Origin of the sequence: Nonomuraea sp. NPDC049695, from assembly GCF_040674955.1 — a bacterium.
GTDB lineage: Bacteria > Actinomycetota > Actinomycetes > Streptosporangiales > Streptosporangiaceae > Nonomuraea > Nonomuraea helvata.
Genome location: NZ_JBFANV010000080.1, coordinates 1 through 47,279 on the forward strand (window position 1 = coordinate 1; position 47,279 = coordinate 47,279).

At 70.6% G+C, this 47,279-nt stretch carries 46 protein-coding genes and 2 tRNA genes; 15 read left to right on the plus strand and 33 right to left on the minus strand.

Annotated features, from left to right (window positions below; translation table 11 throughout):
• Positions 1-293 precede the first annotated feature (293 nt).
• Together AB0J64_RS43650 and AB0J64_RS43655 are read left to right on the plus strand one after the other, a co-directional pair.
• Positions 294-440 (plus strand): hypothetical protein, encoded by a 147-nt coding sequence (locus AB0J64_RS43650; RefSeq protein ID WP_357596621.1) that lies wholly within the window; start codon positions 294-296, stop codon positions 438-440.
• Positions 441-555: 115 nt separating this feature from the next.
• Positions 556-3,411 (plus strand): AAA family ATPase, encoded by a 2,856-nt coding sequence (locus tag AB0J64_RS43655; protein ID WP_364041444.1) that lies wholly within the window; start codon positions 556-558, stop codon positions 3,409-3,411.
• Positions 3,412-3,433: 22 nt separating this feature from the next.
• On the opposite strand, the gene AB0J64_RS43660 is transcribed toward AB0J64_RS43655, so the two are convergent.
• The 12 genes from AB0J64_RS43660 to AB0J64_RS43715 form a co-directional block, all read right to left on the minus strand.
• The gene (locus AB0J64_RS43660) at positions 3,434-4,000 is read right to left on the minus strand and encodes a TMEM165/GDT1 family protein (protein ID WP_364041446.1); all 567 of its coding nucleotides are present in this window, start codon (positions 3,998-4,000) and stop codon (positions 3,434-3,436) included.
• 240 nt (positions 4,001-4,240) lie between these two features.
• The gene (locus AB0J64_RS43665; protein WP_364041448.1) at positions 4,241-5,278 is read right to left on the minus strand and encodes a UDP-N-acetylmuramate dehydrogenase; all 1,038 of its coding nucleotides are present in this window, start codon (positions 5,276-5,278) and stop codon (positions 4,241-4,243) included.
• An 11-nt stretch (positions 5,279-5,289) separates the two neighbouring features.
• Entirely contained in the window at positions 5,290-6,291 is a 1,002-nt protein-coding gene (locus AB0J64_RS43670) for a hypothetical protein (RefSeq protein ID WP_364041450.1), read from the minus strand.
• Between the two features lie 101 nt (positions 6,292-6,392).
• On the minus strand, positions 6,393-6,821 hold the full coding sequence (locus AB0J64_RS43675; protein WP_364041452.1) for a MaoC family dehydratase: 429 nt from the start codon (positions 6,819-6,821) through the stop codon (positions 6,393-6,395).
• 1 nt (position 6,822) lies between these two features.
• The gene (locus AB0J64_RS43680) at positions 6,823-7,272 is read right to left on the minus strand and encodes a MaoC family dehydratase N-terminal domain-containing protein (RefSeq protein ID WP_364041454.1); all 450 of its coding nucleotides are present in this window, start codon (positions 7,270-7,272) and stop codon (positions 6,823-6,825) included.
• Positions 7,273-7,460: 188 nt separating this feature from the next.
• Positions 7,461-7,625, minus strand: a complete 165-nt coding sequence (gene rpmG / locus AB0J64_RS43685) for a 50S ribosomal protein L33 (RefSeq protein WP_019632658.1) — start codon at positions 7,623-7,625, stop codon at positions 7,461-7,463.
• 71 nt (positions 7,626-7,696) lie between these two features.
• Positions 7,697-7,770: transfer RNA gene (locus AB0J64_RS43690), tRNA-Met, on the minus strand.
• Positions 7,771-8,528: 758 nt separating this feature from the next.
• Positions 8,529-8,601, minus strand: a tRNA-Thr gene (locus tag AB0J64_RS43695).
• 39 nt (positions 8,602-8,640) lie between these two features.
• Positions 8,641-8,871, minus strand: coding sequence for a transposase (locus AB0J64_RS43700; protein WP_364041456.1), 231 nt, complete (start codon positions 8,869-8,871; stop codon positions 8,641-8,643).
• Positions 8,872-8,943: 72 nt separating this feature from the next.
• The gene (locus AB0J64_RS43705) at positions 8,944-9,471 is read right to left on the minus strand and encodes an NlpC/P60 family protein (RefSeq protein WP_364041458.1); all 528 of its coding nucleotides are present in this window, start codon (positions 9,469-9,471) and stop codon (positions 8,944-8,946) included.
• Between the two features lie 67 nt (positions 9,472-9,538).
• A complete protein-coding gene (locus tag AB0J64_RS43710) occupies positions 9,539-10,555 on the minus strand; it encodes a GH25 family lysozyme (RefSeq protein WP_364041460.1) in 1,017 nt (338 codons plus the stop codon).
• On the minus strand, positions 10,552-11,094 hold the full coding sequence (locus tag AB0J64_RS43715) for an AAA family ATPase (RefSeq protein WP_364041462.1): 543 nt from the start codon (positions 11,092-11,094) through the stop codon (positions 10,552-10,554). Before AB0J64_RS43715 ends, AB0J64_RS43710 begins: the two co-directional genes overlap by 4 nt.
• 239 nt (positions 11,095-11,333) lie before the next feature.
• Between AB0J64_RS43715 and AB0J64_RS43720 the strand changes: the two genes are divergently transcribed.
• The 4 genes from AB0J64_RS43720 to AB0J64_RS43735 are packed head-to-tail and all read left to right on the plus strand — an operon-like array spanning position 11,334 to position 14,318.
• The gene (locus AB0J64_RS43720) at positions 11,334-12,275 is read left to right on the plus strand and encodes an ATP-binding cassette domain-containing protein (RefSeq protein WP_364041464.1); all 942 of its coding nucleotides are present in this window, start codon (positions 11,334-11,336) and stop codon (positions 12,273-12,275) included.
• Entirely contained in the window at positions 12,256-12,999 is a 744-nt protein-coding gene (locus AB0J64_RS43725; protein ID WP_364041466.1) for an ABC transporter permease, read from the plus strand. Before AB0J64_RS43720 ends, AB0J64_RS43725 begins: the two co-directional genes overlap by 20 nt.
• A gap of 12 nt (positions 13,000-13,011) precedes the next feature.
• Entirely contained in the window at positions 13,012-13,515 is a 504-nt protein-coding gene (locus AB0J64_RS43730; protein ID WP_364041468.1) for an NUDIX domain-containing protein, read from the plus strand.
• Between the two features lie 17 nt (positions 13,516-13,532).
• Positions 13,533-14,318 carry an inositol monophosphatase family protein gene (locus AB0J64_RS43735; protein ID WP_364041470.1) on the plus strand — a complete coding sequence of 262 codons (786 nt, stop codon included), beginning with the start codon at positions 13,533-13,535 and terminating at the stop codon, positions 14,316-14,318.
• Position 14,319: 1 nt separating this feature from the next.
• Here the strand turns inward: AB0J64_RS43735 and AB0J64_RS43740 are convergent, their stop codons facing one another.
• On the minus strand, positions 14,320-14,844 hold the full coding sequence (locus tag AB0J64_RS43740) for a MauE/DoxX family redox-associated membrane protein (protein ID WP_364041472.1): 525 nt from the start codon (positions 14,842-14,844) through the stop codon (positions 14,320-14,322).
• Between the two features lie 119 nt (positions 14,845-14,963).
• Here AB0J64_RS43740 and AB0J64_RS43745 point away from each other — a divergent pair, with 119 nt between their 5' ends.
• Positions 14,964-17,690: a BTAD domain-containing putative transcriptional regulator gene (locus AB0J64_RS43745; RefSeq protein ID WP_364041474.1), complete on the plus strand. Its 2,727-nt coding sequence runs from the start codon at positions 14,964-14,966 to the stop codon at positions 17,688-17,690.
• Between the two features lie 378 nt (positions 17,691-18,068).
• Here the strand turns inward: AB0J64_RS43745 and AB0J64_RS43750 are convergent, their stop codons facing one another.
• The 6 genes from AB0J64_RS43750 to AB0J64_RS43775 all read right to left on the minus strand — a co-directional run bounded on the left by AB0J64_RS43750 (position 18,069) and on the right by AB0J64_RS43775 (position 25,098).
• Positions 18,069-19,901, minus strand: a complete 1,833-nt coding sequence (locus tag AB0J64_RS43750; RefSeq protein WP_364041476.1) for an ABC transporter ATP-binding protein — start codon at positions 19,899-19,901, stop codon at positions 18,069-18,071.
• Positions 19,898-20,395: a hypothetical protein gene (locus AB0J64_RS43755; RefSeq protein ID WP_364041478.1), complete on the minus strand. Its 498-nt coding sequence runs from the start codon at positions 20,393-20,395 to the stop codon at positions 19,898-19,900. The genes AB0J64_RS43750 and AB0J64_RS43755 overlap by 4 nt, the downstream gene beginning before the upstream one ends.
• A 67-nt stretch (positions 20,396-20,462) precedes the next feature.
• Positions 20,463-20,657: a hypothetical protein gene (locus AB0J64_RS43760; RefSeq protein WP_364041480.1), complete on the minus strand. Its 195-nt coding sequence runs from the start codon at positions 20,655-20,657 to the stop codon at positions 20,463-20,465.
• A gap of 73 nt (positions 20,658-20,730) precedes the next feature.
• Positions 20,731-23,616, minus strand: a complete 2,886-nt coding sequence (locus AB0J64_RS43765) for a BTAD domain-containing putative transcriptional regulator (RefSeq protein WP_364041482.1) — start codon at positions 23,614-23,616, stop codon at positions 20,731-20,733.
• 10 nt (positions 23,617-23,626) lie between these two features.
• Complete coding sequence (locus AB0J64_RS43770) at positions 23,627-24,082, minus strand: S26 family signal peptidase (RefSeq protein WP_364041484.1); 456 nt, start codon at positions 24,080-24,082, stop codon at positions 23,627-23,629.
• Between the two features lie 38 nt (positions 24,083-24,120).
• Entirely contained in the window at positions 24,121-25,098 is a 978-nt protein-coding gene (locus AB0J64_RS43775) for a transcriptional regulator (protein ID WP_364041486.1), read from the minus strand.
• A gap of 59 nt (positions 25,099-25,157) precedes the next feature.
• Here AB0J64_RS43775 and AB0J64_RS43780 point away from each other — a divergent pair, with 59 nt between their 5' ends.
• The gene (locus AB0J64_RS43780; protein WP_364041488.1) at positions 25,158-27,410 is read left to right on the plus strand and encodes an excinuclease ABC subunit UvrA; all 2,253 of its coding nucleotides are present in this window, start codon (positions 25,158-25,160) and stop codon (positions 27,408-27,410) included.
• A gap of 52 nt (positions 27,411-27,462) precedes the next feature.
• On the opposite strand, the gene AB0J64_RS43785 is transcribed toward AB0J64_RS43780, so the two are convergent.
• On the minus strand, positions 27,463-28,047 hold the full coding sequence (locus AB0J64_RS43785; RefSeq protein ID WP_364041490.1) for a hypothetical protein: 585 nt from the start codon (positions 28,045-28,047) through the stop codon (positions 27,463-27,465).
• Complete coding sequence (locus AB0J64_RS43790; protein WP_364041492.1) at positions 28,044-28,616, minus strand: TetR family transcriptional regulator; 573 nt, start codon at positions 28,614-28,616, stop codon at positions 28,044-28,046. Before AB0J64_RS43790 ends, AB0J64_RS43785 begins: the two co-directional genes overlap by 4 nt.
• Before the next feature lie 260 nt (positions 28,617-28,876).
• On the opposite strand from AB0J64_RS43790, the gene AB0J64_RS43795 reads away from it, so the two are divergent.
• Complete coding sequence (locus AB0J64_RS43795; RefSeq protein ID WP_364041494.1) at positions 28,877-30,097, plus strand: riboflavin synthase; 1,221 nt, start codon at positions 28,877-28,879, stop codon at positions 30,095-30,097.
• A 107-nt stretch (positions 30,098-30,204) separates the two neighbouring features.
• A complete protein-coding gene (locus tag AB0J64_RS43800; protein WP_364041496.1) occupies positions 30,205-30,678 on the plus strand; it encodes a PaaI family thioesterase in 474 nt (157 codons plus the stop codon).
• Positions 30,679-30,684: 6 nt separating this feature from the next.
• Here AB0J64_RS43800 and AB0J64_RS43805 read toward each other — a convergent pair whose 3' ends face one another.
• From AB0J64_RS43805 to AB0J64_RS43820, 4 genes are all read right to left on the minus strand, one after another.
• Positions 30,685-32,406, minus strand: a complete 1,722-nt coding sequence (locus AB0J64_RS43805) for a hypothetical protein (RefSeq protein WP_364041498.1) — start codon at positions 32,404-32,406, stop codon at positions 30,685-30,687.
• Complete coding sequence (locus AB0J64_RS43810; protein ID WP_364041499.1) at positions 32,403-33,308, minus strand: protein phosphatase 2C domain-containing protein; 906 nt, start codon at positions 33,306-33,308, stop codon at positions 32,403-32,405. The genes AB0J64_RS43805 and AB0J64_RS43810 overlap by 4 nt, the downstream gene beginning before the upstream one ends.
• Positions 33,309-33,332: 24 nt before the next feature.
• The gene (locus AB0J64_RS43815; RefSeq protein ID WP_364041501.1) at positions 33,333-34,010 is read right to left on the minus strand and encodes a VWA domain-containing protein; all 678 of its coding nucleotides are present in this window, start codon (positions 34,008-34,010) and stop codon (positions 33,333-33,335) included.
• Between the two features lie 96 nt (positions 34,011-34,106).
• Positions 34,107-34,934, minus strand: coding sequence for a hypothetical protein (locus tag AB0J64_RS43820; RefSeq protein ID WP_364041503.1), 828 nt, complete (start codon positions 34,932-34,934; stop codon positions 34,107-34,109).
• A gap of 96 nt (positions 34,935-35,030) precedes the next feature.
• On the opposite strand from AB0J64_RS43820, the gene AB0J64_RS43825 reads away from it, so the two are divergent.
• Positions 35,031-35,735: a class I SAM-dependent methyltransferase gene (locus tag AB0J64_RS43825; protein WP_364041505.1), complete on the plus strand. Its 705-nt coding sequence runs from the start codon at positions 35,031-35,033 to the stop codon at positions 35,733-35,735.
• Between the two features lie 14 nt (positions 35,736-35,749).
• Here AB0J64_RS43825 and AB0J64_RS43830 read toward each other — a convergent pair whose 3' ends face one another.
• Positions 35,750-36,406 (minus strand): maleylpyruvate isomerase N-terminal domain-containing protein, encoded by a 657-nt coding sequence (locus AB0J64_RS43830; RefSeq protein ID WP_364041507.1) that lies wholly within the window; start codon positions 36,404-36,406, stop codon positions 35,750-35,752.
• A gap of 83 nt (positions 36,407-36,489) precedes the next feature.
• Here AB0J64_RS43830 and AB0J64_RS43835 point away from each other — a divergent pair, with 83 nt between their 5' ends.
• From AB0J64_RS43835 to AB0J64_RS43845, 3 genes are all read left to right on the plus strand, one after another.
• Positions 36,490-37,758, plus strand: a complete 1,269-nt coding sequence (locus tag AB0J64_RS43835) for an alpha/beta hydrolase (RefSeq protein WP_364041509.1) — start codon at positions 36,490-36,492, stop codon at positions 37,756-37,758.
• Positions 37,755-38,219 carry a GNAT family N-acetyltransferase gene (locus AB0J64_RS43840; protein ID WP_364041511.1) on the plus strand — a complete coding sequence of 155 codons (465 nt, stop codon included), beginning with the start codon at positions 37,755-37,757 and terminating at the stop codon, positions 38,217-38,219. The genes AB0J64_RS43835 and AB0J64_RS43840 overlap by 4 nt, the downstream gene beginning before the upstream one ends.
• Before the next feature lie 195 nt (positions 38,220-38,414).
• Positions 38,415-39,692 (plus strand): serine hydrolase domain-containing protein, encoded by a 1,278-nt coding sequence (locus tag AB0J64_RS43845; RefSeq protein WP_364041513.1) that lies wholly within the window; start codon positions 38,415-38,417, stop codon positions 39,690-39,692.
• A 7-nt stretch (positions 39,693-39,699) separates the two neighbouring features.
• Here the strand turns inward: AB0J64_RS43845 and AB0J64_RS43850 are convergent, their stop codons facing one another.
• From AB0J64_RS43850 to AB0J64_RS43875, 6 genes are all read right to left on the minus strand, one after another.
• Positions 39,700-40,890 (minus strand): MFS transporter, encoded by a 1,191-nt coding sequence (locus AB0J64_RS43850; protein ID WP_364041515.1) that lies wholly within the window; start codon positions 40,888-40,890, stop codon positions 39,700-39,702.
• Positions 40,891-41,048: 158 nt separating this feature from the next.
• A complete protein-coding gene (locus AB0J64_RS43855; protein WP_364041517.1) occupies positions 41,049-42,458 on the minus strand; it encodes a PLP-dependent aminotransferase family protein in 1,410 nt (469 codons plus the stop codon).
• A 21-nt stretch (positions 42,459-42,479) separates the two neighbouring features.
• Entirely contained in the window at positions 42,480-43,370 is an 891-nt protein-coding gene (locus AB0J64_RS43860; protein WP_364041519.1) for a hypothetical protein, read from the minus strand.
• Positions 43,370-43,516 carry a hypothetical protein gene (locus AB0J64_RS43865; RefSeq protein ID WP_364041521.1) on the minus strand — a complete coding sequence of 49 codons (147 nt, stop codon included), beginning with the start codon at positions 43,514-43,516 and terminating at the stop codon, positions 43,370-43,372. Before AB0J64_RS43865 ends, AB0J64_RS43860 begins: the two co-directional genes overlap by 1 nt.
• A gap of 200 nt (positions 43,517-43,716) precedes the next feature.
• On the minus strand, positions 43,717-44,013 hold the full coding sequence (locus tag AB0J64_RS43870; protein WP_364041523.1) for a hypothetical protein: 297 nt from the start codon (positions 44,011-44,013) through the stop codon (positions 43,717-43,719).
• A gap of 86 nt (positions 44,014-44,099) precedes the next feature.
• Positions 44,100-44,606, minus strand: coding sequence for a hypothetical protein (locus AB0J64_RS43875; RefSeq protein WP_364041525.1), 507 nt, complete (start codon positions 44,604-44,606; stop codon positions 44,100-44,102).
• Between the two features lie 87 nt (positions 44,607-44,693).
• On the opposite strand from AB0J64_RS43875, the gene pip reads away from it, so the two are divergent.
• Positions 44,694-45,656: a prolyl aminopeptidase gene (gene pip / locus AB0J64_RS43880; protein WP_364041527.1), complete on the plus strand. Its 963-nt coding sequence runs from the start codon at positions 44,694-44,696 to the stop codon at positions 45,654-45,656.
• A gap of 154 nt (positions 45,657-45,810) precedes the next feature.
• Here pip and AB0J64_RS43885 read toward each other — a convergent pair whose 3' ends face one another.
• Positions 45,811-47,166: a hypothetical protein gene (locus AB0J64_RS43885; protein WP_364041529.1), complete on the minus strand. Its 1,356-nt coding sequence runs from the start codon at positions 47,164-47,166 to the stop codon at positions 45,811-45,813.
• Between the last annotated feature and the right edge of the window lie 113 nt (positions 47,167-47,279).

The following is a 47,279-nucleotide window of genomic DNA, read 5'->3' on the forward strand; positions in this document are numbered from 1 at the left end:
TGGTCCGCGCCGACCCGGTCAACCCCGGGCAGGCCGTGCAGGAAAGCTCGCAGCGCCGCGTCGGACGAGGCGACGTCCGCGAGCGAGGTAGTCACAGTTGACACCATCACAGCATCGCCGACCAGGCCCGTGAGCTCCAAACCGGACCGCCTTAGGCGGCCTGCGCCCAGGTCTTAGGCATGCCCTACGCGTCCGCATCCCGGAGATAAGGCATCCACCCGATGTGGGAGGCGGGGCCTTAGGCCGAGTCTTAAAGGTGTCAGCAAGAAGCACGAAATTTCAGGAGAAACACCATGCATCCCGAGATCGAGTTCGAGCTCATGAAGACCCACATGAGCGAGCTCCACAGGGCCGCCGCCGACCACCGGCGCGTACGAGAGGCCGAGCGTGCCAACAAGTCCGAGCGCCGCTCGGTCTTCGGCAAGCGCCGTTCCTCATGACCACCACACGAGAGCCCGGCCACCACCTCCCTCGTGGCCGGGCCTCGATGCCTCCGTAAAGAGACACCCATAAAAGCGTCGAAAGCAATCGAACGGGCATGACATGCTGGATGACATGCGGGGACGTTCTGTCAGTCCCGTCTTCGTCGGGCGGGCAGAGGAGCTGGCGGCTCTGTCTGACAGCTTTGACGAGGCACGTAAGGGGACGGTGACGTCCGTCCTGCTGGGTGGCGAGGCCGGGGTCGGCAAGACCAGGCTCGTCCAGCGTTTCGCCGAGCAGTGCCAGGCCGGCGGCGCGCACGTGCTGTTCGGCGCGTGCGTCGAGCTGTCCACCGAGGGCCTGGCCTACGCGCCGTTCACCGCCGCGCTCCGGCAGCTCGTCAGAGAGCAGGGGCCGGCCGCCGTCGCCGCGCTGCTGCCCGGCGGGGCCGAGCGCGATCTCGCCCGGCTGCTGCCCGAGTTCGGTGAGCCCAGCGGCGACGGCGAGACCGACGCCGGACGCGCCCGGCTCTTCGAGCAGTTCCTCACCCTCCTCGAACGCCTCGCCGACGCCCGTCCCACCGTCCTCGTCATCGAGGACATCCACTGGGCCGACAGGTCCAGCCGCGACCTCATCGCCTTCCTCAGCCGCAACCTGCACGCCCCGCAGGTGCTGATCGTGATGACCTACCGCTCCGACGACCTGCACCGCCAGCACCCCCTCCGGCCGGTGCTGGCCGAGCTGGGCAGGGTCAACGGCGTGCACCGGCTCGACCTGCCCCGCCTGTCGAGGGACGAGGTCGCCCAGCAGATGGCCGGCATCCTCGGCGAGGTCCCCGAATACGGCAAGGCCGTGAAGGTCTACGAGCGCAGCGAGGGCATCCCGCTGTTCGTGGAGGCCCTGCTGGAGTGCGGCGTGGACTGCGCGTTCCCCGAGTCCATGCAGGATCTCATCCTCAGCTCCGTCGAACGGCTGCCGGAGGAGACCCAGCGCGTGCTGCGCGTGGCCGCCGCCGGCGGCATCCGGGTCGGCCACAGGCTGCTGGCCGCCGTGAGCGGCCTGTCCGACGTCGAGTTGGAGACCGCGCTGCGCCCCGCCATCGCGCGCAACGTCCTGCAGATCGCCGACAACCGCGCGTACGTCTTCAGGCACTCCCTCATCCGCGAGGCCGTGCACGACGAGCTGCTGCCCGGCGAGCACCAGCGCCTGCACGCCAGGTTCGCCGAGGAGATCTCCAAGGACCGCGAGCTCGTCCCGCCCGGCCGCGCCGCCGTCGAGATCGCCCACCACTGGTACGGAGCCCGCAACGACACCTGGGCGCTGATCTCCGCCTGGGAGGCGGCACAGAAGTCGTTCAAGGCGTTCGCCTACACCGAGGCAGTCCCGCTGCTCGAACGCGTCCTCATGCTCTGGGACCGGGTGCCCGACGCGGCCGAGCTCATCGGCGCCGACCACACCGCCGTGCTGGAACGGGCCGCCGAGGCCGCGAACGCCGGCGGCGAAGCGGACAAGGGCGCCAAGTTCGTCAAGGCCGCCCTGTCGGAGCTGGACGAGACCGAGCAGCCGGCGCGCGTCGCGCAGCTCATCGTGCGCGGGGTGGCGTTCAAGAACTTCAAGAGCCAGCTGGGCGTCATCGACGATCTCAGGCACGCCCTGCGACTCGTGCCCGAGAACGGCCTCGACCGGGCCGACGTCGTCACGGTGCTGAGCCGCCACCTCATGCTGAGAGGCGAGGTCGCCGAGGCGAGCGAGCTGATCGACGAGGGCCTGCGCCTGGTCAGGGAGCACGGCGACCGTTGCCTCGAGGCCGACCTGCTGATGAACCTGGCGCTCGGTCACTCGCTCAACGGCGAGACCGAGACCACGATCGCCCTCAACGAGCAGGCGCTCGAGATCGGCAGGGCGCAGGACTCGGGCCGCCTGATCACGAGGGCGATCGGCAACAACGTCGACTCGCTGGTGGACGTGGGCCGCCACGAGGACGCGCTGCGCCTGGCCAAGCACGGCTGGAAGCTGGCCAAGAAATACGGCCGGCTGCGCGGCAGCGGCCTGTTCATCAAGAACAACTGGGCCGAGGTGCTGGAGTCGGTCGGTCGCTGGGACGAGGCCATCGAGATCATCGAAGGCGCGCTCAGCCACGGACCGCCCCTGCGCCACAAACACGCCATGCTGCGCGTGCGCGCCGACATCGCACTGGCCAGGGGCGAGGTGCAGCTCGTCGAGAACATCCTGTCCGAGGTCGGCGTGCTGAAGGACCATCCCGAGGAGTTCGTCCAGGACATCATCAGCAACGCCCGCCTGCACATCGGCTGGCACCTGTTCCGGGGCGAGCCGGCGTCCGCGCTGGCCGTGGCCGAGCGGGTGCTGGCCCAACCCCGGCAGTCGAGCAAGGCCATGCTGACCTGGCGGCTGCTCGCTCTGCTCCGCGTGGTCTGCGACGCCGCCGAGGTCACCGAGCCCGGCAGGACGGCGACGGTACGCGCGCACGCCGCCGGGGTGGCGGCCGAGCTCTCCGTCATCGGCCCGGTCGCGCAGGCGTACCAGCTCTCCTACAACGGCGACTTCGACGCCGCGGCGGAGGCCTGGGAGCGGCTCAGCCGCCCGCACAACCAGGCCAAGGCCCTGCTACGGGCGGCCACCGTGGCCGCCCGCGGGGGCGACCGCGAAGGCGCCGCGGCCCGGCTGAAGGTGGCGCTCCCGCAGGCTCAGGCCCTGCGCGCGACCCCGCTGATCGAGGAGATCGAGTCCCTGTCGCGGCGGGTGGGCGGGGTGCAGCCGTCGCAGGAGCCTTCGGAGCTGCTGACGCCGCGCGAGCTGGAGGTGCTGCGGCTGGTGACGCAGGGCAGGACCAACCGGGACATCGCGGCCGAGCTGTTCATCTCGGCCAAGACGGTGAGCGTGCACGTGTCCAACATCCTGGCCAAGCTCGGCGTCACCAGCCGTGGCGAGGCCGCCGCCGCGGCCCACCGGCTGTCCCTGCTGTCCTCCTGACGGGCCCTGCTGTCCGCCCTCGCTAGACGAGGGCCTCCACCAGCAGCACGACGCCGAACACGGCGAACGCCGCCGCGGCACCGTACCGGATGAACCGCTCCGGCAGGTGCTTGCCCAGCAGCCGTCCGACCAGGATGGCCAGCGCGTCCGCCGCCACCATGCCGACGGTCGAGCCGATCCACGTGCCGACCCAGCCGTGCTGCGTCGCCAGCGTGATCGTGGCCAGCATGGTCTTGTCGCCCAGCTCGCTCAGGAAGAACGCCACAGTCACCGCGACCAGGGCGTTCCTGGTGGTGCGCTGGGCCTTCTTCGACTCGTCCTCGGTCAGCTCGTCGCCGCGCAACGTCCACACCGCGAACCCGAGAAAGGCCACGCCCGCCACCACCGAGATGGCCGTCGTCGGCAGCGCGGTCCCGATGAGGCCGCCCACGGCGACGCTGAGGAGATGCACGACGGTCGTGGCGATCGTGATGCCCGCGAGCACCGGCCAGATCTTGAAACGGGTCGCGAACGTCATCGCCATGAGCTGGCTCTTGTCACCCAGCTCCGCCACGAAAATGGCGGCAAGACTGATCCAGAAGGCTTCCAAACGATCCTCTTCCGCGCGGCCTGGGCCGGAGGCGGGAACCCGGGGAGTTTTCGGGCACGGCTTCGGCCCGGCAGCGTCTTGTCAGATGGCTACCAGGCCGAAGGTCTCGTCCGCCCGTGAAGGCCCGCGTGACCGGGCGCGAGGAAGCGCCAGTATGTCGATCACGCGATTTGGGACTACTCCCCTTCGGGTAATTCCAACCAACCATAACAGCCCGCGGAGAGGGCCTATTCCGGCCGCCTATCCCGCCAGGGTGCACCCGACCAGCACGGGCTCGTTGACCAGCGTGATCCCGAACTTCTCCCGCACCCCGTCCCTGACCTCCCTGGCCAGCGCGAGCAGGTCGCCGGTGGTGGCGGCGCCGTCGGGGTTGGTCAGCGCGAGCGTGTGCTTGGTGGAGATGCGTACGGGCCCGCGTTGGTACCCCTTCGCGTAGCCCGCCTGCTCGATCAGCCACGCGGCAGGCACCTTGACGGACCCGTCGGGCTGCTCCCAGCGCGGATGCCCGGGAGCGCGGACCGCCAGCTCCTCCGCCTCCTCAGGCGAGAGGATCGGGTTGGTGAAGAACGATCCGGCGCTGCGCGTGTCGGGATCGTCGGGGTCGAGCACCATGCCCTTGCCGCGCCGCAGCGCCAGCACTGTCTCGCGGGCCCGCGCGAGCGGCACCCGGCCGCCGACCTCGGTGCCCAGCCGCCGGGCCAGCTCCTCGTACGCCACCGGGCCTGCCATTTCCGAAATATCCAGCGCGTACGTCACCGCCAGCACCACGTACCGCTCCAGGTCGCGCTTGAAAGCGCTGTCACGGTAGGAGAACCGGCACTGCCGGGCCTCCAGGTCCACCACCTGCCTGGTGCGGCGGTCGTAAGCACGCACGCAGCGGATGGTCTGGGCCACCTCCTGCCCGTACGCGCCGACGTTCTGGATGGGCGTCGAGCCGACCAGCCCTGGGATGCCCGACATGCACTCGATGCCCGACCAGCCCTCTGCCACGGCGCGGGCCACCAGCGGGTCCCAGTCCTCTCCCGCCTCGACCGTGATCACCGCCTGCTCGCCGTCGCGCGAGACGGCCACACCCTGGGTCGAGACCTTGATGACCAGCCCGTCGAACCCCTCGTCGGACACGACGACGTTGCTGCCTCCGCCGAGCACCAGCGTGGGGACCGCGTTCATGTCCGCCTCGGCCACCAGGGACACGAGCTCCTCCGCCGTCGTCGCTTCGGCGAAGTCGCGGGCGGGGCCCCCAAGGCGCAGCGTCGTATACGGCGCGAGCATCTCCATGGGCAACTAGCTTATGAGGTACCCGGTCTTTGAAGCACGGCGTCGTAGTTCCGCTTGGACTCCCGCGCCTCGTAGTCGGGATCGACGTCCTGGGATCCCACGCGCTCCACCGGCAGGGGCTCCTCGGGGACGACCAGGTCTCCGTGGAGGGCGAGCGAGAGCTCCAGATCGGCGTTCCTGCCGTAGTTGGCGTCCTCGGGCAGCGCTCCCAGCGCCGCGGACCGGCGTACCGCCATGAGCTCCCCTGTGAGCGCCCGCACCTTCCCCGTCGCCTGCCGCCAGTCGCCCTCCACGAGCTCGACGCCCTGCCGCCCGGCCGCCACGGCGCCTTCGGCGACGGCCGCGACCAGCGGGGTCAGCGCGTCGCCGTGCAGCACGACGTCCTCCTCCATGAGGACGTGCACGTCCGCGTCGTCGAGCCGCAGCAGCTTGGTACGGCACTCGCCCCAGGTCGCCGTGCCCCCTCGCCAGTGCGGCGACTCGGCGACGTGCCACACCGCCACCCGGTCCGGATAGCGGTCGGCCAGCTCGTTCAGCACGTCGCCCGCCCCCTGGATGTTGCCCAGGTCGAGGGCGAGCACGCGGGCGTTCGTGTGGTCGATGACCGACTGCACGCTCTTCCTGACGTCCAGGGGCCGGCCGTCGACCAGGATGCTCACGCTGACGGTGACATCCTTGGTCTCCATGCGCTGGCGTTCCAGGTTGACGCCGAGCGCGTCGAGGCGGTTGGTGGCCAGCGTGCCGTCCCAGGTGCGCTGGGCGTGCAGCATGGCCTCATCCGTATCGCCGTGCTGGCCGGGATCTCCCGAGAAGCCCAGCTCGGCAGCGGGATTGGCCTGGGCGTGCGTCCCTCTGGGCCGCACACCCGCCGTGCCGACCCCGGTCGCGCCCCCGGTCTGGGGACTCGCACCGGGCTCTGTGCCACCCGCCGTGTCCCGCCCGGTGCCGGTGCTCCCCGCCACCTGCTCGGCCCGCAGGGGCCGCAGGTGGGCGGGTGGCTTGGCATCGGTCACGGCGGAGACCGGAATCGATCGAACCGTGGGCCAGACTTGTCGCGCAGCTTCACTCATAAGTAAACGCGCTACCCGCGACCCGCCCGGAATATCACCCCCGGTCAGGACAGCTGGACCACCGCCCGGGCCTTGGACAGCACCTGCGCGTCGCCCGACCTGGCGGTGAGCCCGACGACCACCCGCTTGTCCTCGAGCTTCTCCTCCACCACGCCGCTCACCGTGACGGTCGCGCCCTGGTCGTCGTCGGGTACGACCACCATCGAGGAGAACCGCACCCCGAAGTCCACGATCGCTCCCGGATCCCCGACCCAGTCCGTGACGAACCGCCCGGCCTGCGCCATCGTGTACATCCCGTGCGCGATCACGTCGGGCAGCCCCACCATCTTGGCGAACCGCTCGTTCCAGTGGATCTGGTTGAAGTCCCCGGAAGCCCCGGCGTACATCACCAGATCGATCCGGCGCACCTTGTAGCCCACGGCCGGGATCTCCTGCCCGACCTCGACCTCGTCGTACTTCACCGTGGCGGTCATCTCAACCGGCCCCTCCGCGCTCGACGATCGTGTTGTAGGTCACGCAGACCGGCTCGCCCTCGACGGTCGTCACGTCGCTCCTGACCGTCAGCAGCTCGTTACGTCCGGCCGTGCGGATGTCGGTGATCGTGGCGGTCATGACGAGCTGGTCGCCGGCGCACACCGGCCGCACGTACTCGAAGCGCTGCTCGCCGTGGACCACCATGGCGAGGTTGAGCCCGAGGTCGGGATCGACGAGCGCCTCACCGCCGCTCTGCAGGCTGAACACGATGGGGAACGTCGGCGGCGCGATCACGTCGGGATAGCCGGCGGCCTGGGCGGCCTCACTGTCGCGGTAGAGCGGATTGCTGTCGCCGATGGCGGCCGCGAATTCTCTGATCTTCACCCGGCTGACCTCGTACGGCGCGCTGGGCGGATAGGTCCTGCCCACGAAGTCACGGTTCAAGGCCATCAGTGCTCCCTCGCATGTCTCCTGACGAGCGCTGCTGAGGCCGACGGTAACAGAACAAGGTTCGGCTGTCGCCGCTGATTATCTTGTTTTTGCCAGGCGGGCCGCCCCCGTGCAGACACGACAAACCGGCGCCCTGTGGTCGGACGCCGGTTGTGCGATATGGAGGATAAGGAGCCCTCTTCGGAGACCTATCGGGTCTCGCGGTGCGCGCGGTGGCAGCGGCAGTTGGGGCAGTACTTCTTCAGCTCAAGCCGATCCGGGTCGTTGCGCCGGTTCTTCCGCGTGATGTAGTTGCGGTGCTTGCACTCCTGGCAGGCCAGCGTGATCTTCGGCCTAACGTCGGTGGCAGCCACTTGGGAGTGCCTTTCTACGTTCGGGACATGGACACGCCCGTACCCAGGTCGGTCGACCTGGGGATGGGCAGTAGCGGAGGCCGGACTTGAACCGGCGACACAACGATTATGAGCCGTTTGCTCTGCCTGACTGAGCTACTCCGCCTTTGGGCCGGTAAGGATCCCAGCCCCGTAGAGGATACCCGACGCGGCGAGCACATTCGTAACTCGCCCGAACGGGTGGGGTGCTCCCAGTATGCCTCAGGAACCCCCGACAACCGAAATCCATTAACCGCGCCGACGCCGTCCACCCCCGAACGGCCCGGATCGCCCCAAGCCCTGGCGAAGGTCAGCGTAGCAGCGATCAGGCCCCACGTCCGAGACGGCGCGGGGCCTGATCGCCGCCCTCTCGCTATGCGGGCCTGCAGAGCTTCGCGAAGCCGTCCTCGAATCCTCTGCCGTAGGACAACTGGAAGGCTTCCTTGTAGCCGACCCCGTAAGCGTCCTCGCTGGCCGTTATCGAAGGTCCGAACGGTTCCTGAGCACAGTAGTTCAGGGCTCGCGCTTCTCCCTGCGAGTACCCTTCTGAGCGCCCTCTTTCGTAGCCCCGTTGGTACGGGGTGGGCTCTCTCGGGTCTGCCGTCACGGTCGCGTGGGTGTGCGGACTCGCGGTGGCGGAGGCTTGAGCCCCGGCCGGCGTGAACGCGACGGTGGCGAGGAACGCCGCACCGAGGACGATCGAGTGTCGACTGATCTGCATGGTTGTCTCCTGTTCTCGGGGATCAGAGACATCTGCGGTCGTTACACCCATGGTTACTGTCACGCCGTCACCCTGCCGTGACGCGGGCGTGATGTCGTCGAGGACAGCGGCCCTCAATACGAAAACACCCGATCCGAGAAGTTCGGATCGGGTGTCAGTGTGCGAGCCCCCAAACGGAATCGAACCGTTGACCTTCTCCTTACCATGGAGACGCTCTGCCGACTGAGCTATAGGGGCCTGTCCGGCGCTGCGGACAGGTGTAACCATACACGGCACTCACCGATGATGCGAACTCGTTCGGGCCTCCGCGCGCTCTCCCGCCCGGCGCCGCGCGGGTAACTCGATGACCTCGCACAGATCCGCCAGGTCGACGTGCCTGGCCACCTCCGCGACAGAGGTGCAGTCGGCGACCATCCGCCCGTGCCGGCGCACCCGCAGCACCTGCCGACCGGCACGCACCACCCCCACGACCTCGTAGCCGTCGAGGCCGACCCATCGCCTGTCCATAGCGGCACAGAGTATCCGCCGGGTCTCTCAATTTCCGCCACGCCACAGGCGTTACAGACATACCGAATGGGTTCAGAGCCGGTAGAAGCCCGCGAAGTCCTTTCTTCGCGCGATGTCATCGACGCGCACCTCTGCGCCGGTCTCGGGGGCGTCCATCATCTTCCCGCCGCCGAGATAGATGCCTACGTGGTGCGTCTTAACGCCCTTTTTGGTGATTTTTCCGAAGAAGACCAGGTCCCCCGGTATGGCCGTCACCACCTGACGCATGCGCCGTACGTGGTCATTGGTGTTCCCCGGCCCCAGCACGTCCGAGCCGTGCGCCAGCGCGTACACCCAGCGCGCGAACCCCGAGCAGTCGAGCCCGCGCGTCCGCGCGGCCGGGCAGGGCTTGATCTTGCCGTGGTAGCCCACGCAGGTCCCGTTCGACGGCCCGGGCTCGGCGTCGTGGCCGCCGCCCCACGAGTACACGATCCCGCGCTGCTCGATCTCGTACGCGATCCGCACGATGTTCGGCGACACGTACAGCCCGAGCGGCACAGAGGCCGTGACGGCCACCAGGACCAGCGCGGCCGCCACGGCCGCCGACCGCCACCGCCTCATCCCGACCCCCGACAGCTCTCTGCATAGCTCTCAGGAGTCATCCTGCCTTATGGAGATTTATCCGTCTTTATCCGGCCTTGAGGGTGAGCTTCACTGACCCCACCGTGACATTCATCCCGACCGTGCCCTTCGACCGGGACGGCTTGGTGGTGATCGTGAACGTCACCTTCTTGTCCCGGGCCAGCTCCCCGACCTGGCACAGCACCGCCGTACCGCTGAACCTGCACCCGGGCGCCTTCACCACGCGCTGCCCGCCGAACGTCCGCCCCGACACCTTGATGTCCTTGACCGGGTGCGGGCCCGTGTTCGAGACGGTCACCGTGTACGTCTTCCTGCTCCTCGCCGCCCCCGAGACCGTCACCTCGGCCGGCGGGTTGGCCAACTCCTTCAGCTGGGACTCCGAGCCGTTGAACGAGTTCTGGCCGCCGGCCAGCGTGCCCTTCTCCGCCGACTGCCAGAACGTGTGCCTCTTCCAGCTCTTCGGCAGCTCGCCGGGGTCGTCGCCCCAGCGGGCGATCCAGAGCGGGTTGGACTTGAACTTGGTGGAGTTGCCGGTGCAGGTCTGCCACCAGCTCGTGGTGGTGTAGATGATCGCGTGGCGGCCGGTCGCCTGACGGTACTTCTTGGTGAAGTCCTTGATCCACGTCACCATGTCCTCGGGGGACAGGTCGTAGCAGTTGTTCTTGCCGTTCTTGTCCTTGTACGGGTTGTCCTCGATATCGAGCACTCCCGGGAGTGTCTGGCCGTCGCTGCTCCAGTTGCCGCCGTTCTGAAGAAAATAGTCGGCCTGGGCTGTCCCGTCGGACTCGTGCGGTTGCGCAAAGTGATATGCGCCCCGGATCAGCCCCGCGTTCGCGGCGCCGCCGTACTGCGCGTCAAAACGCGGGTTCAGGTAGTTCGTCCCCTCGGTGGCCTGGACGAACGCGAACTTGGCGCCCCCCGAGGTCACGCTTTCCCAGTCGACGTCGCCTGTCCAGTTACTGACATCGACACCGGGAACGCCATCGGCCGCTTCGGCGACCCCGCCCATCCCTAAGACGGCGATTACCGCGAATAACCAGAGACGTTTCACGCGGCAGATCATTGCGGAGCCGCACACAATTCCGCAAGTCCCGAAATATCAACTGCTTTCGACGTATCGACGTAATAGACCGGCCCGAGACCCAACGGCCGCGCCCCCGCCACCCACTCCCGCCACCGCTCGTCGCCGAGCGCGGCCTCGCCGTGTATCGCATGCCGCACCCGCCGCTCGTACCGGTGCCTGGCCAGCTCGGGCGCCACCTCGCACCAGACCTCGCGCACCTCCGCCGCCGCCTCGACGCCGGCCCGCTCCAGCCCGGCGAGCACCACCGGCCGCAGCGGCGCCGGCCACGGGCTCTCGAGCACCGCGCCGTGCCCGGCGCTCGCCAGCAGCGTCCACAGGCTCTCCGCGGCGGCTGCTCCCAGCCGCCTGCTCCACTCCCGCTCCTCCACCCCGGGAGGGCGTTCGAGCATGTCGGCCAGGGTCTCCTTGAGATCGTCCTTGCTGAAGACGGGCAGGCCGAGCGCCCGTCCCAGCGCCCGCGCGAGCGTGCTCTTCCCGGCCCCGGGCAACCCGTTCACCAGCACCACCAGTCGGCACATGACCCAGCATGCTGCCAGAACCGGCGGAAATTCTTCCTGGCAACGGGAAAACCGCACTTCAGCCCCCTGAAATTCGCCGTCGAGCGCGACGCGGAGAGCCGGCGTTTTCGCAGGTCGGGGCCGTTCATGAAAGTCACGTTCGCGTTTGCCAAACCGGATTCGGGCTGCACAAACTGGGGTCGATCCTCAATCGCGCCCCCGACCAGGGGTTTCTTCGCCATGCCCGCAGGAGGGCGACCATGATCCATGCCCGGGGACTGACCCGAGTGTTCAAAGTCAAGAAGGAGAAGGTGGAGGCCGTACGCGGCATCGACCTGGACGTGGAGGCGGGCCAGCTGGTCGCCTTCCTCGGCCCGAACGGCGCGGGCAAATCCACCACGCTGCGCATGCTCACCACCCTCCTGCCGCCCACCTCGGGCACCGCCACGGTGGCGGGCCGCGACGTGGCCAGGGACCCGGCGGGTGTGCGCGCCCGCATCGGGTACGTGGGCCAGCGCAACAGCGCGGGAGAGGGCTTCCTCGTCCGCGACGAGCTCGTCACCCAGGGCCGCTGCTACGGCCTCGGCACCAGGGAGGCGGCCGCCCGCGCCGACGAACTGCTCGACCTGCTCGACCTCGAGCCGCTGGCCCGGCGGCGGCCCGGCACGCTCTCGGGCGGCCAGCGCCGCCGCCTGGACATCGCGCTCGGCCTCATCCACCGCCCCGACCTGCTCTTCCTGGACGAGCCCTCGACCGGTCTCGATCCGAAGAGCCGCGCGGACATCTGGCAGCACATCCTCCGGCTGCGGGAGACGTACGGGACGACGTTGTTCCTGACCACCCACTACCTGGAGGAGGCCGACAGCATGGCCGAACGCGTGGTGATCATCGACAACGGCCGGATCATCGCGGACGGCACCGCCGGGCAGCTCAAGAACGACCTCGCCGGCGACCACATCACGATCACCACCAGCACGGAGGAGGAGGCACGCCGGGCGGCCGACCTCGGCGGAGGCACCGCCGACGGCACGACCGTGCGCCTTCGCCTCCCCAACGCGGCCGCCGCCCTCCCCGACCACCTCAGAACCCTGGACGGCTCCGGCATCAAGGTCACCGCCGCCGAGACCGCCCGTCCGACCCTCGACGATGTGTTCCTCGCTCTTACCGGGAGAAGCCTCACCGATGACGACATTCCTGCGTGACACCGCCACCGTCTTCTCCCGCGAGGTCAAGCCGGCCGCGCGCGAGCCCGTCACCCTGCTCTTCGAGATGGGCCAGCCGCTGCTGTTCCTGTTCCTGTTCGGGTCGCAGCTCGACGGTGCCGTCGGGTCGTCGTGGCAGTGGTTCGTGCCGGGGATCCTGGTCATGATGTGCCTGACCGGTCCCATGAGCGCCGGCTACACGCTGCTGGTCGAGCTGATCGGCGGCTCGATGGAGCGCATGCTGGTCACCCCGCTGAACCGCACGGCGATGCTGGTGGGCCGGACCATGAAGGCCATGGTCGTCCTGCTGGTGCAGGCCGTCCTGATCATCCTCCTGGCCCTCCCCCTGGGCTTCGACCTGCACGCGGCGGGCGTCCTCGCGGCGCTGGCCCAGCTGGTCGTGTTCGGCGTCGGCCTGGGTTCGTTCTCGTTCGTCCTGGCCATCAAGTCGGCGCCCGGCGGCACGCTCTTCTACGTCGTCAGCCAGTCGATCCTCTTCCCGCTGCTGCTTCTGTCCGGGGTGCTGCTCCCCCTGGAGACGGCCCCCGGCTGGCTCCGTGTGCTCGGGTACGTCAACCCGGTCACGTACATCGTGGACGCCCAGCGAGCCCTCTTCGCCGGGAACCTGACGAACCCCTCGATCCTCTACGGCACCGCCGCCGCCTGCGCGACAGCCGCGCTCGGCCTGTATCTCGGCAATCGCGCCATGCGCCAGGGCGTCTGAGACCCTTGATGGGTGACGCATCTGACGGTCCCCTGGATCCCCGTACGCCACCGGCTCGAGGTGATCCTCTCCGAAACGCTCCCACCCCTGGACAAGACCACGTCGGCGTTCGCCTTCGTCTCGGACCAGACCGGCAGAACCCTCATGACCTGTGTGGACAAGGAGGGTCGCGGCTGGGACATCCCCGGCGGCCACCTCGAACCCGGCGAGACGGCGCTCGAGGCCGCGGCCCGTGAGCTGTATGAGGAGACCGGCCTCCGCCTGCCCTCTTCCGCCCTGTCCATGTTCGCCTGGCAGCGCATCGAGCTCCTGGACACCGCCCCGGCCGACTACCGCTACCCGCCGCTGACGTACATGGCGATGTTCAGGGCCCGCCTTCCCCACCCGGGCCCGCCGACTCACCCGCCGGCGGGCTCGGAGAGCACCAGCGCGGACTGGCTGCGGCCGTCGGAGATCAACCGCCTCTGCCCCGACCGCACCTGGCTGCCCCTGCTGGACGGGGCGGACCCGCGCTAGACCGTTATCCTGCGCCCATGTCGATCACTGACGAGGAGCTGGCTCTGGCGGCGGCGCAAGCAGGCGCCGACGTCGTGCGCGCCATGTACGGCGCGGCGCTGACCCGCTTCGAGAAGAGCGCGGGGGACTTCGCCACGGCGGCGGACATCGAAGCGGAGAAGGCCATCCTCGACGTCATCCGCACCGCTCGGCCGGACGATGCCGTGACGGGCGAGGAGAGCGGGCGCACGGGCCGGGGCGGCGCGGAGCGCATGTGGCTGGTCGATCCCCTCTGCGGCACGCTGAACTACGCCGTGCGCACCATGCTGGTCGCGGTGAACGTCGCCCTGCGCGTGGGCTCCGAGATCACGGCGGCGGCCTCGGTGGACCCGTTCGCCGACGAGGCGTTCTGGACGGACGGCACTCATGCGTACGTCCGCCGCGACGGCGTGGACGAGCGCCTGACGCCGTCGCCCGATTCACGGCTGGTGGAGGTCAACCTCGACCCGCCGTTCCCGAACGAACCAGGCTTCCGGGCCGTCCGCCTGCTGGCCGAGGCCGAATTCGTCGAGCGCTTCCGCCCGCGCGTCGTCTCCACCACCCTGGCCGTGGCGTGGGTGGCCGCCGGTCGCCGGGCCGCGTACGTCACCGACGGCCATTTGCGGGACAGCGTGCACTTCGCCGGCGGGATCGCGCTGTGCCAGGCCGCCGGGTGCGTGGTCACCGGCATCCACGGTCAGCCGCTGCACACGGGCGCGGGCGGGCTCGTCGTGGCGGCCGACCGGGAGACGCACGCCGCGCTGCTGGAACTCATCGGCAGCTAGCTCAGGACGTCCGCAGCAGCGAGACGAGATCGTCCCAGCGGGACATGAGCACTCCCAGAACGGCGCCGAAGACACCGGCCACGACGCCGAAGCCCGGCTCGAAGGAGCCGTTCACCAAGGAGGCCCCCAGCCCGAGCAGGGCGATCGCGATGAGGATGCCGTTGCGGACGACGTGCTCCACGCCCAGGGGCGTCGTGGAGGCGCCGAAGCAGCGGCAGGGAACGGCGGCGCCCCTCCGGACGACCATGACGACGGCGACGGTGAGACAGCCGAGCAGCCCCGCCGCGAGGACGAACGACAACGATCCGGCCCAGCGGAGGGGGATCACGGCCAGCACGATGACCCCGGCCTCGGCCACCGCCGTCGCCACCGCGGCCGCCGGCGCCTTCGTGTTGTCGATCACCGCCATCGTCCTGATCGACCTGACGAACTCGTTCCAGGCGCCGCGGCTGGAGACCTTGCTCCCGAGCGCGAGCGCGAACACCGTGAGCAGCAGCAGCCTGCTCGCCACATCGACATACTGCATGATCGAAACCTGCCACTTCCGGGCAGATCCGGCAAGAGTGTCATTGGCCGTGGAATGCGTCGCACATGCCCCACGGGCTCGTTACGCTCGAAGATCCACAGCCAGGGAGGTGGACCCTCGTGCTGATCCGATTACTCGGCCCGGTGGAGATCGAACGTTCGGGGCAGATCCGTCCCGTGCGGCCACCGCAGGTCGCGCTCGCGCTCGCCGCGCTGGCCTGGGAGGTCGGCCGGGTCGTCTCCGTCGACGCGCTCCTCACCCGGGTCTGGGGTGAACGGGTCCCGCCGGGCGCCCGCCGCACCCTGCACACGATCATCGCTCGCGTCCGCCGCGACGTACTGGCCGACGGCGGCACCGTGGTCCGCCGGGTCGGGGGCTACCTGCTCGACGTGGACGAATCCGCCGTGGACGTGCCGCGCTTCCGCGGCCTCGCCGATCGGGCGATGACGGCGGCGGACCCGGCGCCGCTGCTGAGCGAGGCCCTGGCGCTGTGGCGCGGAGATCCGCTGACCGGACTGCCCGGCGAATGGGCGGAACGGGTCCGCCAGCGCCTGCGCGACGAGCGCAAGGAGACCGTGCTGCACTGGGCGCGGGCGGTGACCGGCCACGATCCGGCCGCCGCGGTGACCGCGCTGTCGCCGCTCGCCGAGGAGCACCCGCTCGACGAATCGGTGGCGGTCGCGCTGATGGAGGGACTGCACGCGCTGGGGCGGACCGCCGAGGCACTGGCGCGGTTCGCCCAGGTACGCCGGACGCTCGCCGAGGAACTGGGTGTCGAGCCGGGTACGGCGCTGCGGCACCTCCATCACAGGCTGCTGCGCTACGGCGACCCCTCCGAGGCCACCCGCCCGGTTCCGGCACAGCTGCCGGGTGGCCTGCAGTACTTCGTCGGCCGGACGGCGGAGCTGAAGCACCTGGCCGCGATCGCGACGGACGAACGGTCGGCGGCCGCGGCCATCTGCGCGATCTCCGGGCCGCCCGGCGTGGGCAAGTCGACGCTGGCGCTGCGGCTGGCTCGCCTGCACCGCTACCGCTTCCCCGACGGCCAGCTGTTCGCGGATCTCAACACGGTCGACCCGGACGACGCGAGCGTGGTGCTGCCCTGGTTCCTGGGAGCACTCGGGGTCCAGGAAGCCCGGGTGCCGTCGAGCGTCGAGGCGCAGATCGGGCTCTACCGCAGCATGCTGGCCTCCCGGCGGGTCCTCGTCGTCCTCGACAACGCCCGCGGGGCCGACCAGATCCGCCCGCTGCTCGCCACCGCGCCGGGCTGCCTGACCCTGGTCACCAGCCGGTCCGAGCTGTCCGGTCTCGCGGTCACCGTGGGCGCGCACCTGCTGCGTCTGGACGTCCTGCCGGATGACGACGCCTACCAGCTCCTGGCCGCGAGGCTGGGCGAGGAACGGCTGACAGCGGAGCCGGAGGCCGCCGCGCGGATCATCCGGCGGTGCGGCCGGCTGCCGCTGGCGCTGGCGATCGTGGCCGCCCAGCTGGCCCGGCGTACCGATCTGCCGCTGGCCGAGGTCGCCGCGGACCTCGAGCGGGCCGACACGGATCTGGAGCCGTTCGCCCACAGCGACCCCGCGATCGACCTGCGCAAGGTTTTCGGGCGCTCGTACCGGGACCTGCCCGAGGACGCGAGCGGGCTGTTCCGGCGCCTGGGGCAGCATCCCGGGCCGCATCTGCCGCTGGGGGCGGCGGCGAGCCTGGCCGCCCTGCCGGTGGAGCGCACGCGGGAGCTGGCCGTGCAGCTCGACCGCGCGAACCTGGTCGAGCTGCGTACCTCTCGTCGCCTGCGCCTGCACGACCTCCTGCGCGTGTACGCGTCGGAGCAGGCCCGCGCCGGCGACACGCACCCGGTACGGCGGGCGGCGACGCGGCGGCTGCTGGACTACTACCTGCACTCGGCGTGCGCCGCGAGCGGTGTGTGCTACCCGTACCGCGAAACCCTGCGGCTGGACCCGCCGGCGCGGGGTGCCGTGGCCGAGCGGTTCAAGGGGGCGGCGGAGGCCCTGCGCTGGTATGCCGACGAGTCGGTGGCGCTGCCGGCGCTGCTGGCGGAGGCGACCGCGGCCGGGCTCGACCGGCACGCGTGGCAGCTGGCGTGGGCGTTCGCGGAGTTCATGCAGCGCCGCGGTCCGTGGAATCAGGTCCTGCGCGTCCAGGGAGTGGCGCTGGACGCGGCCGTACGGCTCGGCGACCGGCTGGCCCAGGCCCGCTGCCACAACAGCCTCGCCCGCGCCCACGCCAAGCTCGGCCGCGACGGCGAGGCGGTCGCGCACTTCAACGAGGCGGTCGAGCTGCACCGGGACCTCGACGAGCCGGTCCTGCACGCCCACCTGCACCTGGGCCTGACCGTGTCGCTGAGCCGATTGCGGCCAGGCGAGGAGCTGGGCCACGCGCTGCGCGCGCTGGAGCTGTTCCGTGAGGCGGGCGATCTCATCGGCGAGGCGCGGGCGCTGAACAACGCCGGATGGTGGCGGGCCCAGCTCGGCGAGTACGACGAGGCGCTCGCCGACTGCCGACGGGCCCAGCGGATCCTGGCCGACCTCGGGTACGCCCAGGGCGAGGGGCATGCCTGGGACAGCGTCGCGTACGTGCTGGACGTCAAAGGCGATCACGCGCAGGCGGTGGCCGGCTACGAGAGGGCGGTGGAGCTGCTGCGCGGCTGCGACGACCTGCACCCGGCCGCCGAGACGCTGGTCCGCCTGGGCGAGACGCACGTGCGTGCGGGCGACACGACGGCCGCGCTCGACGCGTGGAAGCGGGCGGCGGAGTTCTTCGACGCCCTCGGCGACGCGCAGGCGGCGAAGGTCCGCGACCGCATCGCCTCCTACGACCGGCCGTGAGCTGCGGGGAGACGGGCCGTTCAGAATTCGTTGGCAAATTGCTCGCACCCGGGGCGCAGGCTGCGACGAGCGGGCCCTGCGGCCTGCCGAGACCACGGAAAGGGAGGTTTGATGCGTGTCGTGACAAGAATGGCCGACCGGCTCCTCGAGCTGATCGCGCCGCGTACCGTAGCCAAGGCGGTCGACTGCGGCTATCAGTGCTGCAGCACGGCTACCTACGCGAAGTACTGCTGCTACTACCCGAACGGCCACGTGTCCTGCCAAGGATGCGTGAGGCATTACCCGTGCGGGTGGTGACGTTCCTGGCCGTCGGCCGCGTGCCGTGATGACCGTGCCCGGCGGCGGCCGCCCCGCCGCCGGGCGCCCCAACCCTGTCGATCACCCGATGTCGGCGCCCTCCCGGTAACCACTGGCCTGGGTCTCGAACAGGTGGGCGTACCGGCCGCCCATGGTGATGAGCTCGTCGTGCGTCCCCTGCTCGACGATCCGCCCGTCGCCGAGCACCACGATCAGGTCCGCGTCGCGGACCGCCCCGAGCCGGTGCGAGACCAGCAGGCTGGTGCGGCCCGCCCGGTGCTCGCGCAGCCGCCGGTGCACCTCGTACTCGGCCTGCGCGTCCAGGCCCGAGCTGGGCTCGTCGAGGATGAGCAGGTCGCGGCGCTCGCGCACCAGCGCGCGGGCCAGGGCGAGGCGCTGCCACTGGCCCCCGGAGAGCGTCACGCCCGCCTGCGGGTCGTCGCCGTCGGAGCCGAAGAAGATGCGGCTCAGCATGGTGTCGTAGCCCCGGGGCAGCGCCTGGACGGTGTCGTGCGCGCCCGCCAGCTCGGCGGCGGCCCGGATCCTGGGACGGTCGGACATCGCCTCGAGCTCGCCCACCCCGATGTTCTCCGCCGCGGTCAGGTCGTAGCTCATGTAGTCCTGGAAGAGCACGCCCATCCTGGCGCGCAGCTCGGCGGGTGGCACGTCGCGGAGGTCGATGCCGTCCCAGAGGATCGCGCCGCGGGACGGGTCGTAGAAGCGGCACAGCAGCTTGATCAGCGTGCTCTTGCCGGCTCCGTTGAGCCCCACCAACGCGACGGAGGTGCCGTGCGGGATGGTCAGGTTCACCCCGCGCAGCACCCAGGGATGGCTCTCGTCGTACCGGAACCACACGTCGCGGAGCTCGATGCCGCGGCGCAGCGCGGGCAGCGGCTTGGGCTCGCCGGGCGTCGGCAGGTCGACGGGCAGCGACGTCACCCGTTCGTGGTGGGCGAAGAGAAGCAGCGCCTGGCGGGCGTTCGCGGCGTTCTCCACGGTGGCGACCAGCGCGCCCTGCGTTCCCGCCGCGGAGGCGGCGAACGCCGTCACGTCGCCGAGGGTGAGCCGGCCGGACAGGGCGGAGTACACCGCCCAGAGCAGCCCTGCGCCGCTGACCGCGGCGGAGAGCGCCGCGAGCGCCGACTGCGTGAACGCCTCCCGCCGGTCCAGCCGTCGCTCCCCTGCCTGCACGACGGCGAGCTCGCCGAGCACCCGGCGCTTGAGGAAGTCGCCGAGCCCGAAGAGCCGGACCTCCTTGACGGCCTCCACATCGGTGATCAGGGAAGAGTAGAAGATCTGCCGCCGGGCCGAGGCGGACTGTCCGGCGATCATCTTGATCCGGCGCTTCTCCAGGGACATCCGCGCCGCGAGGATGGGCAGGGCCGCGAGCGCCACCAGGCCCGCCATGAGGGGGCTCAGCACGGCGAGGGCGGCGAGGAGCCCGGCCAGGGAGATGGCGTTGCGGCCGAGGTCGAACAGGCCGGAGGTGATCGGCCCCATCGCGCCGCCCGTCGCCTGCACGGCCATGCGCAGATCGTCGAGGAACGCCGGATTCTCGAACCGCGACAGGCCGTGGAACCCGTTCACCCGCGTGTACAGGCGATCCTGGAGCAACAGGTCCAGCCGCCGGTCCGACTCGCCCCGCAGATACCCGGTCAGATGCGGCAGCGTCCCGGCGACCAACCCCAGCGCGACGAGGGCGGCGACCGGCGCCATGACGCGTTCCGGCCGTCCTGTCGTCAGCCCGTCGACGAGCAGCTTGGTCGCCCACACGGTGCCCGTGGGCAGCAGCCCGGACAGGACGGTGACCCCGAGTTGCGACACCGTCAGCACCGGACCGGTCCGCCAGCACAGCAGCGCCAGGGTGGCGGCGCGCCGCAGCGGACCCCGTCTGCCCTCTGGGGACTCGGTCACGTGGCCGGTGCCACGGCGGCGAGGTCGGCCAGTTCTGTGTGCGCGGCCACGACCCTGCCGTCCTGGTCCGTCCTCAGGAACGTCGGGAACGCCTCAATGCCGAGAGCCTGCACGATGCGGAGCGCGTCGTCGCCCGTGACCACGTTCGCCACGCCGCCCATCACCTCGACCAGGTCACCGGCCGCACCGGCGTCACCCGAGACGACCGCCAGGGCGGTCTGGTCCTTGGCCTCCACGGCGAACTGCGGCGCGCGCTCATGACAGGTGTCGCAGCCGACGTCGAAGAACCCCACGAGCCGCGCTCCCGCCACGTCCTGCGGCAGCGTGCGCCCGACCAGTACGCCGGGATCGTACGGCATGAGCCCCGGCCTCCCCGCGAGGCGCTCGAGCTCGGCGGTGTGCTCGCGGAGCCGGCGCACCACGGCCAAGGTGAGCACCAGGTCGACCAGGCAGAGCACGCCGACCAGCACAACAGCGGCGATCAGAAAAGGCATCGGACAACCACCCCTTGTCTTCGGAGACCGGCGACGGCGGACGCCGCCGCCGGCTCACGTGTGCTACCTAGCCGCCGCAGATTCTGAACGCGTAGCAGGACCCGCAGCGGGTCGTGCCGCCGGCGGTCGTGCAGATCTTCTGGAAGTCGGAACGCTCCCTGCAGTAGCAGTGCACGTACCACTCGGCGGCCGCCTTCGCGGACGCCTTCGGCACCAGCCTCTCGAGAATCCTGTCGCCGAGCTTGCCCAAGACAGCAGTCATGTTCGCTCCTTTGTAGCGATGCGGTCAGGCCGAAACGCTATGTGGGCGAGATACAGCGACCGATACAGCCGCGCTATACCCGGGCGGTGAGCAGCCTCTCCAGCACCGGATCACGCCGCATCGCCGGATCCGCGAAGAGCTCCTCGGCTCTGCGGGCGTCCTCCGCCGCACGCGGGTCGCCCGACGCCGCGCGGGCCCTGGCGAGCTGGCGGGTGCACGCGGCGAATCCGTACGCGTCACTGATCTGGGCGGTCAGCTCAAGGGCTCTGGACAGGTCGGCCTCGGCCGCGGCGGGGTCGCCGTACCGCAGCCGGATCTCGGACCTGCTGAGCAGTACCTCCCACTCGTCCTCCCTGTTGCCTGTCTGCTCGCAGCGGACCAGCGCCTCGTCCAGCACGGCCAGCGCCTTGTCCCGGTGGTCGAGCAGGCAGTGGGCGCGGCCGAGCGCCGCCAGCGTGATGCTCTCGCCGTACAGGTCGCGATCGGCGTGGCGGACGGTCAGGCACCGTTCGAAGCGGTCGACCGCCTCGGCGTCCCTGCCCAACTGGAGCAGGACCTCTCCCAGATTGTGACCGACCAGCCCGACACGCTTCGACCCATGCGCCTTGAGTATCCGCAGGCTCGCGCTGATATGGCTGAGCGCGGCGCTGAGATCGCCGGTTCGCATGCACAGCCAGCCGAGGTTGTGCAGCGCCAGTCCTTCCTCCTCACGCTCGCCCAGCTCGCGCCAGAGCTCGGGAGCCCGCCGCAGGAGGCCGTCGGCCGCCTCGATCCGGCCGGCCCGCCATTCCAGCAGCCCCAGTGTCGCGAGCGTGGTCGCCTCCGCGCCGCGGTCGCCGCCCCGGCGCGCCACCTCGATGGCCAGCCGCGCGACGGTCTCGAGCTCGCGCCAGTAGCCGCCCTTCATCGCCATGGCCTTGACCAGGGCCGTCAGCTCGATGACGAAGCGCGCCACGTCCGGTTCACCGCGCGCTGCCTGGACGGCCGCCGCGACCAGGCACCGCAGCTCCACGTCGAACCAGCGCACCGCCGCGGCGGGGTCACGCAGGACCAGGCCGGGATCGCGCCGCCGTGGCCTGCCTCCCCCGCCGGCTCGCAAGTGCGGCTGGAGCAGGTCGCGCATCTGGCGGCAGAGATCCAGGTACCAGTCCAGGGCACGCCGTACGGCCAGGGCCGGCTCCTCCGGCGGGCCATGGGCGGCGGCCAGCTCGGCCGCGAAGAGCCGCAGCAGGTCGTGCGTGCGGAACCGGCTCTCGCCGACCGGCTCGATCAGACGGGCCTCGACCAGCTCGTCGAGCGCGGCCTCTGCGGTTTTCCGGTCGGCGTCGACCAGCGCCGCGGTGAGCTCGACGCCCACCTCCGGCACCTCCAGCACGCCGAACAGGCGGAAGGCGGTCTTCGCGGTGCTCGTCAGGGTCGCGTAGCCGACCTCGAAGCACGAGCGGAGGCACAGGTCGGCCGCCTGCAGCTCGTCCAGCCGCCGCCGCCGGCTGCCCAGACGCTCGTTGAAGCTCGCGAGCGACCAGTCCGGCCGGCCCGCGAGGCGGGCGCCGGCGATGCGCAACGCCAGTGGGTGGTGGCAGCACCAGCGCGCGATCTCGGCCGCCGCCTCCGCCTCGGCGGCCACTCGCGCCTGTCCGGCCAGCAGCGCCAGCATCCGTACCGACTGCTCCTCGTCGAGCGGGTCCACGGCGATCGGCACGGCGTCCAGCGTGGTCAGCACCGACCGGCTCGTGACCAGCGCCGCGCAGCCGCCGCCCGCCGGCAGCAAGGGGGCCACCTGGGCGGCGCCGACGGCGTTGTCGAGGACGACCAGGACGCGCCGGTCGGCCAGCAACGACTGGTAGAGGGCGGCCGCCTCCGCCGGCGCCGCGGGCACCTCACCGGGAGGCACCCCCAGGGCGCGCAGGAACCGGCCGAGCACCTCGGGGGGTCGCAACGGCGACAGGCCCGAGGTCGATCCCTGCAGGTCGACGTAGAGGTGGCCGTCGGGATAGTGGTCGGCCGCGCGGTAGGCGGCCGTCAAGGCGAGCGTCGACTTGCCGACCCCGCCGGGGCCGTGCAGTGCCAGCACAGGCGGCCCCGCGTCGGCGCTCAGCGCGATGTGGATCCGGAGGAGCTCGGCCGAGCGGCCCACGAACACTGTCGGCGCCCGTGGCAGCTGGCGTGGCCGGGCGCGCCCGTCGTCAACGGGGGCCTCCGGCAGGAGGGTGGCGTCCCTGCGCAGGATCAGCTGGTGCAGTCTGCGCAGGTCAGGGCCTGGATCGAGGCCCAGCTCGTCGGCGAGGACCCGGCGGGCGGCTCCGAACGCGTCCAGCGCGCCGACCACGTCGCCGCTCTGGTACAGGGCCACCATGAGCTGGCCGTACAGCCGCTCGCGCAGCGGGTACTGCCCGATCACCTCGCGCAGCCGCTTGGCCGCAGTCGCGTGCCTGCCGAGGGCGAGCTGGATCTCCGCGTGCTCCTCCACGACGCTCAAGTAGTGGTCGGTGAGGCGCGCGACCACCTCCCGCAGGGTCGGCCCCAGCGGCACGTCCTCGGCCGCCATCCCCTGCCACAGCGCGAGGGCCCGGGTGTACGCCTCCAGCGCGCCACTGGGATCGCGCCTGGCCAGCGCCTGGCGGCCGTGCGCGGACAGCGCCTCGAACTGGAAAAGGTCGAATTCCTCGGGCTCGACCCGTAACAGGTATCCGGCGTCCGACGTGACCAGGCGCTCGACCGCCGGGTCAGCCGCGGCCGGCATCAGCTTGCGCAGCCGCATGAGGTACGTACGCAGGTTCGCCACGGCGGACGGGGGCGGCTGGTCGTCCCAGACCTCCGCCACCAAGGTCCGGATCGGTACGACGTGGCCCGCCCGGGCGAGCAGCATGGCGAGCACGGTCCGCTGCTTGGGCGCCGTGATCCTGGCCGGCGAGCCGTCGGTCTCGACCCGCAGCGGCCCGAGAAGCCGGAACTTCACCTCACGCCGCCTACAGGGCGGATCCGCCCAGTCTTCGCAGCGCGACCCCGAGCAGGCGATCGCCCGCGAAGAAGCCGCGCTGCCGCGAGTCGACACTATGGGGGTTGTCGCCGTAGACCACCAGCGAGCCCGCGGGCACGCGGTCCACACTGCCGTCGACCTCCGGCGGCACCGGGTCTCCCGGGAGGGCGACAGCGCGCTTGATGTTCCAGTGCCGGCCGTCCGTACCGGGAGGTCCTGGCAGGATCTTCCCGGCGGGATCGAGCGGGGGCTCGAGCACCACGACATCGCCCTTGGACACCTGGTCGAGCCGGCGCCGCCGGACCAGGACCCGGTCGCCGTCGCTGAGTGTCGGGGCCATGCTCGTCCCGTTGACGGTGACCACCACGTAGCGCCGGCGGGCCACCAATGCGGCGGTCGCCGTCACGAGAACACCGGCGAGCAACCCCATGCTGATCAGCTTCATCGCTCACTTCCGCCGTCGCCCTATTGATCTTCGTCTGGCTAAGATCGCCGCCGACTCTCCGAACTGTCAACACCGGGGCTCTGCCGGGTGGCGGCGGCGATGCGTTCGGCCAGCCGCCGCGAGCACGCGACCAGCTCGGGCGGCCCCTCGATCGTGTACGGCACGTCCACCGCGGCCAGCATGACGGCCAGCCACTCCCAGGAGTCGGCGCTGGTGACGTAGCGGCATGTGTCGTCGTCGATCGCCTCCAGCGAGCCGGCCTGGGCCATCAGCCGTCCGGAGACGTGGGCCAGTGGGGCGGCGAACCGCACCACGCCATGGCACGGGCTGCCCTGAAGGAAGCCCGCGGCCTCGCCGGAAGGCGGCTCGTGCGGGGTGAACGTGGTGCCGGGAACGGCGAGGCGATCGATCCGGTCGAGGCGGAACGTGCGCCAGTCCTGGCGGTCGGCGTCCCAGCCGAGCAGATACCAGTGGCCGCCGAACAGCACCTGCCGGTACGGCTGCACTCGGCGTTCCGTATGCCGGCCGGCGCGGCTGGTGTAGTGGAAGCGTACGTCCTGGTGCGCGTGCGCGGCGGTGCCCAGCAGCTGCACGGTCCGCAGGTCCAACGGCCGGGCCACCCGCGACACGGCCTCGGTGGAGGCCGACAGCGCCTCGATCCGATGGCGCAGCCGCGGCGGGAGTGCCTGGCCGAGCTTGCGCAGAGCGCTGTCCGCCGCGGCGACGGCGCCGTCGGCGCGGGAGAGCGCGGCGAAGCGCAGGCCGACCACGGTCGCCACGGCCTCGTCGTCGGTGAGCACCAGCGGCGGCATGGCCCGGCCCGCCAGGAGCTGGTAGCCGCCGCCCGGACCCCGGAGCGAGGAGACGGGATAGCCGAGGTCGCGCAGCCGCTCGATGTCGCGCCGCAGCGTACGTGGAGAGGTACGCAGCGCCTCGGCGAGCTCGGCGGCCTGCCAGGCCCGGCCGTCCCGCAGGAGTGACAGAAGCTCCAGCAGCCGTTTGCTCGGATCGGGCATTCTGCCAGGTTCGCACATTGTGGCCATGATCTGACCACAACCCGGCCTAGCTTCACCGCATGGCACGCGATCACATCCGCATCGCCGGAGCACGAGAGCACAACCTGAAGGACGTCACCGTGGCCGTTCCGAAGGGCCGGCTCACGGTCGTCACCGGCGTCTCCGGATCCGGCAAGTCGTCGCTGGTCTTCGACACCATCGCCGCCGAGGCCCAGCGCCAGCTCAACGAGACTTTCACCGCGTTCATCCGCAACCGGCTCCCCCGCTACGGCCGGCCGGACGTGGACGAGATCGAGAACCTGTCCGCCGCCATCGTCGTGGACCAGCGGCGCCTCGGCGGCAACTCCCGCTCGACGGTCGGCACGATCACCGACATCTACGCGCTCATGCGGCTGCTCTGGTCACGGGCGGGCCAACCGTTCGCCGGCTACTCGAACGCCTTCTCCTTCAACGATCCACAAGGCATGTGCCCGCGGTGCGAGGGCCTGGGCACGACGCGTACCGTCGACGTCGACCGGCTCGTCGACCGCCGGCTGTCGCTCAACGGGGGCGCCATCCGCTTCCCCACGTTCCAGGTCGGAAGCTGGATGTGGCGTACGTTCGCCGAATCCGGCCTGTTCGACCTCGACAAGCCGCTGTCCGGCTACACGCCGCAGGAGTGGCGGGCGTTCCTGCACGGCGAGGGCGTGCCCGCCCGCCCGCGCGGCCGGAGCGGGCCGGCCGCCAACTTCGAGGGGCTGCTGCCGCGCTTCGAGCGGATCTGGCTGCCCAAGGACGTCGAGTCGCTCAAGGGCAGGACCCGGGAGGCCTACGAACGGGTGGTCACCATGGGGCCCTGCCCCGCCTGTCACGGCGCCCGCCTCTCCGAGGCCGCGCTGTCCAGCCGGATCGGCGGCCGCAATATCGCCGAGTGCGCGGCCATGGAGGCCGGCGAGCTGGTCGAGGTGATCAGGGCACTCGACGCCCCGGAGGCGCGGCCGGTGGTGGCCGCCCTCGTCACCCAGCTGGAGCGCCTGATCTCGGTCGGGCTCGGCTACCTCACCATGGACCGGCCGACCTCGACGCTGTCCGGCGGGGAGTCACAAAGGGTCAAGATGGTACGCCACCTGGGCAGCAGCCTCATCGACATGACGTACCTCTTCGACGAGCCGAGCGTCGGCCTGCACCCGCACGATGTGGCCCAGCTGACCGCGCTCCTGCGCGAGCTGCGTGACAAGGGGAACACGGTCATCGTCGTCGAGCACGACCCCGACGTCATCGCGGTGGCGGACCACGTGATCGACCTGGGGCCGGGAGCCGGCCTGGACGGCGGCCAGATCGTCTACCAGGGCGACGTGGCCGGGCTGGCCGAGTCCGGCTCGGCCACGGGGCGGCACCTCCGGCACCGGCCGCAGCCGAAGGCGGTCACGCGCGGCCCGGCGGGGTTCATCGAGATCCGCGGCGCCACCCGGCACAATCTGGACGGCGTCGACGTCGACCTCCCGATCGGGGCGCTGACCGTGGTGACCGGCGTCGCGGGGTCCGGCAAGAGCACCCTCATCCGGGGCTTCCTGCCCGAGGTGTGTCCCGACGCCGTGCTCGTCGACCAGGCCGCGGTCCGGGGGTCCCGCCGCTCCAGCCCCGTGACGTACACCGGGATCCTCGATCCCATCCGCGCGCTCTTCGCCGCCGAGAACGGGGTGAGCGCCTCGCTGTTCAGCCCGAACGCCGAAGGCGCGTGCCCGCGGTGCGGCGGGCTCGGCGTGCTCTACACGGATCTGGCGTTCATGGACCCGATGGTCAGTACCTGCGAGGAGTGCGACGGCCGCCGGTTCACCCCGGACGTCCTGCGGTATCGCCATCGCGGTCGCACGATCAGCGAGGTGCTCGACCTCACGGCACGGGAGGCGCTCGAGGTCTTTCCCGAACGGCGGATCCGCCGGGTGCTCGAGAGCCTCGTGGACGTGGGGCTCGGCTACCTGCCGCTCGGGCAGCCGCTGAGCACCCTGTCGGGCGGGGAGCGGCAACGGCTCAAGCTCGCGAGCGAGCTCGACCGGCCCGGCCGCGTCTACATCTTCGACGAGCCCACCGCGGGGCTGCACATGTCCGACGTCGCCGGCCTCGTCGAACTGCTGAACCGCCTGGTCGACGGCGGCGCCACGGCGGTCGTGGTCGAGCACGACCTCGACGTGATCAGCCAGGCGGACTGGGTCGTCGACCTCGGCCCCGGGCCGGGCCGCCACGGCGGGCAGGTGGTCTTCCAGGGCCCGCCACGCGACCTCGTCCACGCGCCGGGCTCCCTGACGGCCCGCCATCTGCGAGCACTCATCTGACGCCAGAGGCATGGCCGAACGGCCCCGCCGTGACCTGCTACGGCCGAGCCTGTCAGGCGGTCGTCGTCCTGAGCGGGACGCCCTGGTGATGGGCGCCGATGACGACGCCGATCAGAACGGCCGTCTCGTCGCCGTCGTTGCGGCAGCTGTGCGCGACGCCGTTGAGGATGAGCCAGTCGCCGGGACGTAGGCACACCTCGGTGTCGTCGAGGACGAAGACGGACTCACCCGACACCTGCATGAGGCAGTCCATGGACGCGGTGGCGTGCATGGCGGAGGAGCCGGGCAGGTCGCCGTGGGCGCCGGGCGGGTTGGGGTCGTGGACGAACGGATGGGACTCGTCGGCGGCCTGGCGCATCAGGTCAGCGGCTCTGACCGGATCGCGGCCGAGGAGGTCGTCAGGGTTGAAGCGGGGCGGCAGGGTGAACACGGTGATGTGGAAGCCGCCCGGCTGAGGGAGGAGCGGACCGGTGAACGGCGGCGGTGTGCCGTCGTTGGGCAGGGTGGTCGTGACGTCGCCGGCCCAGATCGACCACTTCTGCCCGAGGTCGGGGGCGAAGGGTTCGACGTGGTCGTCGCTGACGACGACACCGCTGCCGCCGGCGTCATGCCCGGTGACGACTCTGCGGACCTTCACATTTCCTCCTGGAGGATGTCGAGTGCTCGGGCGAGAAGTTCGTGGGGCGCCTGCTGCCCCCCGCTCTCCGCCCAGCGGATGAGAGCTGTCGTGGTGGCGGCCAGGCAGGCGCCGGCGACCACCTGGAGACGGAACGTGTCCTGCCGGCCGTCGTCGAGCGCGTCGACGATGGCGTTCCGGGTCTGGTGCTCGTTGTCCAGCCAGCGCGCACGCAGCGCGGGGGTGGCCAGCCCGAGCTTGAGCCGGGCCAGCGTCATGTCGAGCTCGGCCCGGGTGGCCTGGGCCAGGCTCTCGATCAGCGTGTCGCCGATGCGCCGCAGGAGCGGCTGGTCGGACGGCTTGGCCTGAACTCGGGCGGCAAGGACCGGGTCGAACTCGTCAGACAGGACGAGGTCCTCCTTGGTCGGGAAGTGACGGAAGACCGTCATCGACGAGACGCCCGCCGCCTCCGCTATGTCGGCCACGGTCGTCTCGTCATAGCCGCGTTCCTGGAACAGCCGCATCGCGTGCTCCTGGATCTCCTGTTGGGTGAGCGCCTTCCGCCGCGCCCTAAGACCGGTGTCCTCCATGTGTTAGAGACTAACCTCATGTTAGTCACTAACGCGAGCCTTAAGGGATCTTTGATCTCTGCGGCGGTGGGTGATAGAAGGTAGATCGGTGCGATTCCAAGGTGCGGCGGTGACAGCCCGCCGGTTCCGCCGTGCTTGGCGGGACGACTCGGTGCGAATCCGGGCCATGCGGTACACCCCGCCACCTCTCGGGCCTGTTCCGGGCCCCTGATCCTTCGTGCGGTGAGGCTCGTCCTCCCGCTGTCGAGAGGTGGTGTCGCATGTTCACCGGGAACATTCAGGAAATCGGCACGGTCGTGGCCGTCGATGGGGCACGCATCGCGGTCAGCGCTCCCAAGGCCGCCGCGGGCACGCCGGGTTCGGTCTGCGTGAACGGCGTGAGCCTGACCGTCCTCCAGGCCGCGCACGGCACGGAGGTGCTGGAAGCCGGGCTTTCGGCCGACACCCGGCGCAGATCGACCTTCGACCAGGTCCGGCCGGGCACACGGGTCAACGTGGAGACCCCGCTGGCTCTGGGTGACCCGCTCGCCGGTCATCTGGTGCAGGGCAGCGTGGACGCCGTGGGCAAGATCGTACGGATCGATGACGAGGGAGCCGCGCGGCGCTTGTGGATCAAACCGCCCGAGCGCTTCCTCCCCCTGATCGTCGCGAAGGGTCGGATCGCGGTCGACGGCGTGAGCCTGACCGTCGCCGAGGTGACCCGCGACCGGTTCTCGGTGGCGCTGATCCCGCTGACCCTCCAGGCCACCACGCTGTCGGAGCTGTCCGTCGGCGATCGGGTCAACCTGGAACCCGACCTGGTCGTCCGCCTGGTACGACGCCGGCTGCCCGACCTGGCGCAGGCGGTGACCGACGTGGTCGCGGCGCTTCCGTGGGCCGGACGGCTGTCCGGCGGGCGGGGCGTGCAGAAGGCGCTCGCGCAGCTCGCCGCCGGAGGAGCCGTGGTGATCTGGGATCCCGACCGGGAGGGCGAAGGCGACGTGGTGTTCGCGGGGGCGCGGCTGCGCCCGCAGGCGTTCACCTTCCTGCTCACCCAGGTATGCGGTCATCCGACCGTGCCGTGCGCTCCCGAGGTCCTGGAACGCCTGGAGATCGACCCAATCCCCGGCCCCGGCGACCGGCACGGCACCCGTCCGCACGTCCCGGTGGATCTGGTCTCCGGGACCGGCACCGGGGTGTCGGCCGCCGAACGCGCCGCGACCGTGCGCCGCCTGGCCCACCCGGACGCCGCACCGGCCGACTTCCTGCGGCCGGGACACGTGTTCCCGCTCGCGGCGCGCCCTGGGGGCCTCTCCGAACGCGCCGGTCACACCGAGGCCACCGTGGCGATGTGCGTGGCGGCCGGACTGCCGCCCGTCGGCGTGTGCTGCGAGGTCATGAACCCCGATGGGACCATGGCGCAGGCCGCCGACCTCGAGATCGCCGCCCTGCGCTGGGGCCTGCCCCTGCTGGACGTGGCCGACCTCAGGAAGCACCTGTGACCTCTATGACGCACAGGAGCGGCGAATGACGGTGAACGCGAATCCGTACCAGACGATCGGCCTCGGCTACCGCCTCGTCATGACCGCCACGCACGAGTGAGGGAGCCATGGAAGACCAGACGCGACAGCAGCAGGCAGGCCCCGAGGTGCAGGCGCGCATCAAGGCCAGTTTTGACCGGCAGGGGTTGATGCGCCATCTCGGTGCGCGCATCGTCCACATCGCCCCGGGATGCGTGCACATCGTGCTCCCCAGCCGGCCCGAGGTCACCCAGCAGCACGGCTACATCCACGCGGGAGCCACCAGCGCCATCGCGGACAGCGCGGGCGGCTATGCGGCGTTCACCCTGTTCCCGGAGAACACCTCGGTGCTCACGGTGGAGTACAAGATCAACCTCCTGGCGCCCGCCATGGGCGATCACATCGAGGCCGTGGGGACGGTCCTGAGATCCGGGCGAACGCTGACCGTGTGCCGGCTGGAGGTGTTCGGCGTCCAGGACGGGCAGAGGTCACTCGTTGCGACAGGCCAGCAGACGCTGATGTGCGTGGAGAAAAGGAGCGAACAGCCGGAGAACCCCCGTTGAGCGTCACTATCCGTCGTGATAGACCTTGGGCCCGACCGCGTGGTACGCCGCCTTGGAGGCGTCTTTGAGCCACGGCTTCGCGCTGGAGGCCGTGGCGCGATTGGTGTAGATGGCCACGGTGTGGATCAGATACCGGTGGGTGTATCCGGTCCACCCGTACGTCTGCGCGTTGGTCCAGCTGCCCGAGTCGCAGAGGCCGGCTCCCGGGCCCTTTCTCGGACACACGATGCCCCAGGCGTCCGCATAGAGGTCGTCGAGCTTCGAGTACGCGGTGTCGGCTCTGTCCGCGTTGCTCAGCGGGACGACCCACACGGACACCATGATCCGCTGACCCGCGGGGGCGCCCGGGTTGACATAGGCACCCGTGACCATCTTGCTGCAGCGCGCTTTGCTGAGGGCGGTGCGGACGCTGCCTTCGTGGTACGAGCCCGGGCACCTGTCCACCCCGCCGGCCCTGAGGGTGTAGCGCACGTTCTTGGCGGTCGTGAAGGACTGCGGGAGCAGCGCCCCCGACGTGATCGGCGTCGAGTCGGTGCCCTTGGTGTCGAGGTCGGTGGGGTCGAACGGATCCTCGGAGGGCTCCTCGGACTGCGTCTCCGACGGCTCCGGTTCAGGGGAGGTGGAGGAGGGCTCAGCAGCGGCGTACGGAGTGCTGGAGGACGACGTGCTGGAGGACGACGCGTTCGAGCCGCCCTCGTCCGAGCTCTCGGCAGCGGTGATCCCCGCCACCGCGGCGAGCATCAGGCCGATCAATCCCGCGGCCACACCAAGACCGATCTTCGCCGACCGGGCGGGACTCTGGCCGGGTCGTGGCGGATATGGGGGAACAGGGGACGGCCCCGGCGGGCCGGGCGGAGGCGGCGGTACGACGGTCGGTGTGGTGGAGGCCGACAGCGCGGCCTGCCTCAACTGCGTGGCCCACTGCGCGGGAGCGGGCCGCTGGGACGGGGGCTGATGGAGCGCCGCCGTCGCGAGATCGGCCAGTGCGGGGCTGACGGCGGCCAGCCGGCCGAGATCCGTGGAGGACTGGTCGCGGGCGAAGACACGGACGGCCAGCAGCGCGAACTTGTAGGCGTCGCTCTGCGGCGTGCCCTTCTGCTCGGCGGCGGGGATCTGCCAGTCGGGCGTCTCCACCTGAGGCAGGGCCTCCACCCCGCCCAGCCGCATCGCGTCGCAGTCGATGAGGAAGCACTCGGGAGAAGCCTCCGTGGCGAACAGCAGGTTCTTGGGCGACAGGTCGCCCACGACGATGTCCATCGAGTGCAGGCGGGCGAGCGTGTCGGCCAGGTCGGCCAGCAGCAGCAGGCGGTCGCGCTCGCTGACCCGCAGGCCGATCTGGCCGACGTACGCGTCGTCGTTGAGCAGGAACTCCACCGTCGCCAGTTTCCGCTCGGCGCCCGACAGGGTCCGCAGGTCGAAGGAGAACCTGTGGGGCACGGACCGCATCAGGAAACCGGTGACGGCATCACCCGACTCCACGAGCCCGGCGGGCCAGGCCGTCTTGTCGCACAACCACGCCGCGTCCCACCCCGGGAGCCGGCCGATCAGGTCCGTCATCGCGGTGAGGGCGGCGACGTCGAGCTGGCGCAGGACGTCGGGATCGTACTCCTTGTAGACGACGTCCCACTGGCCGTTGATCTTGCGATCGAGCACCTCGTGGACCGCCCCCTGGCCACCTTGGCCGAGGCGCCGTCCGAGCTTGAGAGCGGCGCGGTCCGTCCGGCTCATCGGGCCTCGCTCCGCGGCCAGAGGGCCAGCAAGGTCCGGTCGTCGTCGAACGTCTCCCGCGAGAAGTCGAGCAGGTGGGCCAGCCACAGAGGCGACGGCGGCGCTGCCAGGTGCTCGGCGAACAGCGCGCCGACCTGTCCGTCTCCGTCGCCGAGCGGATCGCCGAACCCGTCGGTCCCCACCAGCAGGACCTGTCCGGGCACCAGCTTCCCGAACCACTGCTCCAGCTTCCGCGGCACCCTGGGCAGTGCGCTGACCGCGGTGGCGACCACGTCCCCCTCGGTCTTCGTGGCGAACAGGGGATGGTAACGCGGCCGGGTCAGGTCGAGCACCCAGGCGCCCGAGTCACCGACCCGGAACAGGGCGATCTCGATGCCTGCCGGGCCGGGGCGAGCCGTACCCGCGACGAGGGTGGTGGCGAAAAGCTCCTCCACCTGTGCCAGGTCCGGCTCGTGCTGGAGCATCGCCGCCGCCTGCCGGTGCAATGTCTCGACCGCGTACCGGACGACCGCGGGGAAATCATGCCCTGGATGGCCCTCGTCGAGCTGTGCGTGGATGGCGCAGACCGCTGCCCAGCAGACCTCGGCCGCTCCGACCCCCGCGGCGGTGGCGCTGGACACCCCGTCGGCCACGGCGAACACCACGGTGCCCGTCCCCTCGTGGACCACGGCACAGGTGGCGTCCTGCCGGGGCTGGCGGTAGTAGCGGTGCCGTTCTCCCCGTACGGAAGCCGATCGGAGCGTCACCTCCGCGGTGGACCAGCCGTCACATTCGAAATCGGGGCACGTGCCTCCCAGCAGCCGCGGGGGTGCCGGCTCGAACTCCGGGCCGGGAATGTCGATCACGACGCGTTGCCACGCCTGGATCTGGTCGGCCTGCCGCCGTACGTGCTGCACGTACACGACCTCCTGAGCTCGTGCCGGGCGTCAGATCTCGTCGATCGCCAGCCGGAACTGGTCCGGCCGGTTGATGACGAGCGTCGGGTTGCCGTCGGCCATGGCGCGGCCGGACGCGACCAGGCTCGCCGTCAGCGCGTGGAAGAACTCGGCGATCGCCCTGCCGATGTCGGCGCTGGGCACCGCGACGAAGGCGAACTCCTGGCGGGTCGCCACCTGCAGCATCGTGTCGGCCCGCGCCGACCCGATCCCGCAGGCGATGATGTTGGGCGCGAACGGCGCGGCGTTCCGGTCGACGAGCATCCGGTGCGGGCCGTGCCAGTGCTGGCCGTCCGTGGGCTGGCCGTCGCTCAGGAAGAACACCACCGGGCGGTGCACCTTGTAGCCGTCGTTCTTGAGCATCCGCACGTCATAGGGAATGCGCTGCAGCAGGTCGGCGAAGGCGGCGCCGTAGTTCGTCGCCCCGCGGACCGCGAGCTGCGGCAGCCTGTCGACCATCCGCATGTCGCTCAGCCCCTGCCGCAGCTGCACGTCCTCGGAGAACCCGAGGATCGCGAGCCGGACCTTCGCCGCGATCATCGGCTCCGCGCGTAAACCGTTGCACAGCGCCGCCAGTCCTCCGGACAGATCCTGGTAGTACGGGCCCATCGACGCCGACTCGTCCGCCACCACATATGCGGGCAGCAGCACTCCCCTCGTCTCGGCCATCGCGCACCCACCGCCCCTTCGGCTTCGGCTCAGTATCAGAGCGACACTAACGTCCTTGTATAGAAGATCAAAGGCATGGAAACCAGGATGTGTCGGTTATAGAGGATGCGTTGATGCTGTGTAAGTGAGGCGTTCTGGCTCCTGGCGCGGGTCGGCGAGGTCGTGGCCGGAGCGGACCAACCAGATCACCATCAGCGCACCCTCGACACCCGCAAGCGCCACAGCGGTGTGGAGGTTCCCCACGCTTGCGAGCGCCCCGAGCACAACTCCCGCAACCAACGGCCCCACCAGCGCGGCGATGCCGTACCGGACAGTGGCCCGCTGCCAGCGCCGGTCCGACCGCTGCGCGCGAATGACCAGGATCATCCAGATCAGGGCCGCCAGGCCGCAGATCAGCGAGAGCGAGTCGGGCACGGGCCGGCCGAGGATGTCGAGGACGTTGAAGACGGCGCCGCCTCCGTACCCCAGCACACCCAATATGCGCACTTGACCGGCGCGCTGCAGGTTGTGTCCCAGCACCGGATGGAACGCCAGCACGACCCCACACATCACCACGCCGTCGAGCGCCTCCCCCCACCAGGGCCAGAACGGCGTGAGAACGTAGAACAGCCAGGACGCCGCCGCGGCGTACAGCGCCACCCTCAGCCGCCGCGTGTCCCGGTCCAGCTCTGGCGGAGGACCTGCCAGCGGGCCACGCAGGCACTGCCACAGCGCCCAGGCCCACGGCATGCCCGCCAGGAGCAGGACGAGCACGTTCGGCCACGTCACCGCGACGCCTTCGTCCGCCTCCGCGAAGAGCGTCAACCACCCCAACGCGCCGAGGTCGCCGGCGGCCAGCGCGAACACGGCGGCGACCGCCAGCGCGACGACGTACACACCCACGATGAGCAGGGCGGGGACGGATAAACGGTGACGACGGAGCACGTGGCACTTCCTGGGGGCGGACGGGATCGGACGCCCTACCGTAGCGAGCCATGACGACGAAGTCGATCAAGAATTCCGGGGCTACCATGGCCGACCATGGCCCACTTCATCTCCGTCCCGTTCTATGACCTGCTCGCCGAGAACAGTCACGTGGCGACGATGCGCGAGAAGTTGCCGCCGGTCCTCGCAGAGGTGCACAGGAGCGTCCTGGAGATCGGCGCCGGCAGCGGCCTGATCACCGTTTCCTTGGCCGAATGGACCTCGGCCGAGCTCTTCGCCCTGGAGCCGTCCGCCGGTATGCGAGGGATGCTGCTCTCCCGGCTGAGCGAGCGACCGGAGCTGCTCGAGCGGGTCACCGTGCTCCCCTATGACGCGCTCAGCCTGGATCTGGACGAGCCGGTCGAGGCCATGGTCATGATCAACGTGATGTACGCCCTGGAGCCCGACTACCGCAAGCGGCTCTGGCCGGTGTTGGCGGAGCACCTCGAACCCGGCGGTCTCCTGGTCTTCACCTGGCGCGACGGCGGCCTGCCCGCACCGCGTCCGCTGAAGGAACTGGACTCCCGGCAGGTGGGACGGCACACCTACACGGTCTCGTCCGAGATCTTCGAGTCGGACGAGGAGTCCTTCAGAGGTCGCTACCTCTACCGGATCACACAGGGTGACAAGGTGATCAGCGAAGAAGAGCTCGTGGGCCATGGCTACCGGCCGACTTGGGAGACGATCCAAGGCGAACTCGTGGGTGCGGGTTTCGTCCAGGCCGACGCGCCGGAGGGGCTACTCGCCTGGCGGCTCGCCTGAGGACACGTCGGCTCTCACCCGAGGACGAACGGGAGTTTCCCCACCAACTCGCCCAGCTCGGCCTGCTCCGCGTCGGTCGGGACACGCCGTCCGGTGCCGACCAGCAGCGCGTCCCTGTCGGAGAACGACGCGGGGAAGGCCGCCCCGGCGATCTCCTCCAGCATCTCGCGGCAACGGGCCAGGCCCTCGGGCGGCGGCTCCGCCGCGTCCGGGAGATGGGCGATCAGGTCGAGGTGGTGCAGCGTCCATTCCATGACGTACACGGAGAGGTAGTCGCCCACGGTGATCACCTCGTCGCGGGTGCCGACCCGGAGGGCCGGGTCGGCGAGTTCGGCGGCGCGACCGGCGGCCGAGCCGACGTCGTCGAGGTGGAACTTGAGCAGCCGAGGCTCCTCGTACGCGGCCGCCAGCCGCACGGTCAGCGCGTCGAGCGGGTCGTCTCCGGTCGGCGGTGACTGGGAGACCTCCCAGTACGTCACCGCGTCGCGCGTCGGCTCCGTCTCCGCGGGCGTGACGAGCGTGATCAGGACGTCCTGAGCATCGATGATCAGGTGGCACACCAGGTCCCGCACGAGCCAGCCGGCACAACCGGACGGCTGTGCGAAGTCCTCGTCCGAAAGTTCGGCGACGGCCGAGCGCAGCGCCGTCCAGGAGCGTGAGAAGAGGTCCACCGCCGCAAGCTAACAGCGCCCGGCCGCCGCGCGCAACGATCTCATACTGTGCTACCGTTCGCAGAAATTGAGAAAGGAAGACGATGGGAACGGACCCAGCCGCGGTCGCTGCGGCGATCGTCGAGATGGCGCGCAACGGGCGTTTCGCGGATGTCGAGGAGCTGTTCGCCCCACCGCTGCGCGCGGTGGTCTCCGCGCAGACGATGCAGGCCGACTGGGAGCGCCAGACGGCCGGCATCGGGGCGATCTCCGCGATCGGGACGCCGACCAGCGAGCCGGCCAGAGCAGGGCTGGTCCGGGTGAGCGTGCCGGTGACGGGCGAGCGGGGCGGGCTGACGGTGGTCATGTCGGTCGACGAGACCGGCCTGGTGCAGGGCCTGCGGCTCGCGCCCGCGCTCACCACGCAGTGGACGCGTCCGTCGTACGCCCGCCCCGAGAGGTTCGACGAGCACGAGGTCACCGTGGGCTCCGGCGCGTCGGCCGTGCCCGGGACGATGAGCGTGCCGCGCGGGCCCGGCCCGTGGCCCGGCGTGGTGCTGCTCGGCGGCGGCGGGCCGTTCGACCGGGACGGCACCGCCGGCCCGAACAAGCCGCTCAAGGACCTGGCCTGGGGGCTGGCCGGGCGCGGCGTGGCGGTGCTCCGCTTCGACAAGGTGACGTACGCCCACAGCCAGATCTCGGCCGAGCCCGGTTTCACGATGAGCGACGAGTACGTCCCCCACGCCGTCGCCGCCATCCAGCTGCTCCAGCGCCACCCGGCCGTCGATGCCGCGCGTGTGTACGTCGCGGGCCACAGCATGGGCGGCAAGGTCGCCCCACGGGTCGCCGCCGCCGAGCCGTCCGTGGCCGGCCTGGTGATCCTGGCCGGCGACACCCAGCCCATGCACCGGGCCGCCGTACGCGTCATCCGCCACCTCGCCTCGCTGGACCCCGGCGCGCAGGCCGCGGTCGAGACGATCACGCGGCAGGCCGCACTCGTCGACAGTCCCGACCTGTCGCCTGACACGCCGGCCGCGGAGCTGCCGTTCGGCTATTCGGGGGCGTACTGGCTGGATCTGCGCGGTTACCACCCCGTGGCGACGGCGGCGGCGCTGGACAAGCCGATGCTCATCCTCCAGGGCGGCCGCGACTATCAGGTGACCGTCGCCGACGATCTCGTCGGCTGGCAGGCGGGCCTCGCCCACCGGCCGGACGTCACCATCCGCGTCTACGACGCCGACGACCACCTGTTCTTCCCCGGCTCGGGCCCGTCCACGCCCGCGGACTACGAGTCTCCCCAGCACGTGGACCCCGCCGTGGTCGCCGACATCGCCGACTGGCTGGCGGGGCCGGCTCATATGGTTCTTCCATGACCAGAAGCCTCCGCCTCGTGCCTGTCACCCCTGCCAACATCGATACGGCCATCGCGGTGAAGGTCCGCCCCGACCAGGAGCCCTTCGTCTCACCGGTGGTGAAATCGCTGGCCGAGGCGTACGTCCACCCGAACGTGGCCTGGCCACGCCTCATCCTCGACGGCGACCGCGCCGTGGGCTTCCTCATGGCGTTCCTCGACATCGACTGGAACGGCAAGGGCGTCGACTTCCGGTCCGGCTTGTGGCGTCTCAACGTGACACCCGACGCGCAGGGACACGGAGTCGGCCGCTTCGCCGTCGAATCGGTGGCGGCCGAGGTGAGGCGTCGCGGCGGCACGCAGATGTACGTCACCTGGGAACCGGGAGAGGGCGGACCCGAAGGCTTCTACCGGAAGCTCGGGTTCGAGCTCACAGGCGAGAAGAGCGGAGGCCAGACGGTCGGGGTGCTGGATCTGGCGTGACCGTCGCCACGCGCAGCAGCCGGAAGGGATCGGCGAAGCCGGCGTAGCGGAGCTTGCTTCTTGATCGCCTGGCTCACGCGACTCCGCGAAGACCTGTAGAACCACTCGCACCGCTCAACGCTTGCGTACATAGTTCCCTTTATGAGTACACTGTGCGCATAACGAGAACGGCATACGCGAATGGAAGTTGGAGCCGTGGCGAAGACCACTAGTTGGGACATGAAGGGCACCTGGGACAGCAAAGGTGCCTGGGAGACTCAGGGCCGCTGCGAAGAGCGCCGGCGCGCCGGACTGGCCGAGGCGGGCCTGCGGCGGATGCGTGACGTGCTGAACGGCCATGTCGCCTCCGGCGCGGTTCCCGGCCTGGTCGCGCTGGTCAGCCGGGGAGACGACACGCACGTCGAGACGATGGGCACCATGCACGTAGGCGGCGCCGAACCTATGCGGCGGGACACGATCTTCCGGATGGCGTCGCTGACCAAGCCGGTCACGGCCGCCGGGGTGATGATCCTCGTCGAGGAGTGCCGGCTGCGGCTGGACGACCCGGTCGACGAGTGGCTGCCCGAACTGGCCGACCGCAGGGTGCTCGCCCGGATCGACGCCCCGCTGGACGAGACGGTGCCCGCGGCCCGCCCGATCACCGTACGCGACCTGCTGACCTTCACCTTCGGGCTCGGCGTTGTGCTGGCGGCGCCGGACACGTACCCGATCCAGACCGCGATCCGCGAGCTCGGGCTGGACACCACCTCACCGGACTTCGGGCCGGAGGAGTGGATCCGGCGGCTCGGGACGCTGCCGCTGATGCGTCAGCCGGGCGAGCTGTGGCAGTACCACGTCGGTTCCGACGTGCTCGGCGTGCTCGTCGCCAGGGTGACCGGGCAGTCGCTGGAGGAGTTCCTGCGCGAGCGGCTGTTCACCCCGCTCGGCATGAAGGACACCGGCTTCCACGTGCCCGCCGACCGGATCCACCGGCTGCCGACCAGCTACGCGCACAACCCCGAGACCGGCGAGCTGGTGGTGTGGGACGAGGCGGCCGGTGGGAAGTACAGCCGCCTGCCGGTGTTCCAGGCGGGCGGCGACGGGCTGGTGTCGACCGTGGACGACTACCACGCGTTCTACCGGATGCTGCTCAACAAGGGGACGCTGGGCGGCGAGCGGGTCCTGTCGCGGGCCTCGGTCGAGCTCATGACGATGGACCACCTGACGCCGGAGCAGAAGGTCGAGAAGGACGTGTTCGGCGACCACTTCGGCCGGCACGGCGGGTTCGGCTTCGGCATGGCGGTCCGCACCCACCGCCGCGACCTGGCCTCGCCGGGCCAGTTCGGCTGGGACGGCGGCCTGGGCACCACCGCGTACGCCGACCCGGCCGAGGACCTCGTCGGCATCCTGCTGACGCAGAGCGCGATGGACTCCGTCCACACGCCGCGCCTGCACCGCGACTTCTGGACCACCGCCTACCAGGCAGCGAGTTGATCGCACCTCAGGCAGCCCGTGACCTGGCAGGGTATGCGGCAACGACCATGACGACGACGGAGGTCAGGGCGATGCCGGCGCCGACGTAGAGCGGCGCGGCATATCCGAGGCCCGCGGTGATGGCCAGCCCCCCGAGCCAGGCGCCAAGGGCGTTGCCGATGTTGGACGCGGACACGTTGGCGCTGGCGGCCAGTGCCGCCCCGTGGGCGACGTCGGTGACGCGAGTGATCATGCCGGGCACGCCGGCAAACCCGAACACCCCCATCAGGAACACCAGGACCACCGACGCGGTGGCGCTGCCGGCCAGCAGACCGAACACGGCCAGGGTGATGGTGAGCCCGACCAGGGCGACGACCAGGGCGCGGTCGCGGTCACGGTCGGCCGCTCGTCCGCCGATCAGGTTCCCGACGACCAGACCGACGCCGTACACCATCAGCAACCAGGCGACATCCGCGGAGGAGAAGCCGCTGACCTCGGTGAAGGTGTAGGCGATGTAGCTGAACGCACCGAACATCCCGCCATAGCTGAGCGCGGTGGCCGTCAGAGTCAGCCAGACCTGCCAGGACCGGAACGCACGGAACTGCGCCCGCAAGCCGCTGGGCGGCATCGGATCGGGGCGGCCGCCCGTCACTGTCGGCGGCCGCGTCTCTCCCGCCCCGCCGGGGACGAGAGCGACGATTCCCACCAGCGCGAGCACGCCGATGCCGGTGACCGCCCAGAAAGCCGCTCTCCAGCCCCAGTGTTCACCGACCAGCGCGCCGAACGGCACGCCCAGCACGTTCGCGACCGTCAGCCCGGCGAACATGACCGCCACCGCGCGGGACTTCTTCTCCGGCGCGACCAGACTGCGAGCGACCAGCGAGCCGATGCCGAAGAACGAACCGTGACACAACGCCGCGACGATCCGCCCGAGCAGCATCACCGGGTAGTTCGGCGCGACAGCGGACAGCAGGTTGCCGATGACGAACAGCGCCACCAGACCGACCAGGATTCTCTTGCGGGGCAGCCGCGCCGTCGCCGCGGTCAGCGCGATCGCGCCGACCGCGACACTTAACGCGTATCCGGAGATCAGCCAGCCCGCCGCCGCCTCGGACACCGTGAAACTCGACGCCACCTGCGGCAGCAGCCCGGCGATCAAGAACTCGGTGAGACCGATGCCGAAACCGCCGAGTGCCAGCGCGATGAGTCCACTCGGCATCCGTCGCTCTCCAATCGCGCGCCCGGCGAGGCACGGGGTACGGCACTTCCCGCCGCTGCGTGTGGACGCCCGGAGCTCGAACCACGCGCGGCAGCGAGGCCCCACTATGTCACCACGGGTGCGAGTGAGTTCGTACGGGGGCGGCCGCCGCAGGCTGTTCAGCGCCGTTGGCGGAGGGCGCGTACCGCGGCCGCCAGCGCCGCCACTCCTTCGGTGATCCGGCCCTCGCTCAGGCCCCCGTAGCCGAGGATCAGCCCCTGCCGCCCCGGCCCGGCCAGCCGGTACGGCCCGACGCCGGCGACGCGGACGCCGTGCCCGGCGACCGCCGCCACCACGTCGTCCTCCCGCATACCGTCCGGTAGCCAGACCACGACGTGCAGCCCGGCCGCCACCCCGGTGGGTTCGAAGCCGGGCAGGGACTCGGCGAGCCGGGCGAGCAGGACGTCGCGGCGGCGCCGGTAGACGGGACGCATCCGGCGCAGGTGGCGGTCGAGCTCGCCGCGTACGAGGAAGTCGGCGAAGGCGAGCTGTTCGATGGCCGGCGAGCCTCGATCGGCCAGCAGCTTGGCCTCGGCGACCGCGTCGGCCAGGTGCGCCGGCACCACGAGCCAGCCCAGGCGGAGCCCAGGAGCGAGGATCTTGCTGAGTGAGCCTGCGTAGACGACCACGTCGGGCGCGAGGCCCTGCATGGCTCCGATGGGGGCGCGGTCATAGCGGAACTCGGCGTCGTAGTCGTCCTCCACGACGACCGCCCCGCGGGCCCGTGCCCACCGAACCACCTCCCTCCGCGCCCGCGCCGGCAGCACGCCGCCGAGCGGCCACTGGTGCGAAGGGGTGAGGACGACCAGATCGGCGTCCGCGCGCTCCAGTGCGGCCGGGTCGATGCCCTCGCCGGTCACCGGCAGGGGAACGACGTCCAGCCCGTGCAGGTGCGCGAGCAGCCGGACGTCGTCGGTCGACGGGTCCTCCACGGCGACCCGGCGCGCGCCGCGGCCGGCGAGCACGCCGATGATCAGTGCGGCCGCCTGCCCGTAGCCGCTGGTGATGAGCACCTGCGAGGAGTCGGTGGAAGTGCCGCGGACGCGGTCGAGGTAGTCGGCCAGTGCCGTGCGCAGCTCGGGCAGGCCGTACCCGTCGAGGTAGTTGAGCCGGCTGTGCGGCGCGTCGGTGAGCACCCGCCTCAGCGAGCGCAGCCAGGCCGCGCGGGGGAAGCTGGCCGGGTCGATGCGGCCGTACCCGAAGTCGATGTGCGGGCCGGCGGTCTGCGGCGGCGGGGGCACGGCGGCGGCCTGCCCGCCCACGGCGGCGACCCGCGTGTAGGAGCCGGGCGTGCTGGTGAGGTACCCCTCGGCGACGAGCTGGTCGTAGGCCTCCACCACGACGCCCCGGGAGACGCCGAGCTCGGTGGCGAGCCGGCGCGAGGAGGGCAGCGAGGCGCCGTGGCGCAGCCGGCCCGCGCGGATGCCGTCACGCAGGGCCGCCTCGATCTGCCGGTGCAGCGGCGTGGCGCCGGTACGGTCGAGCTCCACCAGCAGATCGTCCACCAGGGTCGAGTTCACCGTGTTCACCCGCCGCAGCGTAGCGGGGGCTTACCCGACGGCGAAGGCGCCGACGGAAGCCGCGCACAGCAGCAGCCCCGCGGCGTGCGCCAGGCTGGTCCGCTCCCGCAGCACCAGGGCGGCCAGGGCGACCGTGAAGGCCGGATAGAGGGAGGTGATGACGGCCGAGACGGCGAGCATCGCCTCGCGGGTGGACAGGAAGTACAGAACGGTCGCGCCCACCCCCAGGACTCCCGGCCAGACCGCGGCCCACGGCACCCGCGCCGTCCCGCCGGTCGGGGCCGCACTGCCGGTCCTGGCTCCTTCGACGATGTGGGCCGCTTCGACGATGTGGGCCGTGCCTCGACGGCCTGCCAGCACGAAGACCGCCAGGACGGCGACGGCGGACAGTTGGCTCGCGGCCACCGGCCACAGGCCCGCCGTGTCCCCGGCCCGGTCGAGGCAGACGAACAGCCCGGCGAAGCCGAGCCCGGCCAGCAGCCCCTCGGCCACCCCACCACCGTCGCGCTTGCCCGGCTCCGCGGCGACCAGCCAGATCCCGGGGATGGCCAGGCCGACGCCGACAACCGCGAGCGCCGTGAACTTCCCGCCGGACAGCAGGTCGATCGGGATGGGCAGACCGGCCGCGCCGACCGCTGACAGCGGCCCTGCCACGTTCATCCTCCCTCGGGACAGCCCACGGTAGAGAGCCAGCGTGCCGACCGCCCCACCGATCCCGGCACCGATCCCCCATCCGATCGCGCCCATGCCGGGATGGGCACTGACGGCAAGTGCGGCGACCACGCCGCCGAGCGCGGCGGCGGCCTGCCCGACGAGCCCGACCAGCGCGTAGGGGGCGCGGCGCGACAGCAGCCCGCCGAGGAAGTCCGAGGCGCCGTACAGGGCGGCGGCCGCCAGGGCGAACAGGATCGCCGTCTGCATCAGTGCTCACCGCCCGACGGCACAGGTGACGTGAACGCGTTCGGGCTCGCCAGGGCGCTCGTACCGAAGGACGGCTCCACGCCGACGCCCGGACCGGCGAGGTACCCGTCCGGCCACGGGCCGATGTCCACGATGCTCCGTCCCATGATCTCTTCCTCTCTTGGGGCCATCACGGGTGCAGGAACCATGCTGCTGGCGGATTGGACGGACGGACAGGACCGATTCCGGTCTGCGATGGAGGTCCGATTTCATCGGCCGGCCGCCTCGTACGACGGCTCGGGTGGCTCACGGAGCTTCAGGTCGGGAGCGCTTGGGCGTCCGGGACCTGAATCCGGCGTTCGTAGATTCAGCCGAGGGCCTCGTATTCGGCCGACGGGTGAGCCACCTCAGGGTGGTCCACGGTGTAGCGATGGCCGTAGATCCTCAGCATTGCCCAGTGCCACGCCTCGTCATGGAAGATCAGTCCGCGGAATGGCGTGCCATTCGGCTCATATGGGTACCGTTCCAGCGCAGCTTTCTCGGCTTCAGCCGAAGCGAGTCCTCCGTAGCGCTGCATCACCCACGCAAAGCGTCTGCGCTCGTCTCGCAGGCACGCGACATACTCCTCTTCGCCCCAAACCGTCTCATCCTCACTCCTGGCCATTCCTGAACTATAGGAAGGGCCGTGATTCTGTCGTGGTCGCGCACGCCGTCCAGCTCATCCAGTGGCCCGCGACCCAGCCTCATGATCTACGGTCTGATCCCTAGGCACGGGGGCCGGTGTGCAGGACGACGAACAGCCCCCGCGCGCGGGTGCCATCCGGCATCTGCCAGGAGCCGGCGACGTGGCCGATCGCTTCCGGCGGAAGGAGAGGCCCGCCGTCCAGGGCGGGACGCAGGACGCGGTGCAAGCGGCAACTGGGCGACCAGCACCGGGTCGTGGCAGCCGTCGTAGGCCCAGCGCCGTCCCAGCACCCCGTGCTCCATGGTGCCGACGAGGGCGTGCTCCGCCCCGTCGAGCGGGGCGCCGCGATAGGTGAGCGGCACCAGGTAACTGGTCGGATGGGTGCCGGAGGTGTCGGTGACCACCATGAACTCGATCCCGACCTCCCCCTCCGGGTCGTCCAGCCGGAAGCCGCCGGCCTTGGCCAATTCCGGCCCGCCCGCGCCGCCGACGTACCACGGCCGGGAGGGCAGCCAGGAGGTGAGCAGTTCCAGCTTGGTCGGCTTGAGGGCGGTGTGGTGGATGACGGCCATGCCGAGGACTCTAGATGGCGGCGGCAACGTCGGCCTCGACGCACTCCGAACAGTCGAAAAATACAACAGTGCTGTTATTTTAGTGCGATGCGCCCTTTTCCTCCCATCGAACCCTACGACCACGGGCATCTCGACACCGGCGACGGCCACCTCGTCTACTGGGAAGTCTGCGGCAACCCCAGCGGCAAGCCCGCCCTCGTCGTCCACGGCGGCCCGGGCTCGGGCTGCACACCGGGGCAGCGCCGCTGGTTCGACCCCGAGCGTTACCGCATCATCCTGTTCGACCAGCGCAACTGCGGCCGGAGCCGACCACACGCGAGTGACCCGGACGCCGACCTGTCCAGCAACACCACGCACCATCTCGTGGCCGACATGGAGAGACTGCGCGAGCACCTCGGCGTCAACCGATGGCTGCTGTACGGCGGATCATGGGGATCCACGCTCATGCTCGCCTACGCCGAGGCCTTCCCCGAACGGGTGTCAGAGATGGTCTTCGCCGGTGTCACCACGACCCGTCGCTACGAGATCGACTGGCTGTACCGCGGCGTCGGCCGCTTCTTCCCCGAGCAGTGGCAGCGCTTCCGGGAAGGCGTACCCGAGGCCGAACGCGACGGCGACCTGCTGGCCGCCTACGCCCGGCTCACGTCCGACCCGGATCCCGCCGTCCGCGCCCAGGCCGCCCGGGACTGGACCGCCTGGGAGGACGCGGTGATCTCCCTGGAGACCAACGGCAAGCCGAACGCCTACAGCGACCGTCCGCCCGACGCCCTGCTGGCCCTGACCCGCATCTGCAGCCACTACTTCGCCAACGCCGCCTGGCTGGAGGAGGGAGCACTGCTGCGCGACGCACACCGACTGGCCGGCATCCCCGGCGTGCTCATCCACGGCCGCTTCGACCTGGGCGCGCCGCTCCAGTACGCCTGGGAACTGGCCCAGGCCTGGCCGGATGCCCGCCTCGTGGTCGTCGACGACTCCGGACACACCGGCAGCACCACGATGAACATGGAGATCCTCACCGCACTGGACGCCTTCGCGGACCGGGAAGGCTGAGCCTGGGCGGCCACCGGCGATACCGCCGGAAGCCACGACCACACCGCCCGGCTCTGGAAGATCAAATGAGCACCATCTCCCGATGCCGGCGGCGTTGCAGGGGCTCATCTCCGCGTGTCTGGCGAGCTTGCCACGCACGAAGTGATCGCGGGAATCAGTCGATCTTCGCCTTCCGGGTGATGCCCGAGTAGTACGACTGCAGCAGCGTCTGCAGCTCCGGACGGTCGGTGATGTGGATCGAGGCGACATATCCACAGAGCTGCGAGCCGTTGAAGTCGCTCTCCCCGCCCTCCGGCCACGCCTTCTCGGCGATGAACCGCAGCAGCTCCAGGGCGACCTCGTCGGGCGTTCGATCACCGACCCAGGAGTAGGGCACGTAGAGCACCGAGTCCTGCGGGGTGGACTTGATCTCGAGCTTCTCCGTCTGGGCGGTGCCCACGATCGTGAGCTGGCTGCTCACCGTCCCCATAAGCGTGTCCATCTGCTTCTGGAACGCCAGCACGAGCTGGTTGACGATGTCCTTGTACGCCTCCCCCTGCGGCAGCGGCGGCAACCCCGAAAGCATCTCGGAGGTCAGTACTCCCTGCACCGCCGCGGCGCGCATGTCGTAGGAGCGGACCCAGGCGCGTGTCACCCGCGAGGCCATCAGCGCATGCGCCTGCTGGACCGTTCCGACGCCGTGCCGCAGCGCCGCGACCGCCTTCTCGTTGCTCCCCAGCTTCTTGTTGAGCAGGTCGAGCGCCACCTGCTCATAGCTGGCGGCGTTGAGCAGCGCCAGATCCGGAGTGAGCAGGTAGTGGGCGTCCTTGTCCCGGTACGCGAAGTCGACGGTGCCTCCGGCGGAGAGCGTGTGCGACGCCTCGTGGAACAGGGACGAGGCCGCCTCGAATCGGTCCATCAGGCCGTTGACCAGGTTGGTGCTGAGATCGACGTAGGCGGTGTCGCCGGTGCCGTGCGCGAGCGCGCCCATGGTGGCGGGCAGGGCCGGGCCATGGACCAGGCCCCTGCCCTTGTCGTTGGTGCGGGCGTACAGCTTTCTCAGCTGGGTCAGGATCTCCCTGAAGTGGGGAGCGGCCTCGCCGGCCTTGTCGCCGAAGCAGATCCGCAGGCTCTGCTGCGCCAGCGGCTCCTGGTTCTCGACAGGCACCACGACGCTGGTTTCGAGCTGGTCGATGAGACCGAGCAGGTAGGGGTGCCCAGCCAGAGGCGGGACCCATCCCATGAGCATGTTGAGCGCGGTGACGATCGACGGCAGCCCGTTGGCGCGTTCGTCGAGTGCCTGGGTCCGCTGCGGGTTCTGCGTGGGCAGCGGTTTGTTGAGCCGGTTGAACTCGGTCATCGCGATGAGCCGCTCGTTCGTGTACCTCCTCCCGATGTCACCCCCGAGCTTGGCTTCCTCGGCCTTGACCTTTGCCAGCGCGCCCGTGATGAGCCGGGCGTACGCGGCCCACACGTAGTTCTTGTCGCTCTTGATGTCCGCGAGCATCGTCGCGGTCGGAACTGGAAGCACGGAATCCTCCCCTGTTCGCCGGCACCCCGCGCACGCCGAAGCCGGTCGGGCGGTCGATGGGTGCGGGCGGTGTCCGTCGAGGCCCCTCGCCCCTGCGATGCCGGACACGCCCG

Excerpts from the sequence above, each read along its gene's own strand:
- pip (WP_364041527.1), top strand. The coding sequence starts at position 44,694 with ATGCGCCCTTTTCCTCCCATCGAACCCTACGACCACGGGCATCTCGAC.
- AB0J64_RS43680 (WP_364041454.1), bottom strand. The coding sequence starts at position 7,272 with ATGGCCTTGAACCGTGACTTCGTGGGCAGGACCTATCCGCCCAGCGCG.
- AB0J64_RS43760 (WP_364041480.1), bottom strand. The coding sequence starts at position 20,657 with ATGACTGCTGTCTTGGGCAAGCTCGGCGACAGGATTCTCGAGAGGCTG.
- AB0J64_RS43650 (WP_357596621.1), top strand. The coding sequence starts at position 294 with ATGCATCCCGAGATCGAGTTCGAGCTCATGAAGACCCACATGAGCGAG.
- AB0J64_RS43780 (WP_364041488.1), top strand. The coding sequence starts at position 25,158 with ATGGCACGCGATCACATCCGCATCGCCGGAGCACGAGAGCACAACCTG.
- AB0J64_RS43815 (WP_364041501.1), bottom strand. The coding sequence starts at position 34,010 with ATGGCCGAGACGAGGGGAGTGCTGCTGCCCGCATATGTGGTGGCGGAC.
- AB0J64_RS43795 (WP_364041494.1), top strand. The coding sequence starts at position 28,877 with ATGTTCACCGGGAACATTCAGGAAATCGGCACGGTCGTGGCCGTCGAT.
- AB0J64_RS43805 (WP_364041498.1), bottom strand. The coding sequence starts at position 32,406 with ATGAGCCGGACGGACCGCGCCGCTCTCAAGCTCGGACGGCGCCTCGGC.
- AB0J64_RS43725 (WP_364041466.1), top strand. The coding sequence starts at position 12,256 with ATGACGACATTCCTGCGTGACACCGCCACCGTCTTCTCCCGCGAGGTC.
- AB0J64_RS43790 (WP_364041492.1), bottom strand. The coding sequence starts at position 28,616 with ATGGAGGACACCGGTCTTAGGGCGCGGCGGAAGGCGCTCACCCAACAG.
- AB0J64_RS43665 (WP_364041448.1), bottom strand. The coding sequence starts at position 5,278 with ATGGAGATGCTCGCGCCGTATACGACGCTGCGCCTTGGGGGCCCCGCC.
- AB0J64_RS43675 (WP_364041452.1), bottom strand. The coding sequence starts at position 6,821 with ATGACCGCCACGGTGAAGTACGACGAGGTCGAGGTCGGGCAGGAGATC.
- AB0J64_RS43850 (WP_364041515.1), bottom strand. The coding sequence starts at position 40,890 with ATGCCGAGTGGACTCATCGCGCTGGCACTCGGCGGTTTCGGCATCGGT.
- AB0J64_RS43865 (WP_364041521.1), bottom strand. The coding sequence starts at position 43,516 with ATGGGACGGAGCATCGTGGACATCGGCCCGTGGCCGGACGGGTACCTC.
- AB0J64_RS43715 (WP_364041462.1), bottom strand. The coding sequence starts at position 11,094 with ATGTGCCGACTGGTGGTGCTGGTGAACGGGTTGCCCGGGGCCGGGAAG.
- AB0J64_RS43875 (WP_364041525.1), bottom strand. The coding sequence starts at position 44,606 with ATGGCCGTCATCCACCACACCGCCCTCAAGCCGACCAAGCTGGAACTG.
- AB0J64_RS43770 (WP_364041484.1), bottom strand. The coding sequence starts at position 24,082 with ATGAAGCTGATCAGCATGGGGTTGCTCGCCGGTGTTCTCGTGACGGCG.
- AB0J64_RS43705 (WP_364041458.1), bottom strand. The coding sequence starts at position 9,471 with ATGAGGCGGTGGCGGTCGGCGGCCGTGGCGGCCGCGCTGGTCCTGGTG.
- AB0J64_RS43800 (WP_364041496.1), top strand. The coding sequence starts at position 30,205 with ATGGAAGACCAGACGCGACAGCAGCAGGCAGGCCCCGAGGTGCAGGCG.
- AB0J64_RS43710 (WP_364041460.1), bottom strand. The coding sequence starts at position 10,555 with ATGATCTGCCGCGTGAAACGTCTCTGGTTATTCGCGGTAATCGCCGTC.
- AB0J64_RS43755 (WP_364041478.1), bottom strand. The coding sequence starts at position 20,395 with ATGCCTTTTCTGATCGCCGCTGTTGTGCTGGTCGGCGTGCTCTGCCTG.
- AB0J64_RS43825 (WP_364041505.1), top strand. The coding sequence starts at position 35,031 with ATGGCCCACTTCATCTCCGTCCCGTTCTATGACCTGCTCGCCGAGAAC.
- AB0J64_RS43860 (WP_364041519.1), bottom strand. The coding sequence starts at position 43,370 with ATGCAGACGGCGATCCTGTTCGCCCTGGCGGCCGCCGCCCTGTACGGC.
- AB0J64_RS43720 (WP_364041464.1), top strand. The coding sequence starts at position 11,334 with ATGATCCATGCCCGGGGACTGACCCGAGTGTTCAAAGTCAAGAAGGAG.
- AB0J64_RS43870 (WP_364041523.1), bottom strand. The coding sequence starts at position 44,013 with ATGGCCAGGAGTGAGGATGAGACGGTTTGGGGCGAAGAGGAGTATGTC.
- AB0J64_RS43775 (WP_364041486.1), bottom strand. The coding sequence starts at position 25,098 with ATGCCCGATCCGAGCAAACGGCTGCTGGAGCTTCTGTCACTCCTGCGG.
- AB0J64_RS43735 (WP_364041470.1), top strand. The coding sequence starts at position 13,533 with ATGTCGATCACTGACGAGGAGCTGGCTCTGGCGGCGGCGCAAGCAGGC.
- AB0J64_RS43700 (WP_364041456.1), bottom strand. The coding sequence starts at position 8,871 with ATGGACAGGCGATGGGTCGGCCTCGACGGCTACGAGGTCGTGGGGGTG.
- AB0J64_RS43840 (WP_364041511.1), top strand. The coding sequence starts at position 37,755 with ATGACCAGAAGCCTCCGCCTCGTGCCTGTCACCCCTGCCAACATCGAT.
- AB0J64_RS43655 (WP_364041444.1), top strand. The coding sequence starts at position 556 with ATGCGGGGACGTTCTGTCAGTCCCGTCTTCGTCGGGCGGGCAGAGGAG.
- AB0J64_RS43740 (WP_364041472.1), bottom strand. The coding sequence starts at position 14,844 with ATGCAGTATGTCGATGTGGCGAGCAGGCTGCTGCTGCTCACGGTGTTC.
- AB0J64_RS43835 (WP_364041509.1), top strand. The coding sequence starts at position 36,490 with ATGGGAACGGACCCAGCCGCGGTCGCTGCGGCGATCGTCGAGATGGCG.